We start from the raw sequence: 56,177 nt of genomic DNA, 5'->3' as shown, positions 1-56,177 counted from the left end.
TCCCTGTCCGCCGACCACACCGTGGTGGGGTTTTTCGGTGCCACCGGAAGCGGCAAATCCACCCTCTTCAATGCGGTCAACGGAGCTGAAATCGCGACGGCGGCCGCCCGCCGGCCCACCACGTCCGAACCATTGGCGAGTGTCTGGGGAGCGGACGGCAGCGAAGCGCTGCTGGACTGGCTGGACGTGCGCCAGCGCCATCATGCCGGCGCCGTAGACGGTTTCGCCGACGAATCCAGCGGCCTCATCCTCCTGGACCTGCCCGATTTTGATTCGACGCGGGCCGCCAACCGCGAAACCGTGCAGCGCCTTGTGGGCATGGTGGACGTCTTGGTGTGGGTGCTGGATCCGCAGAAGTATGCTGACGCCGCCGTCCATAACGACTTCCTGGCGCCGCTGGCAACCCACGGCGCCGTGACGCTGGTGGTCCTCAACCAGATCGACCGGCTCCCCGAAGCCGACCTGCATCCTGTCATGGAGTCGCTCAAGGGAATCCTGGCCCGGGACGGACTCGGCAAGGTGCGCGTTTTGGCGGCCTCGGCGCTGACCGGAGCGGGAGTGGACAAGGTCCGGGCAGCCATCCGCCAGGTGGTTGCACAGCGGGAGGCTTCCGCGCTGCGGCTGTCGGCCGATGTATCGCAGGCGGCCGGGCGGCTGCTGGACGCCTCCGGGCGCGGTGAGCCCGCAGGGGTGAAGAACGGAACCGCGGCGCGGCTCGCGGAAGAGCTCTCCCGTGCGGCCAACGTGCCGCTGGTGGTTGATGCCGTGGCGGGGTCCTACAAGCATGAGTCCACCCGGCGCACGGGCTGGCCCGTCACCAGATGGCTGATTCGCTTCCGGCCGGACCCGCTTCGCAGGCTCAATCTGCGCAGCGTTTCGAATGCCGACGTCAACCGGACCTCACTGCCTCCCGCCGGGGCGCCGGAGCGGGCCCGGACGGATGCCGCGGTGCGGGACTTCGCCGATGCAGCCAGCGACGGAGCTCCGGGCCCGTGGCGGGCGTCCATCCGCGGCGCAGCCCGTGAGGGCAGGGAGCAGCTTCCGGACGCCTTGGACCAGGCCATTGCCGGTACCGACCTGAAGGCCGGGCAGAAATCCTGGTGGTGGGCGGTTTTCAACGTGGTCCAGTGGCTCGCGCTGCTCACCGCCGTGGGCGGGCTGGGATGGCTGGGCGTGCTGGCCGTCCTCGGCTACCTGCAGCTTCCGGTTCCGGAGGTGCCTCGCGTGGAAGGCTGGCCGATCCCCACGCTCATGATTGCGGGGGGAGCGGCGCTGGGCATTTTCCTCGCAATCACCGCTAAGTTCATCACGGGGGCGGCAGCCCGCATACGGGCCGCGGGCGCGAGGAGGCGGCTCAAGTCCGCCGTCGCGGCAGTCGCCGGGCAGCTGGTGGTGGAGCCCGTGGAGGTGGAAATCAGCCGCCTGAAATCCTTCAACGCCGCGGTGAAGGCCGCGGCGGCTGCCTAGAAGTGGCTCGTTATTGCCGTAGCCAGACAATGACCGCTTAGAGCACTGCGCCGGCGCGGCAGCGGCCAACAAGCGGCCTCAGGTCGCGCAACTCAGCGGACCGCGTCTCCGTTCGTTGTCACTTCGTCGACAGCACCGCGCAGCCCTGCAGTCTGGAGCTCGGGGAGTGGACTGCGACATATTGCACCGGCTTCGTTGGCAGGCACCCCCAGCATTTGCAGGAGTGCCTCGGTCGCCCTATCCGTCGCCTCGGCGTCGTCGCGGTTGGGTTCGGCATGGATGAGCTGTCCGAGGAAGGTTGCCGCGCCGACGGCGCACACCACGGCGACGTCGACGTCAAAATCCTGGTCCTCGCCATCATGGCGGCGCTTGGACTCGCGGTGCTCGCCATCGAGCTCGCCATCCACTGAACAGGTTTTCCCTGCCGTCCGGACCGCGGGCGCTCCTGTCGTGGGGCACGGCGCCTTCCGGCGCTGCGACTAGCCGTCGGACTCGATGGCCGCTGCGGCGTCCCGGACCTTGACCATGGTCCGGAGGTTGCGCGTCGTGGTCGACGCCTTGTACTTCGGCTTCGACGAGAGTTTGCTGAAGGGGCTGTCCAGGGTCCCGCCCGCCGGGGCAAGCCAGGCCGAAGCCTCCGGACCCAGCCGGGTCTGCTCAACGCCGCCGAGTGACTCCCCGGCGGCGAACAGCTCGTCAATCGCGGCAGTGTCCGAGGCCAGGGTGATGTAAGTGTGCGTGGTCTTGTCGTCCGCCGGGTAGTGGCACGCCTCCACGAGCTCCGACACCCGCGAGGCGGTCAGTACCACCACCCAGGCGTCGTAACCGAAGGCCTCCCGCAGGCTTGCCTCAAATTCCTTCTTGACCGCGGCCGGTGTGAGGTCGCTGGCCAGAACCACGTTGCCGCTGGCCAGGAGCGTCGTCACGTCGGTGAACGGCCGGGACTTCAGGGCCTCCTTGAGGTCCGCCATCTTGATGCTGATGCCGCCCACATTAATGCCGCGGAGGAACACTGCGTAGCTCGTCATCCGCCCAGACTACTGTGCGCGGTATCCCGCCGTGAGCACCGTCACTCGGTGACGGTGTCGGCATGCCGATGGGCAACCTTCCATTCGCCGCCTTCGCGGCGATACACCTGAGTGGCCCGCAGGGTATAACTTCGCGGCTCACCGTTGACGGAGGCGGAGGTGTGCTCAAGGCCAGCGGTATAGGCCATGTCATCCACGACGTCGTACGCCTGCAATTCGAACGCGTACGACGTGCAGTCCGAGAAAGTCTTCTCGAGGCCAACGAAGACTTCGTCCAGTTCATGCTGGCCATAGGCATTGCGCCACGCACCCAGGATGCTTACGGGCTCGTTACGTGACCACAGAGCCCGGCGCGGGGCCGAATCGCCGTTGTGAAGGGCTAGTTCCGCTTGGTAAAGAGCGGACTCGACCCAGGCGAGGAAGTCTTCGCGGTCGGTCATGCCTCAGTATGCTCCCGGCAGGCCTTTCATCCAACCTCTCCGGTTGAGCCGCCAGGCTGATCCCTGAAGCTTCAGTCGTTGTTCTTGCGGAGTGCTTCCGTGAGGACGCGGGCCGCGTTGCACACAACTTCTGCGTGCAACCGGCCGGGCTGCCGGGTGAGGCGCTCAATGGGCCCCGAAATCGACACTGCGGCAATCACCCTGCCGGACGGTCCCCGCACGGGTGCAGAAACTGAGGCGACCCCCGGCTCACGTTCGCCGAGGCTCTGGCCCCAGCCCCGCCGTCGTACTCCGGCCAGCACGGTGGGCGTGAAGCGCGCGGACTGCAGCCCCTCCAGCAGGCGGTCGTGGTCTTCCCACGCGAGCAGGACCTGCGCGGCGGAACCGGCCTTCATGGACAGCTGCGTGCCCACGGGGATGGTGTCGCGGAGTCCGATGGGCCGTTCCGCCGAGGCGACGCAGACCCGCCAGTCGCCTTGGCGGCGGAAGATCTGGGCGCTTTCACCGGTGGCGTCCCGGAGCTGCATGAGCACGGGCCCGGCCGAGGCGATGAGCCTGTCCTCGCCTGCGGCGGACGCGAGTTCGACTAGCCGGCTGCCCAGGACAAACCTGCCCTGGATGTCACGGCTCACGAGGCGGTGGTGAACAAGGGCGAGGGCAAGCCTGTGCACGGTGGGCCGCGCCAGTCCGGTGGCGGCCACGAGCTGCGCCAAGGTGGTGGGCCCGGCCTCGAGTGCGTCCAGCACCTGGGCTGCTTTATCAATGACACCGACGCCACTAGAATTGTCCATGTAATGATATTGCCGTCTCAATATCTGAGATGCAAATCATTTGGCTGGCTTATTACACGGCTGTGCTGTTTCAGTGGAAGTAACAGTCAACAGCAGTGAAGGGAGATGGCCATGGCGAACACATTGGCCGAGAAAGTCTGGGACGCGCACGTGGTGCGCAAAGGCGACGGCGACGGCGCCAACGCCCAGCCGGACCTTCTCTACATCGACCTCCACCTCGTCCACGAGGTAACGTCGCCGCAGGCCTTCGAAGGACTCCGCCTGGCCGGCCGCAAGCTGCGCCGCCCGGACCTGACCATTGCCACCGAGGACCACAACACTCCCACGCTGGACATCGACAAGCCTATCGCCGATCTGACCAGCCGCACGCAGATCCAGACGCTGCGCAACAACTGCCAGGAGTTCGGGGCACGCCTGCACTCGCTGGGCGACGCAGAACAGGGCATCGTGCACGTAGTGGGCCCGCAGCTCGGGCTCACCCAGCCGGGGATGACCGTGGTCTGCGGCGATTCACACACCTCCACGCACGGCGCTTTCGGCGCGCTGGCCATGGGCATCGGCACGTCCGAGGTGGAGCACGTCATGGCCACCCAGACGCTGTCCCTGAAGCCGTTCAAGACCATGGCCATCAACGTCGAAGGCACGCTCCGCCCCGGCGTTACTGCCAAGGACATCATCCTCGCCGTCATCGCCAAGATCGGCACCGGCGGGGGCCAGGGCTATGTCCTGGAGTACCGCGGTTCGGCCATCCGCGCCCTGTCGATGGAAGCCCGGATGACCATCTGCAACATGTCCATCGAGGCAGGTGCCCGCGCGGGCCTCGTGGCGCCGGACGAGACGACCTATGCGTACATGCAGGGCCGTCCGCATGCGCCGGAGGGTGCCGAGTGGGATGCCGCCGTCGAGTACTGGAACACCCTCCGCAGCGACGACGACGCCGTCTTTGATGCCCAGGTGGACCTCGACGCCAACACGCTGGAGCCGTTCGTCACATGGGGCACCAACCCGGGCCAGGGCGTTTCGCTCTCCGACAAGGTGCCCTCGCCCAACGACTTCGGCGACGAGAACGCCAAGGCCGCAGCCGAGCGCGCCCTGCAGTACATGGGCCTCGAAGCCGGAACGCGCATGAAGGACATCCGGGTGGACACCGTCTTCCTGGGCTCCTGCACCAACTCCCGCATCGAGGACCTGCGCGCTGCTGCGGATATCATCCGCGGCCGGCAGAAGGACCCCAAGGTCCGCATGCTGGTGGTGCCGGGATCGGCCCGCGTCCGCCTCGAAGCAGAAGCCGAGGGCCTGGACCGCGTGTTCAAGGACTTCGGCGCCGAATGGCGGTTCGCCGGATGCTCCATGTGCCTGGGCATGAACCCGGACCAGCTGGAGCCGGGGGAGCGCTGCGCCTCCACGTCGAACCGGAACTTCGAAGGGCGCCAGGGCAAGGGCGGGCGCACCCACCTGGTGTCGCCGGTGGTGGCAGCCGCAACGGCCGTGCGCGGAACGCTGAGCTCGCCGGCGGACCTAGAACCGGCCCCGGAATCCGCAGCCCTCCAGACGACCGACGCAGCCTAGGAAGACGCCATGGAAAAGTTCACCACGCACACCGGAATCGGCGTCCCGCTGCGCCAGAGCAACGTCGACACCGACCAGATCATCCCCGCCGTGTACCTCAAGCGGATCACGCGCACCGGCTTCGAGGACGCCCTGTTCTCGGCCTGGCGGAAGGACCCTTCCTTCATCCTGAACCAGGCACCGTTCAACGCCGGTTCCGTCCTGGTGGCCGGGCCGGACTTCGGCACGGGCTCCTCGCGGGAGCACGCCGTCTGGGCGCTCAAGGACTACGGCTTCAAGACCGTGCTCTCGTCCCGTTTCGCGGACATCTTCCGCGGCAATTCGGGCAAGCAGGGGCTCCTGGCGGCCGAGCTGGCCCAGGACGACATCGAGCTCATCTGGAAGGCGCTGGAAAACGCGCCCGGCACCGAGGTGACGGTTGACCTGGTGTCCAAGACCGTGGTCTGCGGCAACGTGGTTGCGCCGTTTGAGATCGACGACTACACCCGCTGGCGCCTGCTCGAGGGCCTCGATGACATCGGCCTGACCCTCCAGCACGAGGAAGACATCACCGCCTATGAAGCCACCCGGCCGTCGTTCAAGCCCAAAACGCTGCCGGCCCGGCTGTCCTGACCGCCGGAATTCCGTCCAGGGGCCCGCCGCAGCTACCCGCGGCGGGCCTTTTTGCTGCACCGGAATCCGCGCCGGCCCCCCGCCAGGCCGCGCCCGGTGCGTCCCGTATTTCGGTTCGGTAACGCAAGCTCATATGCTTAGCTGGAGCCTTTGTAAGGATTTGGGGGCGAGTAGTCGTGAGGAAACCGGTAAATGAGTAGTGTTCTGACAATCCGCGGAGGCGTCCCGCTAACTGGCCGTGTCAGCGTCCGCGGCGCCAAGAACTTGGTGCCCAAGGCCATGGTGGCCGCGCTGCTGGGCAACGAGCCCTCTGTGCTCCGGAACGTTCCGGAAATCAAGGACGTCGAGGTTGTCACCAGCCTCCTTCAGCTCCACGGCGTCACCGTAGTGAAGGATCCCGTGACCGGTGATCTCACCTTGGACCCGAAGGATGCCAAGACGGCGCCGAGCACGGCGATTGATGCCCACGCCGGTGACTCGCGCATCCCGATCCTGCTGTGCGGACCCCTGATCCACGCCATCGGTGAAGCCTTCATTCCGGATCTCGGCGGCTGCAAAATCGGCGACCGTCCCATCGATTACCACCTGAACGTGCTGCGCCAGTTCGGCGCCGTCGTGGAAAAGCGGCCGGGCGGGATCCACATCTCGGCCCCCCGCGGACTGCACGGTGCGAAAATCTCCCTCCCGTACCCGTCTGTGGGTGCCACGGAACAGGTCCTGCTCAGCGCAACACGCGCGGAGGGCATCACGGAGCTCTCGGGAGCGGCCACCGAGCCCGAGATCGTCGACCTCATCGCCGTGCTGCAGAAAATGGGCGCCATCATCAGCGTCCAGACGGACCGCACCATCCGCATCGAGGGCGTCCGCGACCTCGGCGGCTACAACCACCGGGCGCTCTCGGACCGCAACGAGTCGGCGTCGTGGGCATCTGCTGCCCTGGTGACCCGCGGTGACATCTTCGTCGAAGGCGCTTCCCAGCGGGACATGATGACCTTCCTGAACACCTTCCGCAAGGTGGGTGGCGGCATGGACATCGGCGACGACGGCATCCGGTTCTACCACCGTGGCGGCAAGCTTTCCCCGCTGGTGCTGGAAACGGATGTCCACCCCGGATTCATGACCGACTGGCAGCAGCCGCTGGTGGTCGCCCTGACGCAGGCCGAGGGCGTTTCGATCGTTCACGAAACGGTCTACGAGAACCGCTTCGGCTTCACGGACGCCCTCATCCGCATGGGCGCCAGCATCCAGGTCCACCGCGAGTGCCTCGGCAGCGTGCCGTGCCGCTTCGGGCAGCGGAACTTCCTGCACTCGGCGGTCATTTCCGGCCCGACGCAGCTCAAGGGGACAGACATTGATGTTCCGGACCTGCGCGGCGGCTTCAGCCACCTCATTGCCGCCCTGGCGGCCACCGGCACGTCGCGGGTGACGGGGATCGACATCATCAACCGCGGCTATGAGCGGTTCACCGAAAAGCTCGCAGGGCTCGGCGCCGACTTCGACATCTCGTCGGCGAAGTAGCGGTGCCCCTGTGAAGGAATCGGCGAAAAGCCATATCACGTTCCTGATGATTGCCGGGATTGCCCGGCCCCTGCTGACCCTGATGATGAACAAGAAGTGGGAAGGCACCGAAAAGCTTCCCGCCGGCGGGTTCATCGCAGCGCCCAACCACTGCACGGAGATTGATCCCCTGGTGGTGGGACACATGCTGTACAACCAGAAGCGCGCCCCGCACTTCCTGGCGAAGGCCGGCCTGTTCAAGGTGCCCGTGCTGGGCAGCCTGCTCCACGCCGTCAAGCAGATTCCGGTGGAACGCTCGACGGCGGGTGCGAACCGCTCGCTGCAGCTCGCCCAGGAGATCGTGGCCGAGGGCGGCGCCATTGTCATCTACCCGGAGGGCACCCTGACGCGGGATCCGGATCTCTGGCCCATGAAGGGACACACCGGGGCGGCCCGGCTGGCGCTGGAAGGCGGCATCCCTGTGGTGCCCATGGCGCATTGGGGAGCCCACGAGGTCTTCCCGCGGTACGCCAAGAGGTTCCATCTGTTTCCGAGGAAAACCTCCCGAATGCTGATCGGCGATCCCGTGGATCTGTCCCGCTTCGAGGGCCGTCCCCGGGACAAGGCCACCCTCACGGAGGCCACCGAGGTGATCATGGACGCCGTCACCGCCCTGCTGGCCGAACTCCGCGGCGAGCAGCCGCCGGCCCAGCGCTGGGACCCGGCTGCGCATAACCAGAAGAAGCACGGCCGCGACGTTGAGCGGGGCGGAAAATGACGCCAGTGCAGGGCCGGACCGGCTCTGCGGTGTCCGTGGCGGTGCTCGGCGCCGGTTCTTGGGGGACCACGTTCGCCAAGATCCTCGCCGACGCCGCCACGGCCTCGGGCGTCGAACGCCGCATCAGGCTCTGGGGCCGGCGGCCCGAAGTCGTGGAGCACATCAACCTGAACCACCGCAACCCCCAGTACTTGGCCGACGTCAAACTTCCGCCGAGCATCACCGCGTCCACCGACGTGGCCGAGGTGATGGCCGGGGCTGAACTCGTGGTCCTCGCAGTTCCGGCGCAGTCGCTGCGCCTGCAGCTGCGTGAATGGAAGACCCTGCTGGAGCCCGACGCCCTGGTGGTGTCCCTCATGAAGGGCCTCGAACTCAGCACCGACGCCCGCATGAGCGAGGTGATCTCCGAGGAACTGGACATCCCCGCCAGCCGCATCGCCGTGGTGTCCGGGCCCAACCTGGCCATGGAAATCGCCCGCGAAGAGCCAACCGCCTCTGTGGTGGCCTGTCCCGACTCTGCTGTGGCAGGCTGGGTTGCCAGAAGCTGCACAGCGCCGTATTTCCGCCCCTACACCACCACCGACATCGTGGGCGTTGAGATCGGCGGGATCGTCAAGAACGTCATTGCCCTGGCGGTTGGAATCTGCGAGGGAAAGCAGATGGGCGACAACACCAAGGCATCCGTAATCACCAGGGGACTCGCCGAGACTTCGCGCCTGGCCCTCGCCCTCGGCGGCTCGGCCCAGACCATGGCTGGCCTCGCCGGGCTGGGGGACCTCGTGGCAACGTGCTCGTCGCCGCTGTCCCGGAACCACACCGCCGGCCGCCTGCTTGGCCAGGGCCTCACCCTTGACGAGGTGGCCGAAAAAATGACCCAGACGGCCGAGGGCATCAAGTCGGGGCAGGCAGTTCACGAACTTGCCGGTAAGCTCGGCGTCGACATGCCCATCACGGCGGCCGTCGTCGCCGTGCTGGCCGGAAAATTGTCCGTTGACCAACTGGGGCCGCTGCTGCTGGCCCGGGAACTTAAATCCGAAGGCGATTACTGACAGTGTCGGAAGAAAACTTGACCGCAGCGGACGAGTCAACCCAGAGCAAGACGACCCAGGGCAAACCAACCCAAGGCAAGCCCCGAGTCGCCGTCCTCTTCGGCGGGCGCTCGAGCGAGCACGCGGTCAGCTGCGTCACCGCGGCCGGCGTGCTGGGCGCCATTGACCGGGAAAAATACGATGTGATCCCCATCGGAATCGCCAAGTCCGGCCAGTGGGTCCTCGCGGCAGGGGACACCGGGCAGTGGTCGCTGTCCTCATCCTTGTTGCCTGAAGTTGCGCCGTCGCCCCAGACGGTGACCTTGGCGGAAATCGGCGGGGAACACCAGCTGATTGTGGCGTCCCCCAACGAGGTGCCGCAGGAACTGGGCACCGTTGACGTTGTCTTCCCGCTGCTGCACGGCCCGTTCGGCGAGGACGGGACCATCCAGGGCCTCCTGGAACTGTCCGATACCCGCTACGTGGGCGCCGGAGTCCTGGCATCGGCCGTGGGCATGGACAAGCACTTCATGAAGGTGGTCTTCGAGGCCGCTGGACTGCGGGTGGGCCCGTACATTGCGGTTACGGACCGGCAGTGGCGCAACGATCCCGAGTCTGTGCGCAAGCGCGTTGATCTGCTCGGGTTCCCGGTGTTCGTCAAGCCTGCGCGTGCGGGATCGTCCATGGGCATCTCCAAATTGGACTCCCTCGAGGACCTTGACGCCGCGATCGAGGCTGCCAGGGAGCACGATCCGAAGCTGGTCATCGAGGCCGGCATCGTGGGCCGGGAGATCGAGTGCGCGGTGCTGGAAGGCCGCGGCTCGGACGCGCCGCGGACGTCGCTGCCGGGTGAGATCTCCGTTGCCGGCGGCGAGCACGAATTCTACGATTTCAATGCCAAGTACGTGGATGACGCGGCCGCGCTCAGCTGCCCCGCGGACATGCCGGACGAGGCGATTGCCAGGGTCCGCGAGCTCGCCGCGGTGGCGTTCGACGCCGTCGGGGCCGAGGGGCTGAGCCGGGTGGACTTCTTCTACACGGCCGACGGCGCACTCATCATCAACGAAATCAACACGATGCCCGGGTTCACGCCGAAAAGCATGTATCCGCAGATGTGGGCGGCCTCAGGGCTGAGCTACGCGGAACTGATCGACGAACTGATCCACCTGGCCCTGAACCGCAAGACCGGCCTCCGCTAGGAGTTACCGCTGGCCGAGCCCGGTTCACCGGTCGAGGCGGTCGAGCCCTACTTGCTCGACGGCAGGTTCTGGAGATCCTCCTGGCCGACGCAGTTACGGCTTGCCTTGATCTTGGCTGCCGCAGCGGAAAGGTCGGCCAGCACCGTGGCGGAGCTGATCTTGTTCGGATCCATCAGGATCTCGGTGGCGGGCTCCCGGCCGAAGGTGGTCAGCGTCCACACCGGGTTTCCCTCTTTGATGACCCAGTCCACATCGTTGACACTGACGCACCGGTCCGTCGTGGGCCCGGGAACGTTGACGCCGCATCGCAGGATCACGCGCGAAGGATCGCCCCAGGCGGCGGTTGCCTGGCTGTTCGTCTTGCGGAGGCCTGCATCGCCAATGGCGTCGGGCAGCGCCACCATCATGGGGGCGCAGGCGGGATTCGCCGCGTCCGCGGCAGGGGGAACGTCGACGGCGGGGGAGCAGCCGCCCAGCGCCAGTCCCGTGACGGCCACAGCGGCCGCAATCTTAAGCCGTCGGACGGGGTTGGGGGTGCGGAGGCGGTGCATACATTAAGCCTATCGCCCCGTCGGCGGGCGTCCTGACGTGCGGAAAAGCCGGCCGGAATGCCATCAGGGAAACAATGTCGGTCCGTGGCGGTAGCGTAGTGGCGTGCCACAAACACCACTGACCGTCGCCGAACTGTCCGAAGCCGAGCTTCTGGCCCGGATCTTCCCGCGCCTGGAACTGAGCGCCCTGCACAGCGCCGCTGTGCTGCTGGGGCCCGGTGATGACGCCGCCATCGTTGCCGTCCCTGACGGCCGGACAGTCATCAGCATCGACACCCAGGTGCAGGACCAGGATTTCCGGCTGCAGTGGAACAACGGTTACCGCACCACCGGCTATGACGTGGGCTGGAAGGCGGCAGCCCAGAACCTCAGCGACATCAACGCTATGGGCGCGTCCGCAACCTCGATGGTGGTCAGCCTCACCATGCCGGCCGAGACCCCCGTGGAGTGGTTCGAGGACCTCGCGGACGGACTCGCCGCCGCCATGGGCAAGCTCGGGGCGGGGGCGTGCTCCGTGGCGGGCGGCGATCTTGGCCGCGGCCGCGAACTTTCCGTCACCGTTGCCGTCCTCGGGACGCTCAGCGGCGGACAGCCGGTGCTGAGGTCCGGAGCACGGGCCGGAGACGTCTTGGCCATCGCAGGGCGGGCGGGCGCGGCCGCGGCTGGCCTGGCCCTGCTGGAGTCGGAGCATCCGGTGGGTTCCCTGACCCCGGAACTGCGCTCCCTCCTGGACCTTCAGTGCCGTCCCGAGCCGCCGCTGGATGCCGGCCCGCTCGCCCGGACATCCGGCGCCACTGCCATGATGGACATCTCGGACGGGCTGGTGCGGGACGGCACGCGGCTCGCCTTGGCCAGCAATGTCGTGCTGGACCTTGACCCACGGGCGCTGAAGCTGCTGGCCGCACCCCTGCAGCCGGCAGCCGGAATCCTGAACGCGGACCCGCTGGAATGGGTCCTGGGCGGCGGCGAGGACCACGGCCTGCTCGCCACTTTCCCCGCCGGCATACAGCTGCCCCCGGGCTTCGCTGGGATAGGCTCAGTACAGGCCTGCGGTGCAGATGAAACGGCAGGCGTGACAATCGCGGGCCGGCCCGCTGACTCCGTGGGATGGGATCACTTTGCAGATTAAGATTGCCGCGAACGCGCAAGCGATGAAGCGGTGGTTGGGCAAGGCCGAGACCGCCCTGGGCAACCACAGCGACCGCCTTAATGCGATTAACATCTTCCCGGTTGCTGACGGCGACACCGGCACCAACCTCTACCTCACGGTGAGGGCGGCCGCACGTTCGCTCCAGGACGCCGCGCCGACCCCCGCGCAGGTCCAGGCCCCCGCCCGTACGCCGACCCCCGCGCAGGTCCCTGTCCCCGCCCGGACGCCCGGCCCTCGCCAGGCCCCTGACCCCGCACAGAATGATGTCGGTGCCGTCCTGGCCAAGGCCGGAGAGGCGGCCATGGAGCAGGCCAGGGGAAACTCGGGGACGCTGTTCTCCGTGTTCCTGTGTGCGGCCGCCGAACCGTTGGCCGGGCACACCAGGCTTACGGCAAACTCGCTCGCCGCCGCGCTCAACCGGGCACAGATCCGGGCATGGTCGGCGCTCAGCGATCCCGTTCCCGGCACCATGCTCTCGGTCATGGAGGCGGCCGCACGGGCTGCCGCCGCCGTCGACGCCGGCCAGAACGGCAATGACAGCAACTATGCGCTGGGCCTGGCCTTGGACGCCGCGGTCGAAGCAGCGCTTGAGGCGGTGATCCGCACCGAAGGGCAGCTGGATGCGCTGCAGGCGGCACACGTCGTGGACGCCGGCGGCGTGGGCATGCTCCTGATCCTTGACTGCCTGCGGTCGGCGGTGCTGGGGGTGGAGCTCCAGAGCGAACTCTTGGACGGCCTGCACGGCTACGATCTGCAGGATCCGCATATCCACACCGACATGCCGGACGACGACGGCGTGGAGGTCATGTGCACCATCAGCCTGTCGCCGCTGGACGCCGCCATGCTCAGGCAGCGCCTGGATGAACTTGGTGATTCCGTGATCATGAGCCAGGTGGGCCCCTCCCCGGACTCGGACGGCCGGTACCGCTGGCGGGTCCACGTCCACGTCATGGATTCGGGCCCGGCGCTGGAGACCATCAGTTCACTCGGAGAGCCTGCAGAGGTGTCCGTCAGCGAACTGGCGATTCCGCGGGACCCCAATCCGGTGGAAGCCGAGGCCGGGAGCCACGACGGACGATGAACACCGAGCTGGAACTCGGCCTGGAGCGCAGGATCGGCAAGCGTTCCGCGGCCGTCGTCGAAAAACATCTGGGCATCACCACGGTTGGCGGCCTGCTCAACTACTTTCCGCGCCGATACCTCAGCCGGGGCGAGCTCACGCCCATCAGCGAGGTCCCGCTGGACGAGGAAGTGACGCTCATTGCCCGCGTCCTCTCGAACAGCACACGCCAGATGCGCGCCCGGCGGGGCTCCATCACCGACGTCGTGATTTCCGACGACGCCGGGGCGCACTCCGGCGGTCCGAGGCAGCAGGGCTCGGCCCTGCCGGGAACGCTCAAGATCAGCTTCTTCAACGGATTCCGGGCCAAGGCTGAGCTCCAGCCCGGACGCCGGGCCATGTTTTCCGGAAAGGTCACCCGTTTCGCGGGATCGCTCGGCCTGACCAACCCCGATTTCCTGCTGCTGGACGAGGACCCGGACACCCCCGGCATGGATCCGGAAAAGCTCGCGGCCATGCCCATCCCCGTGTATCCGGCAACCGCCAAACTCACCAGCTGGTCCATCCAGAAGGTCATCTCCACCCTGCTGGACACCGTGGACCTGGACGCCCTGCAGGATCCGCTGCCCGCGGCCATTTCAGCCCGCGAGAAGTTCCTGCCGATGCCGCAGGCCTACCGCCTGATCCACGCGCCGCAAACGCCCGAGGACTGGCGCAAGGCCAGGGACCGGTTCCGCTACCAGGAGGCGCTGGTCCTGCAGTCCGCCTTGGCGCGCCGCCGCGCCCAGCTGGCCTCGGAGGAAGCAACGGCCCGGCGTCCGGTGCCCGACGGACTCCTGGCGGCCTTCGACCGCCAGCTGCCGTTCACGCTGACCGCGGGGCAGGCCGCCGTGGGCAAGACGCTTTCCGGCGAACTGTCCCAGGACGGACCCATGAACCGGCTGCTCCAGGGCGAGGTGGGCTCGGGCAAGACCATCGTGGCGCTCCGCGCCATGCTGCAGGTTGTCGACGCCGGGGGACAGGCCGCCCTCCTGGCACCCACGGAAGTTCTGGCCGCGCAGCATTTCGACTCCATCCGGCGGACGCTCGGCACGCTCGCCCGGGACGGACTGCTGGGCGGCGCCGGCGACCACAGCGTCCAGGTCAGCCTGCTCACCGGGTCCATGCCGACGACGGCACGCAAGCAGGCACTGCTGGATGCCGCGTCTGGCACTGCCGGGATAGTCATCGGCACGCACGCCCTGCTGAGCGACAACGTGTCCTTCTATGACCTCGGCCTCATTGTTGTGGACGAACAGCACCGCTTCGGCGTGGAGCAGCGCGATGCCCTGCGATCCAAGGCCAGCAAGCCGCCGCACCTGCTGGTCATGACGGCCACCCCCATCCCCAGGACCGTGGCCATGACCGTTTTCGGCGACCTTGAAACCTCCGTGCTGGACGAACTGCCGGCCGGCCGGGCTCCCATCACCACGCACGTCGTGGGCCTCGCGGAGAATCCTGCCTGGGCCGGGCGGATCTGGTCGCGGTCACGGGAAGAGATCGACGCCGGGCACCAGGTGTACGTCGTGTGCCCGAAGATCGGGACGGACGACGACGGCGACTTCAGTCCCGGTGAGGCGGAACCCGCCCCCGGGGAACTGGAGGGGGACGGCCCGGCGCGCGAACTGGCGTCGGTGACCGCCGTCGTCGAGCACCTTAGTGAGGAACCGTCGCTGACCGGGATTCCGCTGGCCCCGCTCCACGGGCGCCAGGATCCTGCGCTGAAATCCGAGACCATGGCATCGTTCACGGCCAACAAGACCAAGCTGCTTGTTTCCACCACGGTGATCGAGGTGGGCGTGGACGTGCACAACGCCACGCTGATGGTCATCCTGGACGCGGACCGGTTCGGCATTTCGCAGCTCCATCAGCTCCGCGGCCGCGTTGGCCGGGGAGGCCTGCCGGGCACGTGCCTGCTGGTGACGACGCTGGAACCCGGCCATCCGAGCCGCCGCCGGCTGGATGCCGTGGCCGCCACCACCGACGGCTTTGAGCTGTCCCAAGAGGACCTGAAGCTGCGCCGCGAAGGCGACATCCTCGGCGCCTCGCAGAGTGGCGGCCGGTCCACGCTGAAGCTGCTCAGGGTCCTGGAACACGAGGACATCATTGCCCGCGCCCGGCAGGACGCCCAGGAGATTGTGGCCGGCGACCCGTCGCTGCTGGACCACCCGGCTCTGGCCGAGGCCATCGACGACTACCTGAACCCCGAGAAGGAGGCGTTCCTTGAACGCGGCTAGCATCATGGACGTCCCGGCGGACCGCGCCGGACATCGGGTTACGGCATGAGCCGGATTGTGGCCGGTGCAGCCGGGGGAACACCGCTTGTCAGCGTGCCCGGGTCCATGACGCGTCCTACGACCGACCGGGTCAAAGAAGCCCTGTTTTCCCGGCTGGATGCCTTCGACGTCCTGGCCGGCTCGCGCGCGCTGGACCTCTATGCCGGTTCCGGGTCGCTCGGCGTGGAGAGCGCCAGCCGGGGGGCCGCCGCCGTCGACCTCGTGGAATTCGATGCCAAAGCCAGCGCTGTCTGCCAGCGGAACGCGGACCTGATCAACGGCGTCCTGGGGCGGAAAACCGTCACCGTGCATCGTTCCCGGGTTGAGTCCTTCCTGGACCGGACGGCTGAAGAAACCCAGTGGGACGTCGTCTTCCTGGACCCGCCCTACCCCCTGGACCAGCCCGCGCTCGCCGCGGTCCTGGGCAAGCTGGCCCCGCACCTCGCAGCCGGTGCCGTGGTGGTGGTGGAGCGGTCATCAAGGTCACATGAGCCGGAGTGGCCGGAAGGCCTGGAACGGTTTGCGGAGAAGAAGTACGGCGAGACTCGGCTGTGGTTCGCCGAACCGGCCAGCGGGCAGCAGGTCGACGTCGGGCCCGTGCCGGAGGACTGAGCCCGACTTAACGCTCGAGCCCGTCCCAACGCCGGGCCTGACTCAGGCCCGTCCCGAACCTCGTCAGGCGGACAGCTGATCCAGTTCGACCCCCGCCAGCACCTTGGCCGGGTGCGGCCCGCGTGCCGTCAGTGCAGCGGTCCATTCGGCCGGCCAGGGTTTCCGGGTGCCGGTCAGGATGATGTTCCCCGGGAACCCGCCCGTGAACATGCCGGCTTCGGCGAAGGCAGCGACGTCTGTCATGACCCGCCGCAGGGCCGCCACCTGGCTGCGGACCAGCGTCAGGCCCGGCTCGTCACCCACGTTCACGATCAGCACGCCCCGCTCCGTCAGGAGGGCCGAGGCTTCCTCGTAGAACTCCTTGCAGGCGAGGTGCTCGGGAGCCTCGGGGCCGGAGAAGATATCGAGGATGACGACGTCGAACCGGAGGTCCGCGGGCAGCTCGGCCAGCGCGCCGCGGGCGTCGCCGATGATCGTTTGCAGCCGGGTTCCCTCGGGCAGCGGCAGCTGCTCCAGCACAAAGTCCAGCAGTTCACGCTCCAGCTCCACGGCGTACTGCAGCGATCCCGGGCGGGTTGCCTGGATGTACCGGGCCAGGGTCAGGGCGCCCGCGCCAAGGTGCAGGGCGGTGATCGGCTCACCCCAAGGGGCGGCGAGGTCCACCATGTGGCCGATCCGGCGGAGGTACTCGTAGAAGATGTCTTCGGGATCCGCCAGATCAACGTGAGACTGTTCCGCACCGCCGATGCTGAGCACAAAGCCGCCGTCGGTGTAGGTGTCGGGTTCTATGACTGCATGCTGGCCGGTGGTCCGCAGGAACCGTGAGGCCGGCGGGGAGCCCTCAGTCACCGTCAGAGCCTGTCCCGGAGCGTCGCCAGCCGGGAAGCCGCTTCCTCAAGGACCTCGGTCCTCTTGCAGAAGGCAAACCGCAGCAGGCTCCGGGTCCTTTCCGCGCCCTCCGGGTGGCAGAAGACGGGAACGGGGATGGCAGCCACGCCCACCAGGGCCGGCAGGCGCCGGGCGAACTCCACGGAATCCAGGATCCCCAACGGCGAGGTGTCGACGTTGACGAAGTACGTGCCGTTCGGGATGAACACATCCAGCCCGGCTGCCCGGAGGCCGTCGCTGAGGATGTCCCGCTTTTTCTCGAGCGTGGCGGAGATGCCGTCATAAAAGGCATCCGGCAGCGCGAGCCCGGTCGCAATCGCACTCTGGAAGGGAGTGCCGGAACTGTAGGTGAGGAACTGCTTCACAGTCCGGACGGCAGACACCAGGTGCTGCGGCCCGCTCAGCCAGCCCACCTTCCAGCCGGTGAACGAGAACGTCTTGCCGGCCGAGGAGATAGTGATGGTCCGGTCCGCCGCTTCCGGCAGGGTGGCCACCGGGACGTGGCTCACGCCGAAGGTGAGGTGCTCATAGACTTCGTCGGTGATGATGAGCGCGTCATGCTTTCGCGCGAGGTCGACGACGCGCTGGAGGACTTCCCGGGGAAACACGGCACCGGTGGGATTGTGCGGATTGTTCAGCAGCACCACCTTGGTGCGGGCACTGAAGGCCGCCTCGAGGGCTGCGGGATCGGGAAGGAAATCGGGGGCCAGCAGCGGCGCTGTGACGTGGGTGGCCCCGGACAGTCCGATGATGGCGCCGTACGAGTCGTAGAAGGGCTCGAAGGTCAGGACTTCGTCCCCGGGGCCGACGAACGCCATCAGCGAGGCTGCGATCGCTTCGGTGGCGCCGGTGGTGACGATGATTTCCGTGTCGGGATCCGGCTCGAGCCCGTAGAACCGGCTCTGGTGCGCGGAGATGGCCTGGCGCAGTTCCGGGATGCCCTTGCCGGGAGCGTACTGGTTCAGACCCCGGGCGATGGCGGCCTGGGCCGCTGCCTTGATTTCCGCCGGACCGTCTTCGTCCGGGAATCCCTGGCCGAGGTTGATGGCGCCGGTCCGGACGGCCAGGGTGGTCATCTCTTCGAAGATCGTGACGCCCAGGGTTCCGTCGGCCGCCAGGAGGTTGGCACCGATGGCCGCACGCTGCCAGGGCGCCGGAAGTGTCTCTGTCATTGCTATCCTGCCTGTCCGTTCAGTCCCGCTGTCAGGTGCGGCTGATGCATCAAGTCATGGTATCCCGGCCCGCCCATACGGTAGGTTCGGAGCATGAGACGCGCCGTATGCCCAGGCTCCTTCGACCCCATCCACAACGGACACCTCGAGGTCATCGCCAGAGCCGCGAGCCTCTTTGACGAAGTCATCGTTGCGGTGTCAACGAACTACGCCAAGAAGTACCGCTTTCCGCTGGAGGAGCGGATCGAGATGGCCAAGGAGACGCTCGCCTCACTCCGCGGCATCGTGGTGGAGCCGGTCGGCGAAGGGCTCCTGGCCGAGTACTGCCGGCAGCGCGGTGTGTCCGCCATCGTCAAGGGGCTCCGGTCGTCGTCGGACTTTGACTACGAACTGCCCATGGCCACCATGAACCGCCAACTCAGCGGCGTGGAGACGGTCTTCCTGCCGGCGGAGGCGCACTACCTCCATTTGTCCTCCACGTTGATCAAGGAAGTGGCCGGCCTGGGCGGGAGTGTGTCCGAGTACGTGCCGAGGTCGGTGCTGAAACGCCTCATCGCTGGCCCGCCTGCGCCGGGCCAGCCGTCCAGAGGGTAGGCTTGTGCGGTACATTCCGGCCTCTGCCTTCGGGGGACGGCGCCCGGTTTGAGTCCGCCAAGGAGTTCAGGCTAAGATAATACGTCGGTCATATGTTCAACAGGAGTTCTCATTAAACGAGATGCAAGTTCGCCCTTGGTGCTTGATGTCAAGGACCTCGGACGCAGTCCCGGGAGCATGCGTACGCTGACGGAACATGTACCCGCGCCGGAAGATCTTGGCGTGGCGCTCATTGGCGTTCAGAAGGGCTCGGATATCGAGCTCGACCTGAGGCTTGAGGCCGTACACGAAGGAATTCTGGTATCAGGAACCGCAATCGCCGAAGTAACCGGTGAGTGCGGCCGATGCCTGGATCCCCTTGCGTATGACCTTGAGGTCAATGTGCAAGAACTTTTCTTCTACGAAGGCGCCTTGCCTTCCGACGAGGAAGACGATGAAGAGCAACGTCGAGTCGAGCACGATCTGATCGATCTTGAGCCGGTGTTGCGGGACGCAGTTGTTACCATGCTGCCGTTCCAGCCGGTGTGCCGGGAAGACTGCCAGGGTCTGTGTTCCGAATGTGGAGCGCGCCTGGAAGACGAGCCGGGGCACCACCACGAGGTCGTAGATCCTCGCTGGGCTGCCCTAGCTGATCTGGCTAAGCCTGACCGGCAAAATTGATTTGTAAGTGTTTTTCTAGAGAGAAATGAGTTAGCCGTGGCTGTTCCCAAGCGGAAAATGTCTCGCTCGAATACCCGCGCCCGCCGCTCCCAGTGGAAGGCAACTGCCCCCCACTTGGTGAAGACCATTGAGAACGGCCAGGTTACTTACAGCCTGCCGCACCAGGCAAAGGTCGTCACCGACTCGGCTGGCACTGCGCTGTTCCTTGAGTACAAGGGCCGCAAGGTCGCGGACGTCTAATCGGCCTACAAGCTGACTAGGATGTCTTCAACTGAAGAGCTTCTGAAGCGTCTCGGTGTCTCAATTGACGCCGGGACGCTTCGTCTTGCTCTGACACACCGTTCCTATGCCTACGAAAACGGCGGCATACCCACCAACGAACGCCTCGAGTTCCTCGGCGACTCCATTCTGGGGTTTTCGGTCACCGATGCGCTGTACCGTGACAATCCCTCGCTCCCCGAAGGGGACCTGGCCAAGCGCCGGTCCGCTGTCGTGAGCACCCGGGCCCTTGCCGGCATCGGACGCAGCCTCGGCATCGGCGACTACATCTACCTCGGCCAGGGCGAAAAGCTCACCGAGGGCAAAAACAAGGCCTCAATCCTGGCGGACACCATGGAAGCGCTCATCGGTGCAACGTATGTCTCCAACGACATCGAGACCGCCCGTCAGCTCGTCATGCGCCTGATCGGGCCGCTCCTCAAGGACGCAGCAGCCCTCGGCGCCGGCACTGACTGGAAGACCAGCATCCAGGAACTGGCGGCCGGCCGTCAGCTCGGCACCATCTACTACGCGGTGGAGGGCTCCGGCCCGGACCACGCGCGGACCTTTGTCGCCGAGCTGCAGATCGGCGGGAGGCCATACGGCAAAGGCTCTGGCCACTCCAAGAAGGAAGCCGAGCAGGAAGCGGCCGCCGACGCCTGGCGGAAGTTGTCCGGCATGGACACCGCCGCGCAGCCGCCGGAATCCGTCGCCGGGAGCTAGGCAACCGGTGCCTGAACTTCCCGAGGTCGAGGTGGTCCGCCGCGGCCTGGTGAGCTGGGTCCGCGGCCGGACCATCACCGGCGTCGAAATCCTGGATCCCCGGTCCATCCGGCGGCATGCACTGGGACCCGAGGACTTCGCCGGGAACCTTGAAGGCGCAAAGGTCCTTGACGTGGTCCGCCGGGGCAAGTTCCTGTGGATGCCTTTGCAGGAGGACTGCAGGGCGCGCGGGATGCATGCGGAAGCCGGCACCGCGCCCGGTCTTCCCGCCGTGGCGCTGATGGCCCACCTTGGCATGAGCGGCCAGCTGCTGATGCAGGACGCCGACGTTCCGGATGAAAAACACCTGAAAGTACGCCTCCGGCTGAGCCTGTGCGACGGCATGCCCGCGCAATTGAGGTTCGTTGACCAGCGGATTTTCGGAGGCCTGTTCGTCACCTCGCTGATCCCGACCGACGACGGCGGCCCCGGCGGGCTTGCCGAGGACCCGCTGCCGGTCATAGCCGAGGAGGCGTCCCACATTGCGCGCGATCCCCTCGACCCCTACTTTTCCTTCGACGACTTCTACCGCCGGCTCCGGAGCCGGAAGACCGGCCTTAAACGCGCGTTGCTGGACCAGGGCCTCGTCTCCGGAATCGGCAACATCTACGCGGACGAGGCCCTGTGGCGGGCCAAGCTTCACTACGCCCGCCCCACCGACACCCTGCGGCGGGCGGACGCCACGCGCGTTCTCGAAGCTGCCCGCGAGGTGATGACCGACGCCCTTGACGCGGGCGGCACCAGTTTCGACTCGCTATACGTGAACGTCAATGGCGCGTCAGGCTACTTCGACCGGTCCCTCAACGCCTACGGCAGGGAGGGGGAGGAATGCCGGCGCTGCGCCGCCGCCGGGATTGTCAGCCTGATGAAGCGCGAGCAGTTCATGAACCGGTCCTCCTACACCTGCCCCGTGTGCCAGCCGCGTCCCCGGAACGGCCGCTGGTGACGATTGCCACCGGCTCTTCCGGGCCGTAAATCCGGGGATCCGGGCCGTGTGGCAGTAGATTTAGGGCAGGACACGCAGCCGCTGCCGCCACTCAGGAGAACCGAAAAACCTTGCACCTCAAAAGTCTGACCGTCCGTGGCTTCAAGTCGTTTGCCTCCGCAACGACCTTCGACTTTGAGCCCGGAGTCACAGCTGTGGTGGGTCCCAACGGCTCGGGCAAGTCCAACGTGGTGGACGCACTGGCCTGGGTCATGGGGGAGCAAGGGGCCAAAACCCTGCGCGGCGGCAAGATGGAAGACGTCATTTTCGCCGGAACCTCCGGCCGGCCGCCGCTGGGCCGGGCGCACGTCTCGCTCACCATCGACAACACTGACGGCGCACTGCCCATCGACTACAGCGAAGTCACCATCTCCCGCACGCTGTTCCGCACCGGCGGCTCGGAATACGCCATCAACGGGGCCGGCTGCCGCCTGCTGGACATCCAGGAGCTGCTCTCGGACTCGGGCCTGGGACGCGAAATGCATGTCATCGTGGGTCAGGGCCAGCTCGACAAGGTCCTGCACGCCACGCCCGAGGACCGCCGCGGCTTCATCGAGGAAGCCGCGGGCATCCTCAAGCACCGGCGCCGCAAGGAGAAGACGGTCCGCAAGCTGGAGGCCATGCAGGCCAACCTCCAGCGGCTCAGCGACCTCACGGGTGAAATCCGGCGGCAGCTGACGCCGCTCGGCAAACAGGCAGAGGTTGCCCGGCGGGCCCAGACGGTCCAGTTTGAGGTCCGGGATGCCCGGGCCAGGCTGCTGGCCGATGATCTCGTCCAGCTGCAGAACGCCCTCGCCCAGGATGTCGCCGACGAATCCGCGCTCAAGGCCCGGCGTGCCGTGGTTGAGCAGGAACTCGAGGCAGGACGCCAGCGCCAGGCTGTGCTCGAACGGCTTGCGGCGGAGGCGACCCCACGCCTTAACGCCGCCCGGGACACGTGGTATCAGTTGTCGGCGGGACGCGAACGGCTACGGTCGCTCGGATCGCTGGCCCAGGAACGCTGCCGCCTGCTGGGCTCGGCGGACGCGGCGCCGGAACCCGGCCGCGATCCCGAGCAGCTGGAAAAGCAGGCGGCCCGGGTCCGGTCAGAACAGGCGGAGCTCGAACGCGAGATCGTCAGCCGGCGCAGTGCCCTCCAGGCAGCCACCGGCGCGAAAATCGAAGCTGAAAACGCCGCAGCGGCGGAGGAGAAGCGCCTCACGGCGGCGCTTCGGGCGGCGGCAGACCGCAGAGAAGGCCTGGCCCGGCTGGCCGGCCAGGTGGGTGCGGCGAGGTCTCGCGTGGAATCGGCGCAGGCTGAAGTCGGCAGGCTCCGCGAATCGCTCGCGGCAGGTGACGAGCGGCGGCGCCGGGCCCAGACCGAGTTCACGGCGCTGGAATCCCAGGTAGCGGGCGTCGAAGATGGTGAGGAGTCCCTCGACGCGGAATATGAGGAAGCCAGCGCCGCGCTGGACGCCGTCCTTGCCGAGATCGACTCGCTCCGGGGGTCCGAAAGGGAAGCCGTACGTGAACGCGACGCCCTCAAGGCACGGCGCGACGCCCTGCAGCTCGGCCTCAACCGCAAGGACGGGTCCGAGCATGCCCTCGGTGCCGGGCTGCCCGGCATCGTCGGATCACTGGCCTCGGCCCTGACCGTTGAAGCCGGTTATGAGGCAGCCGTTGCCGCCGCCCTCGGCAGCGCCTCGGACGCCGTCGTCGTGCAGGACAGCGCAACGGCTGCGGCTCTGGTGCGGCTGCTGAGGGACGACGACGCCGGCCGGGCCACGCTCCTGCTCGAATCGCCTCCCGCGCCATCGGCTGCTGACCGGACCGCTGACCGCGGTACTTTGCCGGCAGGTGCCCGCTGGGCCGTGGACCTGGTCGACGCTGCCGGTGCCGCTGCGGCGGCGGTACAGAAGCTGCTCGCGGCAACGGCCGTCGTCGGGGACCTGGACGCGGCGGCGAGCCTGATCGCCGGCCGGCCTGACCTCACAGCCGTCACGCAGGCGGGGGACGTGTTCACAGCATTGACCGTCACCGGCGGTTCCGCCAAGGCGCCGTCACTGCTTGAGGTGCAGGCCGCCGTCGACGACGCCGGGTCACGGCTGGAGGCCGTCACGGCCGGACTGGAGCAAAGCCGATTTGCCCTGGCCTCGGCGGAGGCCCGGCGGGCCGAGGCGCAGGACCGCGCGGACGCAGCGCTGGAAAGGCTGCATGAATCCGATGCGCGGCTCGCGGCGGTGGCCGAGCGGCTGGGCCACCTGAATTCCGTCCTGCGCAGCGCCGTGGGAGAGAGCGAACGGCTGGCCGCGTCCCTGGCCCGGGCCGAGGCCAACATCGGATCGGAGCAGGAAGCCCTGTCCGGGATCGCCGCCCGGCTGGCTGCCGCCCAGGAGGCCCCGGCCGAGGAAGAACCGTCCACTGAACACCGCGACGCACTGGCCCTCGCCGCGTCCCTGGCCCGGTCCGCCGAGATGGATGCCCGGCTGTCGCTGCGCAGCGGCGAAGAGCAGTTGGCGGCAATCGGCAACAGGGCGTCGTCCCTCGAGCGGGCGGCCGCTTCGGAACGCCGTGCCCGGCAAGAGGCAGCCGAGCGGGCCCGCCGTCGCAGGATCCAGGCCGGCCGGGCGGCCGCGGTGTCCGCGGCGGTGGAGCAGATCATCCGGTTCAGCGACGTCTCCGTCGAGCTCGCCGGACACGAGCGTGACCTCGCCGAGCAGAACAGGGAGCAGCGGGACAGCGAGCTGGCGGCCGTCCGCACGGCCAACGACGCCCTGGCCCGCGAACTGGCGGAACTGACGGATTCCGTGCACCGCGATGAGCTGGCGCGGGCACAGCAGCGGCTCCGGATCGAGGCGCTGGAGACAAAGTCGGTCGAAGAGCTCGGGCTCACCGCGGATCAGCTCGTGGCGGACTACGGGCCGGACCAGCCGGTACCCGTTCCTCCGGAGGCGTCCGCGGACAAGTGGGCAGCCTTGAGGGCGCCGGTTGACGACGACGGCAAGCCGCTCGCCGAGGGCAAGCCCTTTGTCCGGGCGGAGCAGGAAAAGCGGCTCCGCAAGGCCGAACGCGACCTGTCATCGCTGGGCAAGGTCAACCCGCTGGCGCTGGAGGAGTTCGCGGCGCTGGAGGAGAGGCACCAGTTCCTGAACACCCAGTTGGAGGACCTCAAAGCCAGCCGCAAGGACCTGCTGGACATCATCAAGGAAGTCGACGACCGTGTGCAGAAGGTCTTCGCCGAAGCCTTCGCCGACACCTCGGCACAGTTCGTGCGGGTCTTTGCCAGGCTGTTTCCCGGCGGCGAAGGCAGGCTGGTCCTGACCGAGCCCGGCGACATGCTGACCACGGGCATCGAGGTTGAAGCCAGGCCAGCCGGAAAGAAGATCAAGCGGCTCTCACTGCTCTCCGGAGGCGAACGGTCACTGACGGCGGTGGCTCTGCTCGTGGCGATCTTCAAGGCCCGGCCCTCGCCGTTCTATGTCATGGACGAGGTCGAGGCCGCACTCGATGACACCAACCTCGGCCGGCTCATTACGATCTTTGAAGAACTCCGCGAGTCCAGCCAGCTAATCGTGATCACCCACCAGAAGCGGACCATGGAAGTCGCGGACGCCCTTTACGGTGTGACCATGAGGGGCGACGGCGTCTCCACCGTCATCAGCCAGCGCCTGGGAGCCGAAGTCTAGGCGGCTGGCGTTGTCCGCACCGCCCGCGGCTGTTGTGAGAAGCTAGGGGAGTGAACGACATCCTCCCCATTCTTCTGCCCATTCTTGCTGCCTTGGCGGTCATCGGCGGCCTGGTTCCGGTACTGATGAAGGCCCGGAAGTCCGGCACCAAGTACTCCGGAACCCGGGACGCCAATGATCCGGCTCAGCCGCTCGGCGGCGGAGGGACCCTCCTTGAGGACCGCCCGCTGGCGCCCGCCGAGCGCAAGGCGCCGGACGCCGTCGACCTTGAAGGCTTCGAAGCCGAGGTCCCCGACGACGCCGCCGGCTTGGAAACCATCGCGGTGGAGACCCCGCTGCCCGTGGCGGGACGCCTCACCCGGCTGCGCGAGCGCCTGATCAAGTCCAACAACGTCCTCGGCAAGGGCCTGCTGGCACTGCTGTCCAGCGACAATATTGACGAGAACGTCTGGGACGAGGTGGAGGAGACGCTGCTCCTCGCCGACCTTGGCACCGAACCCACGATGCAGCTGGTTGATGCCCTGCGCGAGCGCGTGAAGGTGCTGGGCACGCGCGATCCCGAGCACGTGAAGGCCCTGCTCCGCGAGGAGCTCATCAAGCTCGTGGACCCGGACATGGACCGGAGCCTGCGGGTCGAACGGCATGCGGACAAGCCGGCCGTGATGATGATCGTGGGCGTCAACGGAGTGGGCAAGACCACCACCGTGGGCAAGCTGGCCCGCGTACTGGTCGCCGAGGACAAGGACGTTCTGCTCGGTGCCGCGGACACCTTCCGGGCCGCGGCCGCGGAACAGCTGGCCACATGGGGCCAGCGCGTGGGCGTCGCCACCGTGAAGTCTGACATCGACGGCGCGGATCCGGCGTCCGTCGCGTATGAGGCGGTCAAAGCGGGCATCGACCAGGAGGTCGACGTCGTCATGATTGACACCGCCGGGCGCCTGCAGAACAAGGTCGGCCTCATGGACGAGCTCAGCAAGGTCAAGCGCGTGATCGAAAAGCTGGCGGAGGTGGACGAGGTCCTCCTCGTCCTCGACGCCACCACGGGCCAGAACGGCCTCAACCAGGCTCGGGTCTTCGCCGAAGTGGTCAACATCACGGGCATCGTCCTGACCAAGTTGGACGGGACCGCCAAGGGCGGCATCGTGGTCGCCATCCAAAAGTCCCTCGGTGTACCGGTGAAGCTCATCGGACTCGGCGAGGGCGCGGACGACCTCGCCCCGTTCGAGGTCGAAGGCTTCGTCGACGCCCTGCTGAACTAGACTCACCGACCCACGTAAGCAGCACGCGCCGTTTCAGCCTGAGAACGGCGCGTGCTGCTGCCTAGCTGAGCCCGTCAGCGTCCGCCGGCTGCCGCTGCACCGTCTCCCGGGCCAGCAGCCAGGCTGCCGCCGCGAGCAGCAGGACGCCGCCGGTCACGGCGAACGCCCAGCCGTAGCCCAGCTGATCCGCCAGCAACCCGGCGAACACCGGGCCGAGGATGGCGCCGATGTCCGCGGTCATCTGGTAAGCCGCCAGCACCCTTCCGCCGGACCGCTCGCGGCCGATCACGTCCGCGACGGCCGCCTGCTGGGCCGGCCCCAGCAGTCCCGCACCGACGCCGGCAAGGGCGGACGCAGCCAGGAACCAGCCCAGCCCGTCCGTCAGGCCGATCCCGCCGGTCGCGGCGCCGGTGAGCACCAGGCCGGCGGTCATCATCGGCTTGCGGCCCAGGCTATCCGCCAGCCTGCCTGAAAAGGTGAGCGCCACGGCGTTCCCCGCGGCGAAGACAGCCAGCGCCCAGCCCGCCGCCTCCGGACCAGAGCCGAGCGCCGTGACGGCGAACAGAGGTACCGTGGCCATGCGCACGCCGAAGGTTGCCCAGCCGTTGGCAAAGCTTGAGAAGAGCGCCGCCCGGTACGCGCTGTCGCCGAGGGCCTCACCGAGTTTCATGGGCGGAGCCGCAGAACCGTCGCGGCGTTCGCTGCCCGGCACATGGCTGAGCTGCGTCTGCACCACGAGCGCGGCCAGGACCAGCGCTCCCGCATAGGCGAGGAAGGGAACGCGCAGCCCGAACCCGGCCAGCAGACCGCCCACGATGGGCCCGCACACATTGCCGATCAGGAACGCGGACGCGTAGGCGCCGGAAACCCGGCCGCGGCTTTCAGGCGGTGCCAGCCGGATGACGAGTGCCATGGAAGCGACCGTAAACATTACCGATCCGGCGCCGCCCAGCCCCCGGAACACCAGAAGCTGCCAGTAGTCCTGGGCAAAGGCGCAGGCCGCCGTGGATGCAGCCACAATCAGCAGTCCCGCCACGTAGACGGGGCGTTCGCCCAGCCTGCCGATGAGCGCCCCGCCGGCAGGGGCGAAGACCAGCCGCATGAAAGCAAAGATGCTGACAATCACGGCGGCCGCCGTCGCGCCGACGTCGAAAGTGGTGGCGAACTGTGGCAGCACCGGTGCCACCAGGCCAAATCCGAGGGCGATCAGGAACGCCGCGACGAGCATCACCTTGATGTCACGGGGGAGCGGGGCGTCGCCGGTCCGCCGGCCGACGCTAAACCGCAGTCTGCCGGCGGCGGGACGGAGGCGTGGCGTCATAAACGGGTGATCCTTGCGAAAAGGCCCGGAAGGGCGGATTGCGAGTGGTGAAACATAACCGTAACAAGCCAGATATGCACCATTTACTTCCGGGAGGTTGTTGTAACAGACCGGCAATCTAAATCCTCCGCCAGCGAAACACAGCGCGGCAAAACTTTACTTAGGACGCAAAAGGCGTTGGGCAGGCGGATCACTCCGCAGCATTCGATCAAGGGAGGACGTGCACCATGGAACTTACCGCAGGTCACGTATGGCTCATGGTTTCGGCGGCACTCGTGCTGTTCATGACACCAGGTCTGGCATTTTTCTACGGCGGCATGACGCGCGCCAAAGCTGCACTGAACATGATGATGATGAGCTTCATCTCCATCGGCATGGTTGGTGTGGTGTGGGTACTCTGGGGCGCTTCGATGAGCTCCGGCGAGGGATTCCTGCAGATTGTCGGGAACCCGTTCGCAACGTTCGGCCTCGAGGGCATCACTACCCCTGACGGCCTCATCAAGGTGGGCTACGCAGCCACCTTCGCAATCATCACCGTGGCACTGATCAGCGGCGCCATCGCAGACCGCGCCAAGTTCGGCGCCTGGAGCGTCTTCGTGCCTGTCTGGGTCACGCTGGTCTACTGCCCCCTCGCCTACATGGTCTGGGGTGGCGGGCTGTTTGGCGCCGAAGGCGCAATCGGCAAGGCGCTCGGCCCGGCGATTGACTTCGCCGGCGGCACCGTGGTCCACATCAACGCCGGCGTCGCGGCACTTGTCCTGGTCCTGATCATCGGCAACCGTAAGGGCTTCGGCAAGGACCCGAACCACCGCCCGCACAACATCCCGTTTGTGATGCTCGGCGCGGCCATCCTTTGGTTCGGCTGGTTCGGCTTCAACGGCGGCGCGGCCACCACGGCAGAGCAGGGCGGTCTGATCTGGGTCAACACCCTCGCGGCTCCGGCAGCAGCAATGCTGGGCTGGCTCATCACCGAGCGCATCCGCGACGGTCACCCGACCTCACTCGGCGCAGCGTCCGGCGTGGTTGCCGGCCTCGTCGCCATCACCCCGGCCTGTGCAAACGTCAGCCCCGTCGGCGCGCTCGGACTCGGCCTCGTGGCCGGTGCCGCCTCCGCCCTGGCAGTCGGGCTCAAGTTCCGCTGGGGCTTCGATGACTCCCTGGATGTTGTCGGCGTCCACCTCGTTTCGGGCATCATCGGCACCGTGGCCCTGGGCTTCATCGCCCTTCCCGCCGACGGCGTTGGCGGCGGCCTCTTCTATGGCGGCGGCCTGACCCAGCTCTGGGCCCAGCTCGCAGCGGCCGGCATCGCCATCGCATACTCTGCGATCCTCACCGCACTGATCGCACTGGCCATCCACAAGACCATGGGCTTCCGGGTCTCCCAGGAGCAGGAAGTTGTGGGCGTGGACCTCAGCCTGCACGCCGAGACCGCCTACGAGTTTGGAGTCGGCGGCCACGGCGGCAGCTTCCAACCGCTGCATGAACTGATCACCGGCAACACCCCGACGAGTGGCACCGACGCGGTTCCTGCGGGCACCGCCAGCGGCAAGGCAGAAGCAGCATCAGGCAAGGAAAGCGTGGGGGCATGAAACTGATTACAGCAATCGTCCGTCCGGAGAAGCTTGAATCCATCCGGGAAGGCCTGGAGGCCTACGGGGTCCAGGGCCTGACGGTCAGTGCCGCCAGCGGCTACGGGCGTCAGCGGGGCTACACCGAGGTCTACCGCGGCGCAGAGTACAACGTGGACCTGCTCCCCAAGATCCGCGTAGAGGTCCTGGCCACGGACGAACAGGCTGACGACATCCTGGATGTCATCATCTCCAGCTCCAACACGGGCCGGGCCGGCGACGGCAAGGTCTGGACGGTGGACGTATTTGAAGCGGTGCGGGTCCGGACCGGCGAACGGGGCGTAGCGGCCATCTAGCCGCAGCGTCTGAATACGCACAGTCTGCAGCACAGTCCCAGCCCAACGGGATGCAAACAGGGCCGGTCACCATTACGGTGGCCGGCCCTGTTGCGTGTCCGGGACCTGCGTGTCCGGGACCTGCGTGTCCGGGACCTGCGCGTCCGGACCTGGCGGCCCTGGCTGAACTATCCGGTGACCGAACCGGAACCTGGCCAGCCCACCGGGCCCGATGTGCCGGCGTCGTACTCTTCCAGCGGGACTTCGCCCCTGGACCAGGCCAGGAGTACGGGATCGACGATCCGCCAGCATTCTTCGGCGGTGTCACCCCGGACCGAAAGGAGCGGGTCGCCGTGCAGGACGCCCTCAAGGACTTCGCCGTACGGCAGCAGGTCCGACGCATTCAGCTCTGCAACGAGGGCGGCGCGGTCCAGGCTGAAGATGTCTCCCGGCCCGTTGACGTCGACGTCGAGCCGGAGGGTGTCCGGCCCAAAGCCGATCCGGAGCTGGTTGGGAGAGTCCTGGCCCGTAAATCCTCCGGGCAGGTGCGGAACCGGGCGGAACGTGACCACCGCTTCCTTGCGCTTGGCGCCGAGTGCCTTGCCGGACCGCAGGACGAAGGGCACTCCCTTCCACCGCCAGTTGTCGATGTCGACCTGGACCTCGGCGAGCGTCTCCGTGTTGAGTGCCGGATCGACGCCCTCCTCTTTGACGTAATCGGGAACGGCCCTGCCGCCGATGTTGCCGGCCCCGTAGCGCGCGCGCCGCGTGCTGGTCCCGTAGGGCGGCTTGATGCTGCTGGCACGGAGGACAGTGGCCACGGCGTCGCGCAGATCGCGCTCGCCGATCGTGGCCGGCGGCTCGATCGTCATCAGGGCCATGATCTGCAGCAGATGGCTTTGGATCATGTCCCGCAGGGCGCCGGCGTTGTCGTAATAGCGTGCCCGCCCTTCCAGGGCGAGATCCTCGTCAAAAATGATCTCCACCTTGGCGATGTGCACCCGGTTCCAGACCGGTTCGAGGAAATTGTTGGCAAACCGGAGCCCCAGGATGTTCAGGACCGTGGCTTTGCCGAGGAAATGGTCCACGCGGTGGATGTGGTCCTCGGGCACCAGGGTCAGCAGGGTCCGGTTCAGCTCGCGCGCTGACTCCTCGCCGGAGCCGAAGGGCTTTTCCATGACGAACCGCGTTCCGGCAGGGACCTGGTCCGGGGCAAGTACCTGGCAGGCCTTCTCGCTGACCTGGGGCGGCAGGGCGAAGTAGACGGCCACGGGCCCTTCCAACGACGCCAGCAGCGTGGCAAGTTCGCCCTCCGCCGTGACGTCGGCCTGGGCGTAGCGGGTAGATTCACGGACGCGTTCCAGTTCGGCTTTGCCGCCGGCATCGGCCCCGGCGTGGGCGTCGGCGAAGGCCTTGTCAATCCGCTCCAGCCACTGTTCCTGCGTCCACGGGTCAGATCCGGCGCCCACGAGTTTGAGCCCGCCCGCACGGCCTTTGGCCCCAAGACGGGCAAGGCCGGGCAACAGCAGCCGGCCGGTAAGGTCGCCGGTGGCGCCGAGGATGAGCAGGGTTTTTACAGTTGTTTGGCTCGTCACCTTGCCAGCATGCCATCTTGAAGGCGTGTCTTGGTACCCTAGATAGTCGAGTCCCGTCGTCGACGCAGTTGGAAACAACGGCTGAGACGCTGGTGTGCCGCAGGGCCGCCATCCGTACATCCACTGAAAGAAGTGCACGGCGCGTGTTCAATTCACTCTCTGACCGGTTGACAGCAACCTTCAAGAATCTCCGTGGCAAGGGCCGCCTCACCGAGGCCGACGTCGATGCCACAGTCCGCGAGATCCGCCGAGCCCTGCTGGACGCCGATGTTGCCGTGCCCGTGGTGCGGGAGTTCACCGGCCAGGTCCGTGAGCGCGCGCTCGGCGCCGAGGTCTCCGGGGCACTGAACCCGAGCCAGCAGATCGTGAAGATCGTCAACGAGGAGCTCGTTGAAATCCTCGGCGGAGAAACGCGCCGCATCCGGCTGGCCAAGACCGGACCCACTATCATCATGCTTGCCGGCCTCCAAGGCGCCGGCAAGACCACCCTCGCCGGCAAGCTCTCCAAGTGGCTCAAGGGGCAGGGTCACAGCCCCATCCTGGTGGCCGCCGACCTCCAGCGGCCCAACGCCGTGACGCAGTTGCAGGTCGTCGGCCAGCGCGCCGGCGTCCCGGTCTTCGCCCCGCACCCGGGCGCCACCTCCGAGCTGGAGCACCCGGCAGGCGACCCCGTCGCCGTCGCCCGGGCCGGCGTGGAGGAGGCCCGCCAGAAGCTGCACGACGTCGTCATCGTTGACACCGCCGGGCGCCTCGGCGTGGACGCCGACATGATGGAACAGGCACGCCAGATCCGGCGGGCCATCGTCCCCAACGAAGTCCTCTTCGTGATCGATGCCATGATCGGCCAGGACGCCGTCAACACGGCGATGGCCTTCGACGAAGGCGTCAACTTCACCGGCATCGTCCTGTCAAAGCTCGACGGCGACGCCCGCGGCGGTGCCGCGCTTTCGGTCGCGTCGGTCACCGGCAAGCCCGTGATGTTCGCGTCCACCGGCGAAGGCCTGGACGACTTCGAGCTGTTCCACCCGGACCGTATGGCGTCCCGCATCCTTGACATGGGTGACGTCCTCACCCTGATCGAGCAGGCGGAGAAGTCCTGGGACAAGGACGAAGCTGCCCGGATGGCGAAGAAGTTCGCCGACCAGGAAGACTTCACGCTGGATGACTTCCTCGCCCAGATGCAGCAGATCCGCAACATGGGCTCCATGAAGAAAATGCTCATGATGATGCCCGGCGCGCAGAACATCCGCCAGCAGCTGGAGCAGTTCGATGAGCGCGAGATCGACCGTGTCGAGGCGATTGTCCGCTCCATGACTCCGCACGAGCGTCTGGCACCGAAGATCATCAACGGCTCGCGGCGCGCCCGTATCGCCAAGGGCTCGGGCGTCCATGTCTCCGAGGTCAACGGGCTGCTCGAGCGCTTCGCGCAGGCCCAGAAGATGATGAAGAAGATGGCCCAGGGCGGCGGCATGCCCGGCATGCCGGGCATGGGACCGGGCGGCGGTGCGCGCAAGGGTGCCAAGAACGCGCCGAAGAAGAAGGCCCGGTCCGGCAACCCCGCCAAGGCGGCCCAGGAGCTCCGTGACGCGGAGGCCCGGCGTGCCAGCGCCGCCAAGGCGCTCCCCACCGGGGCTGCCTTCGGCCAGCAGGGCGGCGACTTCGACCCGTCACAGCTGAACCTCCCCAAGGGTTTTGACAAGTTCCTGGGCGGCAAATAGGCGCACGGTCATGTCGGCCGGCGCTGATGTCAGACCGCTGCCATATGGTTGGGTCATGTTTAAGCAGCGGGTAGTGTTCGTCCACGGTGCCGGGAACTTCGGCTCCGCCGCTTGGCCGCGCCAGCACGGGATGGCCCTGCAGTACGACGCCCTGTTCCTGCGCCGGCACGGCTTCGACGCCGAGGCCGAGCCCCTGGAAACTGATTTCGCCGCTGACGCCCGGATTGTGCTGCGCTCACTCGCGGATGACGGCCGCGGCGCTGCCGGCGGACATGTCGTGGCACATTCCCAGGGTGCCATTGCCGCGATGATGGCCGCCGTTGAACGCCCCGACCTCGTGTTCTCGCTGACGCTGGTGGAGCCGGCCTGCCTGTCGCTGACCGCCGAACTGCCGGCCACGGCTGCCCACCGGGCACTGATGGAGCCCCTGTTCGATGTCCGGCACCAGCTCGGCGACGACGACTATGAGCGGGAGTTCGTCCGGCGGGCGTTTGCCGCGGACGCCCCAGACCCCAGTACTCCCGAGGCACGGCGGGCGGCCAGGCGGCTGCGTTTGCAGGCGCCGCCCTGGCAGGCTCCGCTGCAGATCGTGCCCGGCGTCCCCACCCTCGTCCTCACCGGCGGGTGGGAGCCCCTGTACGAGGAAATCGCCGGCTACCTGCGGGAGACCGGCGCCCAGCACCGCACTGCTGCGGGCGGGCACCGGCCCCAGGATACTCCCGAGGGAGACCGTTTCATCCGGTCGTTTATCGCCGAGGTCAGCCGGCGGCAGCAGCCGCGGGCCTCCTGACCCCGGCGTGCCCCGGACCCCGGGGTGCCCCGGACCCCGGCGGGCCCCTGCGCCTCCGGACCCCGGGTGCCACGACCCCGTCCGGCCGGCCCCCAATGCGAGCCGGACGGGACGCCCAAAGAGCCGTCAGTTGCGGGCTGACTCGGGAACCCGCAGCTCCGGCAGGTAGACCTTGCCGCCGGCGGCAAGGAACTCCTGGCTCTTCTCGCGCATCCCTTCAGCCATCTCGGCCAGGGCCGCCTGCGCTTCCGCCGAGCCGTATTCGTTGCGGATGTCCTGGCTGATCCGCATGGAGCAGAACTTCGGACCGCACATGGAGCAGAAGTGCGCGGTCTTGGCCGGCTCCGCGGGCAGCGTCTCGTCGTGGAAGGCCTCGGCCGTCACCGGGTCAAGGGATAGCGCGAACTGGTCGCGCCAGCGGAACTCGAAGCGCGCCTTGGACAGCGCGTCGTCCCTCGCGTTGGCGCCGGGGTGACCCTTGGCGAGATCCGCGGCGTGGGCCGCGATCTTGTAGGTGATCACGCCGGTCTTCACATCGTCCTTGTTGGGCAGGCCCAGGTGTTCCTTCGGAGTCACGTAGCAGAGCATGGCCGTGCCGTATCGGGCGATCTCCGTGGCGCCGATGGCGGACGTGATGTGGTCGTAGCCCGGTGCCACGTCCGTGACCAGCGGTCCGAGCGTGTAGAACGGGGCTCCTTTGCACAGTTCCTGCTGGCGCTCCACGTTTTCCCGGACCAGATGGAAGGGGATGTGACCCGGGCCTTCCACCATGACCTGGACGTCGAATTCCCAGGCCCGCTGGGTCAGTTCGGCCAGCGTGTCGAGTTCGGCGAACTGGGCGGCGTCGTTGGCATCTGCCGTGGCGCCCGGCCGCAGGCCGTCTCCCAGCGAAAACGCGACGTCGTACTTCGCGAAGATCTCGCACAGCTCGTCAAAGTGCGTGTAGAGGAAGTTTTCCTTGTGATGCGCGAGGCACCAGCCGGCCATGATGGACCCGCCGCGGGACACGATGCCGGTCACGCGGTTGGCGGTCAGCGGCACGTAGCGCAGCAGCACGCCGGCGTGGATGGTCATGTAGTCCACGCCCTGCTCGCACTGCTCAATGACGGTGTCCCGGAAGATCTCCCACGTCAGGGCGTTGGCTTCGCCGTTGACCTTTTCCAGCGCCTGGTAGATGGGAACGGTTCCGATCGGCACGGGGGAGTTGCGGATCAGCCATTCCCGCGTGGTGTGGATGTCATCGCCGGTGGAGAGGTCCATGACGGTGTCAGCACCCCACTGCGTGGCCCACTGCAGCTTGTCCACCTCCTCGGCAATGGAACTGGTGACCGCCGAGTTCCCGATGTTGGCGTTGATCTTCACCAGGAAGGCCTTGCCGATGATCATCGGCTCCGACTCCGGGTGGTTGATGTTGTTCGGGATGATGGCCCGCCCGGCCGCCACCTCGCTGCGCACCAGTTCAACGTCGCAGTTCTCGCGCAGGGCAACGAAGCGCATCTCCGGAGTCACCACGCCCTGCCGGGCATAGTGCATCTGCGTCACCGTCTTACCGCCGACGGCGCGGCGGGGCACCGGCTGCGCTCCCTTCCACTCCGCGGAAGCTGCGCCGCGGCGAACGGCTGAGCGGCCGTCGTCGAGCAGGTTCCGTTCCCGGCCGCTGTACGGCTCGGTGTCGCCGCGGGCCTCGATCCACTCCGCGCGGAACGGCGCCAGGCCCACCACCGGGTCGCTGCCCGGACCGGCCGTGCGGTAAACGCGCAGCGGCTCGTTTTGCTCCCCGTTGGGTGATGGCTCCAGCGCGATCTCCGTCACCGGAACCCGGAGGCCGTCCCCTTCCAGATAGGCCAAAGAATGCGACTTCAGCGACTGGGTGGTGTCCTGTGCCGCCTCGTTTTGGGCAGGGCTCAGTTGGGTTTTGTGGGTGTTCATTTACTGCTCACTTCCTTCGCCGGCATTACCCGGACAGGTTCAACGGTCGCAGGCTGCGCTAGCCCGATCTCAGCCCCTGCAGGGGCACCCGTGTGGTCGTAGACGAAGCTACCACAGGGCAGCGGGCCTGTGCCCGTCATGTCCGGTGTGACTGCGGGTGACAGCGGGCCGGGGATGGCGCCCATGCCCCGGCCAAGGGCGGATTAGGCTGGAGGCATGGCGCGCATCATCGAATTCAGCGGAACCGTGCTCACAGCCCCGGACCAGGAGCGGCACGGGCTCTGGGCCGTGGACGGCCGGCTGACCTTCGAGCGGCCGCCCGAAGGCCCGGACGTGGTGCTGGGCGGCTGGGTGCTGCCGGGATTCGTGGACGCACACTGCCACATCGGGCTGGGTCCCGCCGGTGCCGTGGACGACGACGTTGCCCACGCCCAGGCGATGACGGACCGGAATGCCGGCACGCTGCTGGTCCGGGACGCGGGGGCTGCCAGCGACACCCGGTGGCTGCAGCAGGCGCCGGATGCTCCGAGGATCATCCGGGCCGGGCGGCACATCGCCCGGACGCGGCGCTACCTGCGCAACTTCGCCGTGGAGGTCGAGCCGGAGGATCTCGTGGAGGCGGCACGGAAGCAGGCACGGGCCGGGGACGGCTGGGTCAAGCTGGTGGGGGACTGGATCGACCGCGACGCCGGCGACCTCGCGCCGTCGTTTCCCGCCGCAGCGGTACGGGACGCGGTCAGCGCCGCCCACGATGAAGGCGCCCGGGTCACCGCACACTGCTTCGGGGAAGACACCCTGGACGACATGCTTGACGCCGGAATCGACTGCATCGAACACGGCACGGGGCTCTTGCCTCGGCACATCCCCCGGTTCGTGGAGCAGCAGGTGCCGATCGTTCCCACGCTCATCAACATCGCAACGTTCCCGGACATCGCGGCCCGGGCGGAAGCCAAGTTTCCGCGGTATGCGGCCCACATGCGCGGGCTGTGGGAGCGCCGGGAAGAACGCGTCCTGGAAGCCTACGAGGCCGGGGTCCAGGTCTTCGCCGGGACCGATGCCGGCAGTGTGATCGGGCACGGCCGGATAGCCGACGAGATCCTTACCCTGCACGCGGCCGGCCTTCCGGCGGCTGCCGCGCTCGATGCCGCGTGCTGGGGTGCCCGCCGGTGGCTGGGGGCTGACGGCCTGGCCGAAGGGGCCAGTGCGGACGTGGTCCTGTGCTCGGAGGACCCCCGCTCGGAACCGGAAACCATCCGCGACCTGAAAGGCGTGGTGCTGCGCGGGAACCTTGTCCGTTAGGAATAAATTGAAGCTTCAAGTAATTTAGAGATGTAGGGACCATCGAAATCCGGTGGCCGCGGAGTCAGGGAGTACTCAATGACAACAGCATCCAGCAGCCAGGATCTTCTTCCTGCCGATCTCACCATGGGCACCGTCATGCTCAAGGTGGGGGACATGAACCTGATGACCGACTACTACCAGCGGGCCCTCGGCCTCGACGTCGTGGCAGAGCAGGACGGCGGACTCTACCTTGGGCGGCTTCAGACGCCGCTGGTTCACCTTGCCCCCGCGCCGGGACTGAACGTTCCCGGCCGGGGCGAAGCGGGCCTCTTCCACACCGCGCTCCTCTTCGACAACCAGGCGGCGCTCGCAGCCACCGTGGCCAGCGCTGCACAGTACGAGCCGCAGTCCTTCACGGGCAGCGCCGACCACCTCGTCAGCGAGGCCTTCTACTTCAGCGACCCCGAGGGCAACGGCATTGAGCTCTACTGGGACCGCCCCCGCGAAACCTGGGACTGGGACGGCAAGAACGTCGTCATGGACAGCCTCGCACTGCCGCCGCAGCGGTATCTGCAGGACCACCTGACCCAGGAGTCGGTGGACGGCCAGCGCGGCACCGGGGCCGGCGTTGGGCACGTGCACCTGCAGGTTGGCGACGTCCAGTCGGCCCACGACTTCTACGTCGGCACGCTCGGGTTCGAAAAGACGGCAGGCTGGCACGGCCAGGCGCTCTTCGTTTCGGCCGGCCGCTACCACCACCACATGGCCATGAATGTCTGGAACAGCCGCGGCGCCGGCCCGCGTCGCGACACCCTGGGCCTGGGCGAGGTGCTGATTGAAGTCCCGTCCGGTGACGACGTCGGAGCCCTCGCGGACCGGCTGAAGGTTGCCGGGGTCGCCTCCCACCACACGGGGGCTGAGCTTGGCTTCGAGGACCCCTGGCGCAACCGGATCCGCGTGGCCGTGCGCTAAGGCCTTCCGGCCGGGCATGTGCGCCGTGGGTTAGGCTGAATCCGAACAGCCCGGGCGGCCGCCGCCGCTGCCCGGGGGCACACGCCGTCGACGGAACGAGGACGAACTCCATGGGCTTCACCGAAATATTTGTCGCCACCCACAAGGATGCCCTCAAGCGCGCCGAAGAGCTGGATGGCGGGGGCGCCGCTGCCGGAGCAGCTGTCCGCATTCCCGGCATCAGCGACTTTGAAATCGAACAGCTCGGGGACCTCGCCGGCGCTGCCGTGCACGCGGCCGGCGCCGACTATGAACTTGCCATGGTGGACGTCGCCAGCGACTCCCTCCTCGGTGTGCCGGCCGCCATGGTCCGGGCGCTCGCTGAGCTGCTCAGTTACGAGTCCGAAGGCGAGGGCAACGTCCTCGATGACGTTGCCGAGCGGTGGGCGGCCGAGGAGGACATGCCCTTCGGCGCCGAGGACGCCCGGAAGTATGTCCAGCAGTTGGCGGAGCTCGCCGGCAGCGTCGACGAGAACAGCAGGACCGGCCTCTACGTGTGGTCTTCCTGACAGCGGCCTTGCGTCAAACAGGGTCGCCGCGCATGTCAAGTCGAAATAACGCGGCCGATCTGGCACAATAAACAGGTACTCGATCTGCGTGGCCCCTCTCTCCGCGTCTGGATCCTGTCCTTATGAACCCCCTAGTACGGCCCGCCCCACGGGTGCAGAACGTCGGGTTCGACCCCGTTTCAGAAACAGGAGTGACCACAAAAGTGGCCGTAAAGATTCGCCTTAAGCGCTTCGGTAAGATGCGCGCACCGTACTACCGCATCGTCGTCATGGACGCACGCTCCAAGCGTGACGGCCGTGCCATCGAAGAGATCGGCAAGTACCACCCCACCGAAGAGCCCTCGTACATCGAGGTCGACTCGGACCGTGCCCAGTACTGGCTCGGCGTCGGCGCACAGCCGTCCGAGCAGGTTGCCGCGATCCTCAAGGTCACGGGTGACTGGCAGAAGTTCAAGGGTCTCCCGGGCCAGGAAGGCACCTTGAAGACCAAGGTCGCCAAGGAAGCCTTCGTTGCCCCGGAAAAGGGTTCCGTGATCATCCCGGAAGCCATCACCAAGAAGGCCAAGGCAGAAGCTCCCGCCGAGGCTGAAGCAGAGACCACCGAGGCTGAGTAAATTGCTGGCAGAAGCGCTCGAACACCTTGTCCGCGGAATCGTTGACTCCCCTGAGGATGTCAAGGTAAGCGCCAAGAACAACCGCCGCGGGGATACCCTCGAGGTGCGCGTTCACCAGGATGACCTGGGACGGGTAATCGGACGCCAGGGCCGCACCGCCCGCGCACTGCGCACGGTTGTAGCGGCGCTGGCAGATGGCGAGCAGGTCAGGGTCGACGTCGTCGACACCGACCGCCGCCGGTAACGCGCCTGCAACACTTGTCTTGAGTCCGGCCCCTTCACCAGCTAACGGTGGAGGGGCCGGACTGCTTTCACGGCGAACACCACCCCCAATTTTTCACAACGCACTCCGGAACAGAGGAACACATGCAGCTTCAGGTGGCACGAATCGGTAAGCCCCATGGAATCCGTGGCGAGGTGACCGTGCAGGTGCTCACCGATGCCCCCGGCGACCGGTTCGTCCCCGGCACCGAATTCGTGGTCGAGCCCGCCTCGGCCGGACCGCTCACGGTTCACAGTGCCCGCTGGAACAAGGACATCCTCCTGATTGCCTTCGAGGAAATTGAAACCCGGAACGAGGCCGAAACCCTCCGCGGCGCCAAGCTGTTCGTCGAGTCCGAAGAGCTTGAAGACAACGACGACGAAGGCTGGTACGAGCACGAACTCGTAGGCCTGGAAGCGCGGGTCGGCTCGCAGGTGGTGGGCAAGGTGTCCGGCCTGAACACCATGCCGGTGCAGGACCTGCTCGTGGTGAAGACGCCCGACGGCAAGGAGATCCTGATCCCGTTCGTTGAGCAGATCGTCCCCGAAGTCAACGTCGCGGAAGGCTATGTCCTGGTGACGCCGCCCCCAGGCCTCTTCGAGATCAACCTCGAGGATGCCGGCGCCGCCGAAGCCGGGGAGCCGGAAGCCGGGGACTCCGACGCCGGGGACTCCGAGCCGGGGGCCAAAGCCTAGATGAGAATCGACGTCGTCAGTATTTTTCCCGAGTACCTGGCACCGCTGGAACTCTCGCTGATCGGCAAGGCCAGGCAGGACGGCCTGCTGGACCTCAACGTCCACGACCTCCGCTCCTTCACTACCGACCGCCACCGCACCGTGGACGATACTCCCTACGGCGGCGGTGCCGGCATGGTCATGAAAGCCGAGCCGTGGGCCCAGGCCCTGGCGTCGGTGGCCGCGGCCCAGCCGGCGGACGCCGGCAGGAAGCCGGTGCTCATCGTGCCGTCCCCGGCAGGGGAGCGCTTCAACCAGGCGCTGGCGTACGAACTTGCCGAAGAGGACCAGTTGGTTTTCGCCTGCGGCCGCTATGAAGGCATCGATGAACGCGTCATTGAATGGGCGGAAGAGCACTTCACCGTTCGCCCGGTCAGCCTCGGGGACTACGTCCTCAACGGCGGCGAGGTCGCCGTCCTGGCCATGGTGGAGGCCATCGGCAGGCTGTTGCCGGGCGTCGTGGGCAACCCCGAGTCCCTCGTGGAGGAGTCCCATTCGGACGGCCTGCTCGAGTACCCCGTCTACACCAAGCCCTCCGTCTGGCGCGAGCGGGAGGTGCCGGAAGTCCTGCTCAGCGGGAACCACGGCAAGATCGCCCAGTGGCGCCGGCACGAGCAGTACCGCCGGACGGCGGAACGCCGGCCTGACCTGCTGGAGACGTTCGACGCCGGACGTCTTCCCCGCGCTGACCGCTCCGCGCTCGCGGACCTGGGGTACGACGTCGTCGACGGCCGCCTCAAGCGCCGCCCGGAGCCCGGAAGCGCCGCCTCCGCCTGACTGTCCGCCGCGATTGGCTGTAGACCGCCGAGTGTGGCAAAATTAGTCCTTGTGTCTGCTGGGTCCGCACCTGCCACAGGGGGAGCGCAACCAACAGCAAGGCAACCCGGTACCGCCAATCAGTGGCGGGACCGGACCACAACACTTTCGGCGGGAATTCCCGGGCCATAAATCCGGGCTTGGCCGCCGTGACCCAAAGTGAATGACCTGTGGCGTTCACCAGGAGTGGATCAATGCATATCCTCGATTCCGTAGATGCAGCCTCGCTGCGCACCGATGTTCCCCAGTTCCGCGCGGGTGACACCATCAAGGTTCACGTGAACATCATCGAAGGCAAGAACTCCCGTGTCCAGGTATTCCAGGGCTTCGTCCTGGGCCGCCAGGGTGACGGCATCCGCGAAACCTTCACCGTCCGCAAGGTTTCCTTCGGCGTCGGTGTGGAGCGTACCTTCCCGGTGCACTCCCCGATCATCGACAAGATCGAACTCGTCACCAAGGGTGACGTGCGCCGCGCCAAGCTTTACTACATGCGTGCACTGCGCGGTAAGGCTGCGAAGATCAAGGAAAAGCGCGACTTCAGCACCGCCAAGTAAGTCCTTCCGGACTTTCAGGGCGGGTCCCGAACCCGTATCCGGCCAGCGCCGGAGCCATCCGCAACAGCGTTACAGGATACGGACCATGGACCAGACGAAACGCCAGCCAGGGAAACCGGGCTGGCGTTTTGCGTTGGTGGCACTGGCGCTGGCGGTGATCGTCAGCGGGCTGATCCGCTCGCTGTGGCTGGACGTGTACTACATACCATCGGCCTCCATGGAACCGCTGTTCGACACCGGCGACCGGATCCTGGTCTCCCGCACCGGCTTCCAGTCGGAGCCGATCCGGCGCGGCGACGTAGTGGTATTCGATGGCCGGGGCTCTTTTGCACCGCTCAACAGCGGTTCCGGCCCGCTGGAGGACGCACTGGCGGACACCGGGCACTGGCTGGGACTCACCGGCAGTGATACTACATACGTAAAGCGGGTAATCGGCCTGCCCGGCGACCACGTGGTCTGTTGCGACGCCGAAGCGCGGCTCACAGTGAACGGCCAGCCGCTCGTGGAGCCCTACCTCTATGACGGGGACCCGGCGAGCAGCCAGAAATTCAACGTGACGGTTCCGGCGGGGCGGCTCTGGCTGTTGGGCGACCACCGCTCCGTGTCGGCCGACTCGCGCAGCCTGCTGGGTGCGCCCGGCGGCGGTATGGTTCGGGAGGACAAGGTGATCGGCCGGCCGGTACAGATCATCTGGCCGCTTGATAGATTTGCCCCAGTGGCGCGGCCGCCGTTGGCGGCCGCAACTACAACGAAGGACGGACAGTAGATGCCGGAAAGAGATCCCGGGACTTCCGAGCCGCAGCAGACTGCTGCCCGGCAGGGAAGGCACGTTTCGGGAGAGCCCGATTCGGCCGTGGCCGTCCCTGGAGACCCTGCACCCGGGCATCCTGGTTCCGGAGTGCCTGTATCGGCCGCGCCGGTATCTGACGTGCCCGCCTCCCCAGGGCCCGTATCTGCAGAGCCCGGCTCCGGGTCTGCCTCCGGGAAGGACGCCCCGGCAGAGCCCGCCTCGCGACGGGCCGCAGACGCAGGCCGAAAGAGGCCGGCTCCTGCCCGCAACCCCTTCCTGCTGTGGCTGAAGGAAATCGCCACGGTGGTGGTGATCGCCGTCGTGCTGTCCTTCCTCATCAAGACGTTCCTGTTCCGCGCCTTCTACATTCCGTCCGAGTCCATGGTGAGCACCCTGGACATCAACGACCGCATCTTCGTCAACCTGCTCGTTCCGGAGCCGTTTGCCCTGGAACGTGGGGACGTGGTGGTGTTCAAGGACACCAAGGGCTGGCTGCCGCCCACTCCGCAGAAGGCCGACGGGCCGTTCACCTTCGTCGAGGACGGGCTGACGTTCGTGGGCCTGCTGCCGGACAACTCCGAACAGCACCTCGTCAAGCGCGTCATCGGGCTACCCGGAGACCAGGTCATCTGCTGCGACGCCGACGGCAAGCTCACGGTCAATGAGGCCCCGCTGGACGAGAAGTACGTCAACCCGGCAGAAGTGCCGCTGGTGCGCAGCTTCGACGTCGAGGTGCCGGCCGGCAAGGTCTGGGTCATGGGGGACAACCGCAACCATTCCGCGGACTCCCGCGCACACACGGACTCCAACGGCGGGTTCGTAGACATCGCCGACATCGAGGGCAAGGCCGCCGTCATCGCCTGGCCGCTGAACCGCTGGGCGGCCCTGGACAACTACCCCGACGTGTTCAAGAACGTCCCGTCGGCAGGCTAGCCATGTCCGTTGCACCCACCCTTGACTACGAGAAGCGCTTTCTTCCGCGGGGAGCGCGGTTCCTGGCGGGCGTCGACGAGGTGGGCCGCGGGGCCCTCGCCGGACCAGTAAGTGTGGGAATCGCCGTGGTGGACCTACGGCAGATGAAGCTCCTGGCGGACGTCCGTGACAGCAAGCTGCTGAAAGCAGCCGACCGTGAACGGCTGGATCCGCTGGTCCGGGCCTGGAGCGTGGCCTGTGCGGTGGGGCACGCCAGCGCCCGGGAAATCGATGAACTGGGCATCATGGGTGCCCTCCGAACGGCCGGGAACCGGGCATGGTTCGAGATCCTGGGGACGGGCATCACACCGGATGTGGTCCTGCTGGACGGCAGCCACAACTGGCTGTCGCCGGACATCCAACCGTCTTTGTTTGACGAGGTCCTCGTGGATCCGGGCTGCGATGCGCCGGTGCACACCCTGGTCAAGGCCGACATGCAGTGCCTGAGCGTGGCTGCAGCGAGCGTCCTGGCCAAGGTGGAGCGGGACCGCACCATGCAGGAGCTGCACCTTGAGTACCCGGCTTTCGGCTGGGACGTCAACAAGGGCTACGGGACGGCAGCGCACCGGGAGGCCATCCGGGCCTCCGGCCCCAGCCCGTATCACCGGGTCAGCTGGAACCTGCTGTCTGAGTAGGCTTTCCCGGCGGGTGGCTGGCACGTGGCAGCTTCTGGATGCTGCCTGGACCGGTTGAGGTTCGGCTGGACGGGTGCCGGTGCGCGCGGGCCCGCTACATGGTGCAAGATGGAACCATGAGTGCCGAAGACCTTGAGAACTACGAAACCGACATGGAGCTACAGCTCTACCGTGAATACCGCGACGTCGTCGGGCTGTTCAGCTACGTGGTCGAAACCGAGCGGCGCTTCTACCTTGCCAACCACGTGGACCTGCAGGCGCGCAGCGCCGACGGCGAGGTCTACTTCGACCTCACGCTCCAGGATGCCTGGGTCTGGGACGTCTACCGTTCGGCACGGTTCGTCAAGAGCGTCCGCGTCATCACGTTCAAGGACGTCAACGTCGAGGAACTCCCGCGCAGCGAGGAGCTGGCATTGCCCAAGGACGTTGACTTGGGGAACTAGGAGCTGCACGCGAAGACATCGAGGTTTTCGGCCATCCGGTCCGGGCGCACGGACTTGGGAATGACCACCACCACGCGCTGGATGAGCCAGCGCAGCACCACCTGCGCGACGGACTTGCCATGGTGGTTGGCGATGGACGCAAGGGTCGGGTCGGAGAAGAGGTTGTTCCTTCCTTCGGCAAACGGACCCCACGACTCGTGCTGGACGCCGTGCTCCGGCATGTAGTCGTGCTCCGCCTGCCGCTGGTAGAAGGGGTGTGTTTCGATTTGGTTCACGGCCGGGGTGATGTCGTTGTGGGTGATCAGGTCGATGAGCCGGTCTGAGTGAAAGTTCGACACGCCGATCGCTCGGATGTGGCCCTCGGCATGGAGGTCCTGCATGGCGCGCCACTGGCTGTAGTAGTCGCCGTAGGGCTGGTGCATGAGGTACAGGTCAATGGTGTCTAGGCCGAGGCGGCGCAGCAAGTTCTCAAACGCCCGCCAAGTGTTGCCCTCGCCCGGGTCCTGGACCCGCAGCTTCGTGGTGATAAACAGTTCGTCGCGGGCGATGCCGCTGTTCCTGATGGCGCGGCCGACTGCTTCCTCGTTCTGGTGTTCCTGCCACGGGGCCGGCTCCGGCTGTCCTCCGGCTAACAGGCGTCGGGGAGCTGTTGCCACTCTTCCTCCACACGCCTGTCCTGCCCCTGGTTTTCCCACATAGCTCGATCGGTCTCTGTCCCGCGTGGCGGCGCCCCCGCAGTCTTGTTGCGGAGGTAGAAATGAAAGCCAAAGACCTGCTGGGCCGGCGCGGCGAAGAGCTCGCGGCCGAGTATCTTGAATCGCTGGGCATGCTGATCGTGGAGCGCAACTGGCGCTGTCCCGACGGCGAAATCGACATCGTTGCCTTGGACGGCGATGCGCTCGTCATCGCGGAAGTGAAGACCCGGCGGTCGCTCGCCTATGGCCACCCGTTCGAGGCCGTGGGTTCGGACAAGCTTGCCCGCCTGCATCGCCTGGGCTCAGCCTGGTGCCGCGATCATGAGCTTCGGATGCCGCTGCGCCGTGTGGACGTCATTGCTGTCCTGGATGACGGCGTGTGCGAGCCGACCCTTGAACACCTCAAGGGGGTGGGGTAGTGGCGCTGGGACGAACGTATTCGGTGGCCCTGGTGGGACTGAACGGCTATATCGTGGAGGTCGAGGCCGATATAGGCCAGACTCTGCCCGCATTCGTCATCCTGGGCCTGCCCGATGCGTCCCTCAATGAAGCCAAGGAACGGATCCGGTCGGCTGCGCAGAACTCCGGCATTCCGCTGAGCCGGCGGAAGATCACGGCCAACCTCATCCCCGCGTCCTTGCCCAAGCGCGGCTCCGGATTTGACCTGGCGATTGCCATGGCCACACTGCGAGCGGCGGATGACATCAGGCCCACGGGGCGCACGGTCTTCATTGCCGAACTCGGCTTGGACGGACAGCTGCGGCCGGTCCGCGGCGTCCTCCCCGCCGTGATGTCGGCCGTCCAGGCCGGGTACACGGACGTCATCGTCGCCCAGGCCAACGCCGCTGAGGCAGCGCTCGTCCCCGGCGCTCGCGTCCAGGGCTACAAGACCCTGGCACGGCTCGCCTTCGACTTCGGGGCAGACCCCTTGGAACTTGCCCTCGATTTCGAGCCGGAGGATGAACCCGCCGGCGACGACACCGAAAGCGTTGGCGTGACCGTCCCGGACATGTGCGACGTCTCGGGCCAGGGGGATGCCCGACGTGCCCTGGAGGTGGCGGCCGCGGGCGCCCACCACCTGCTGCTCACCGGTCCGCCCGGGGCCGGCAAGACCATGCTGGCGGAACGGCTCCCCGGGCTCCTCCCCGATCTTGGCGACACCGAGGCAATGGAGGTGACGGCCATTCACTCGCTGTGCCAGCTCCCGTCGTCGTCGCTGCAACTGGTCAGGCGGCCGCCCTTTGAAAACCCCCACCACACGGCCACATCCGCGGCAATCATCGGCGGTGGCTCCGGACTGCCGCGGCCCGGTGCGGCGTCCCGCGCGCACCGGGGGATTCTCTTCCTTGACGAGGCGCCGGAATACGAGCGCCGGGTCCTGGACGCTCTCCGGCAGCCGCTCGAGAGCGGTGAGCTTGTGATCCACCGTTCAGCAGGCACCGCCGCGTACCCGGCACGCTTCCAACTGGTGCTCGCGGCCAACCCCTGCCCCTGCGGCAAAGCCTCGGGCAAGGGCGTCGAATGCACCTGCACACCCACCATGCGGCGCCGGTACCTGGCGCGCATGTCTGGACCTTTGCTCGACCGGGTGGACATCCAGCTGCAGGTGGACCGCGTTTCCCTGGCGGACTTCGGCCAGTCAGGCGGCGAAGAGGACACCGCGACGGTCGGAGGCCGGGTTCTTGCCGCCCGGTCACGCCAGCTGCAGAGGCTTCGTCCCCTCGGAATGGAAACCAACTCGCAGGTGCCCGGGCGCGTGCTTCGGGGCGACTTAAGGCTCGCACCGGCCACCACCCGCATCCTGGACCATTCCCTGGAGAGGGGCGTGCTCACAGCCCGCGGCTACGACCGGGTACTCCGGCTCGCCTGGACGCTGGCTGATCTCGGAAGCAGGGAGCAGCCGGACGCGAACGACATCGGACAAGCACTTAGCCTACGCCAGGTTGCTTCGGCAGCCGCCTGAAAGGAAAGTTCATGGAAAACGAGCGACTGGCGCGCGCCGCCCTGTCCAGGCTGATGGAACCGCAGGATGCGGCAGGACTTGCGCTGGTGCAGGTTGCCGGCGCGTTGGATGCGCTCGGGATTGCCACCGGGGAGCTGAGCTACGGCCCGGCCCTGGAACAGGAAATCACGGGTGTTCTGGCAGAACATGGCTCCGTAACGTCGTGGGCGGGCATGGCAGCGGCCCTGAAACGCTGGGCGCCCAGGATTCCGGACCTTGCACCGGAACGCGACCTGGCCACAATGGAACGGCTGGGCGGCCGGATGATCATACCGGGAGATGATCTGTGGCCCGGGCAACTGGGGGATCTGGGCATCCACGAGCCCATCTGCCTCTGGTGGAGGGGAGTCGAGCAGGAGCTGCCGCCGGCAGCGAAGTCGGTGGCGCTGGTCGGTTCACGGGACAGCACCAGTTATGGTGCATCGGTCACCGGAGACCTTGCCTATTCGCTCGCGCAACGGGGGTTCACCGTGGTGTCCGGGGGCGCTTACGGCATCGACGCGCATGCACACCGCGCGGCCCTGGCGGGCGGCTCGGGTCCGATGCCAACCATTGCGGTGATGGCCGGTGGCGTGGACCGCTTCTATCCCTCCGGAAACGAGGATCTACTGCGCGCGGTGGCCAACCAGGGTGCCGTCATCGCTGAAGTACCGCCAGGCTCTGCACCCACGCGGTACAGGTTCCTGCAACGCAACCGGATCATCGCCGCGCTGGCCTCGGTGACCGTCGTTGTTGAGGCCCGATGGAGGTCCGGCGCGCTGAACACGGCTCACCATGCAGAAACGCTCGGCAGAGCTGTGGGAGCTGTCCCGGGATCGGTCCACAGCGCCAACTCCGCCGGCTGCCACCGGCTGCTGCGCGAGGGCGGGGCCATCTGCGTTACGGACGCAGCGGAAATCGCGGAGCTGGCCTCACCGAGCGGGGAATCCCTGCCCGACGCGCGGGCGGGCAGGTCCGCGGATCACGACGGCCTGACGCTCGAGGACCTCATTCTGCTCGACGCCCTTCCGCTGCGGTCAACCAGCTCAGTCGAGAAACTGAGCAGCGTTGCCGGGCTCGGCGTCGAGTCGGTGCGGGCGGGCCTGGGCAGGCTGAATCTGCTGGGCCTCGCGGAGTCAGGGGCTGGTGGCTGGAAGAGGACCAAGACCGCCGGCTGATGGCGGGTGGTGGCCGCCGCGGCGCGCCGGGTGCGCTCCTTGATTGCCCGCCGAATGCTGGGAAAGTGGGAGCGTGGAGAAAGAAGAACTGCCGCCGGCGCTCGCCCGGGCCATCACCGGATTTGGCCGGTACCTGACCGGCGAGAGGGCGCGGTCAGAACACACGGTGCGCGCCTACCTTTCGGACGTCGGAAGCCTGCTGGCCCACGCGGCCACGGAAGGCGTCACGGATCTCGACGGGGTCGAACTCGGTACGCTGCGGCGCTGGCTTGGCGCCCAAAGCGAGTCCGGCGTGTCCCGTTCCACGCTGGCGCGCCGTTCAGCCACCGCCCGGAGTTTCACCGCCTGGGCCCTGCGCGAGGAGCTCATCGACACCGATCCGGCGCTGCGCCTGAAGGCACCGAAGAAGGAGAGCTCCCTGCCCGGCGTTCTTCAGCATCAGCAATTGGTCCGGCTGCTGCACGGGCTGAAGGAAGCGGCGCGGGACGGATCCCCGATGCCACTGCGTGACTTGGCCATCGTTGAACTGCTGTACGCCACGGGCATCCGTGTCGGCGAACTCGCGGGTCTCGATGTTGACGACCTTGATCCCGACAGACGGACCCTGCGTGTGGTTGGTAAAGGCAACAAGGAGCGGACCGTTCCCTACGGACTGCCGGCGGCGCTCGCCGTCGACGACTGGCTGCGCCGTGGCCGCGGAAAGCTCGTCGCTGCGGGCAGCGGCCCCGCGCTGTTCCTTGGTGTCCGGGGCGGCCGGGTGGACCAGCGCCAGGTGCGGAGCGTCGTGAAGGGCCTGTTCGAGGCTTTGGGGGATACCGCAGCCACCGGTCCGCACGCGCTGCGGCATTCGGCTGCCACCCACCTGCTCGACGGCGGTGCCGACCTGAGGGCGGTTCAGGAAATCCTGGGCCACAGCAGCATTGCCACCACGCAGATCTATACCCACGTATCAGTGGACCGGCTGCGGAACAGCTACCAGCAGGCCCACCCCCGCGCGTAGGCTGCGTGTGACAGCTTCCGATGAACCACCGTTCCACGGCGCGCCGAATTGCACTGGCGTAATTAGGCGGGGTACGGCACAATAAGACCCAGGTCCGGCAACTTTCAAGTTGTGCTTTAAGCCAGCGGCTTAGGTGCTATTTGCGAGTCCGGCATTATTTTCATAGATTGGCAGGAATTACCGGCACCACGCGGCACCCTGAGCAGCAAACATCCATCCATGAAGGTCGTTGGGGAAGACGTACCTACAGCTATGGAGGATGGAATGTCTGTTGCAATGACCCGCGGTGTGCTGTTTATTCACTCGGCCCCTACCGCACTGTGCCCTCACGTTGAGTGGGCCATTGGATCTGTCGTGGACAAGCGCACAGATCTTGAATGGACCGCTCAGCCCGCCGCACCCGGCATGTTCCGCTCGGAGCTGTCCTGGACCGGCGCGCAGGGGACAGGTGCGCAATTGGCGTCTGCCCTGCGGGGGTGGGCGCACCTGCGCTTCGAGGTCACCGAGGAACCCAGCCAGGGTGTGGACGGCGGCCGCTGGTCGCACACTCCCGAGCTGGGGATCTTCCATGCCGTGACGGACGTCCACGGCAACATCATGGTTTCGGAAGACCGCATCCGCTACGCCTATGAGTCCGGCGCGGGCGATCCCTCGGCCGTCTACCACGAGCTCTCGCTGGCCCTCGGCGAAGCCTGGGACGAGGAGCTCGAACCCTTCCGGCACGCTGCCGAAGGCGCTCCCGTGCGCTGGCTGCACCAGGTGGGCTGACGCTGCACCAGGTGGGCTGACGCCGCGGCCGGACATCCCCCATAGCAATGAAGAAGCCCCCGCCAACCGGCGGGGGCTTCTTCAGTGGTCCGTCGTGATCACACGCTGCGGACGGCGATGACGGCGTTGTGGCCGCCGAAGCCGAACGAGTTGCTCAGTGCCACGATGTCTCCGGCGGGAAGATCCCGGGAGGAGGTGACGACGTCGAGCGGGATCTCCGGATCCTGGTTCTCGAGGTTGATGGTGAGCGGGGCCTTGCGATCGTAAACAGCCAGCACCGTGAGAACAGCCTCAACGGCGCCGGACGCGCCCAGCAGGTGGCCCATCTGCGACTTGGTGGCGGATACCGCCACGTTTTCCAACTGGGATCCCAGGGCAGCGCGCAGCGCGGTGTACTCGGGCTTGTCGCCCACCGGCGTGGAGGTGGCGTGGGCGTTGACGTGCACCACGTCCCCGGCCTGGATCCGGCCGTCGAACATGGCTGCCTTCAGGGCGCGGGTGGCACCGAGGCCTTCGGGGTCCGGGGCAGTGATGTGGTAGGAGTCGGACGTCACGGAGGTGCCGGCCAGTTCGCCGTAGATCCGCGCTCCGCGAGCCAGGGCGTGCTCTTCGGCCTCGAGCACCAGGGCGCCCGCACCCTCGCCCATGACGAAGCCGTCGCGGCCCATGTCGTAGGGGCGTGAGGCGTGCTCGGGATCATCGTTGCGGCGGGAGAGCGCCTGCATCGAGGAGAATGCGGCCAGGGGCATCGGGTGGATGGCGGCTTCGGCGCCGCCGCACATGACCACGTCGGCCTTGCCGGAACGGATCAGGTCCAGGCCGAGGTGCAGGGCTTCCGTGCCGGAGGCGCAGGCGGAGACGGGCGTGTGCGCCCCGGCCCGGGCACCCAGGTCAAGGCTCACCGCGGCGGCGACGCCGTTGGGCATGAGCATCGGGACGGTCATGGGCAGGACCCGGCGCGGTCCCTTCTCCTTCAGCGTGTCCCACGCGTCCAAGAGAGTCCACACGCCGCCGATGCCGGTGGCGAAGGCAACGGCCAGCCGGTCGTGGTCAACCTCGGTGATGCCGGAATCGGCCCAGGCTTCGCGGGCGGCAATAACGCCGAACTGCGTGGACGGGTCCATGCGCTTGGCCTCGACGCGGCTCAGGACCTCAAGGGCGGGGGTGGAGCAGCGGGCGGCGAAGTGGACCGGTAGTTCGTACTTGGCTACCCAGTCATCTTCGAGCGTGTGTGCGCCGGAGACCCCCTTCAGCGCGTTCTTCCACATAGTGGGTACATCGCCGCCGATGGGCGTGGTGGCACCCAGACCGGTAATGACTACTTTGCGTGTCATGGGATCACTCTCTGTCGGTGCGCGTGCCGTGTCCTGTGCTGCTGGGCCGGAGGCCTGAGTCGGGGGCGTGCGGAGGGGTCTGCGAGAAAATTATGTGGTGCTTCGGCCGGCCGGTCCGGAATGTGTTGTCCGGGCCGGCCGGCCGGGTTCAGCCGATGCGCGGCTGGAGCCTTATCAGGCTGCCTGTGCGCCTGCGATGAAGCTGACGGCGTCGCCGACGGTCTTGAGGTTCTTGACCTCTTCGTCCGGGATGCGCACGCCGAACTTTTCTTCAGCGTTGACAACGATCGTCATCATGGAGATGGAGTCGATGTCCAGGTCCTCGGTGAAGGACTTGTCCATCTCAACTGCCTCCGGGGCCAGGCCGGTCTCTTCGTTGACGATTTCAGCCAGTCCGGCCAGGATCTCTTCGTTGCTAGCCATTGATGGCTCCTTTTCTTGTTATTGCCGGCAGGGAATGCCGGAAATGATGCAAACCGCGGTTGCGGCTTGGTTTGGGTATTCCTACGGAAGGACAACTACCTGGGCGCCGAAGACCAGCCCGGCGCCGAAGCCGATCTGCAGGGCCAGTCCGCCGCTCAGCTCCGGGTTTTCCTGGAGCAGCCGGTGCGTGGCCAGGGGGATGGACGCGGCCGAGGTGTTGCCGGCGTCGGCGATGTCCCGGGCCACGGTGACGGTTTCCGGGAGCTGGAGCTTCTTGACCATTTCGTCGATGATCCGCATGTTGGCCTGGTGCGGAATGAAGGCCACCAGGTCTTCTGCCCGGATGCCGGCGGCGTCCATGGCCTGCTGGGCCACCTTCGCCATTTCCCACACGGCCCAGCGGAAGACGGTCTGGCCGTCCTGGCGCAGAGTCGGCCAGATGGCGGCATCCGTGACGGCCGCTTCGCCGGCACTGAGAGTGCGGGGGTCCTGTCCGGCGCCGCCCTGGTGGGCTGCGGAGTATTCCCGCACGTCCAGCAGCGAGTGCGTCATGCCGATGGCGTCCCACTTGCTGCCGTCCGAACCCCAGACGGACGGACCGATGCCCGGCGTGTCGGACGGGCCGATCACCACCGCGCCGGCGCCGTCGCCCAGCAGGAAGGAGATGGTGCGCTCGGTGTTGTCGATGACGTCGGAGAGCTTTTCGGCGCCAACCACGAGCACATACTGCGCGGTGCCGGAACGGACCAGCGCATCGCCCTGGGCAATGCCGTAGCAGTAGCCGGCGCAGGCGGCGGAGATGTCGAAGGCGGGAGCCGGCGTCGCGCCGAGGCGGTCCGTGAGGCTTGCGGCCGCTGACGGCGTGACGAACGGGTGCGTCACGGTGGAGACAATTACCGCACCGAGCTGGGAGGCCTCAATGCCGGCCCTCTCCAGCGCCTCGCGGGCGGCACCTTCGGCCATGTCAATGACGCTGACGTCGGCGGGCGCCCGGTGGCGGGTGATGATGCCGGTCCGCTGGCGGATCCATTCATCGGAGGAATCGATCCACTGGCACACGTCGTCATTGGTCACAATGACATCGGGGCGGTAGGCGCCGATGCCCAGGATGCGGGTGTGCTCGTTGGCCAGTGACTGCTTCAGCGCGGGAACGCTCATGCCTGTCCTTCCAGTTCTGCGAATAGTGCAAGGGCTGCGGACAGGTCTTCGGGGGTTTTCACGGCCACGGTCTTCACGCCCGGCATGCCGCGCTTCGCGAGTCCGGCGAGGGTGCCTGCGGGCGCCAGTTCGATGAGGCCCGTGACGCGGCGCTGCACGAGCGATTCCATGCACTGGTCCCAGCGGACGGGGCGGGACACCTGCGCGATCATGCGGTCCACGGCGGCTGCGCCGTCCGTGACTTCCTGGCCGTCGGCGTTGGACAGGAGCGGTACTGCGGGGGCCTGCGGCTGCAGCTCGGGCTTCAGGGCTTCCAGTGCGCTCACGGCCGGCGCCATGTGCGAGGTGTGGAAGGCTCCTGCCACCTTGAGCGGGATGACGCGTGCCTTGGCCGGGGGATTCTCCGCCAGGGCCTTGAGCTGCTCGAAGGTGCCGGCGGCAACCACCTGGCCGGCACCGTTAACGTTGGCCGGCGCGGCGCCTGCAGCTTCAATGGCCGCGAGGACCTCGGCGGGATCCCCGCCTACCACGGCGCTCATGCCGGTCGGCGTGACAGCGGCGGCTTCGGCCATGCTGTTGGCGCGGACCCGCACGAAGGTCATGGCTTCTTTTTCGGTCAGCACGCCGGCCAGGGCCGACGCCGTGATCTCTCCGACCGAGTGTCCGGCCAGGATGACCGGCAGCGAGCTGAGCTCGACGTCGAACAGTGACTTCGCGGCCACGAGCCCGGCGGCCACGATCAGGGGCTGCGCAACGGCGGTGTCCTTGATGGTGTCCTCATCCGAGGTGGTCCCGTGCGCCGTGAGGTCGATGCCTGCGATTTCGCTGAGGGAGGCCAGATGGCCTGCTACGGAAGGCAGTTCCAGCCAAGGGGCCAAGAATCCGGGGGTCTGTGAGCCCTGTCCAGGGCAGACGATTGCAAGCACGTATCCAGCTTTCCAAATTACCGCGTGATTCATGGTGTTTCCGTACACCAAGCTCACTGGGTCAGTTTGTAGGAAGTCTACAACGGTTCAGTTCGAGTTCCGCGCCGAATGGCGCTCCACGGCGGGCTTGGGCGGCGTTGAGAGCCGCCCCACGACGAGCGCGGCCTGAAGCACAAAGGCTTCCCGGGGGAGCAGCGGATCCCAGCCTGTGACGTCACAAACGCGCTTGAGGCGGTAGCGGACCGTGTTGGCATGAACGAAGAGTTCCCGCGCGGTGGCCTCGAGCGAGTGGCCCAGCTCGAGGTACGTGCCGAGTGTCTCCACCAGGCCGTTGGAGGCGGCCAGCAGCGGCCGGTAGATGTTCTTCACGAGCGACCGGCGCGCGGCGTCATCGCCGGAAATGACCCGCTCGGGAAGAAGATCATCCGCGGCCACCGGGCGGGGCGCCGAGGGCCAGGCCCGCGCGGCGGTGAGCCCGGCGAACGCCGATTGCGCCGAGCTGCTGGCCTCGAGCAGCGAGCTCGCCTCGGCGCCGTAGACCACGGGACCCGGCGCGAACATCTCGCTCAGCTTCAGGTACGCCGTTTCTCGGTCGTGGACGCCGCCGAGAATGAGGATCAGGCGGTCGCCCTGGATGCCCACGAGCGCGTCTTCCGCAAAGCGGCCCGCGGTCCGCCGGAGCTCGCTCACATAGCTGGCGCTGGGTTCCGACGGCGAGTTCCCCACCATGACGGTGAAGCGCTCCTGGGCCTTCCAGCCGAGGGCGGCGATCCTGGACCGCAGCGCATCGGTGTTTTCGCCCCGCAGGATGGCGTCTACGATCAGGGCTTCGAGCCGGGTGTCCCAGGACCCGCGGGACTCGGCGGCCCTTGCATACACATCGGCGGCGGCGAAGGCGACTTCGCGTGAGTACCGCAGCACGGCCTCCCGCAGCGACGGCTGATCCGCCTCGGGGGCAATGACGGGGACCTGGTCCTCGACCACTTCCACCACAATCCGGATCAGCTGGAGCGCTTTCTGCAGGCTGATAGAGCGGGTGAGCTCCGTGGGTGCCGTGCCGAAGACGTCGGAGAGGATCCAGGACGGGGAACTGGGCCGCTCGTACCAGGTGACGAACGCCGCGATGCCGTTTTGCGCCACGAGACCCAGTGCGGAGCGTTCGTCGGAGCTGAGCCGGCTGTACCAGGGCAGTGACTTTTCCAGTTGGCGCATGGTGGTGGTGGACAACTGGCCAACACTGGCCCGGAGCTTTTTGAGGGTCTCTGTCTTTTCCGGCGTCATGGCGCGCGACGGCGGTTTGCGCTTGGCAGGGGCGGGGGTGGGCTCGGGCATGCATCGAGCATACGGGGCCCGCCCGGCAAGCTCCATTTTGTGTAAAGGCTACAACTGCGGTTGCGCTGCATCACAGCACAGTACGAGCGCCGCGTCAGCAGCGCCGTAAGGGGTCAAAACGCCGACGACGGCCCCCACCTTTGGTGAGGACCGTCGTCGTCTGTTGTGCAGAGCGGGAACTTCGCTGGTTGAGCTTGGTTTCGACACGCTCAACCGGCAATAGTCAGGATTCGCCGCCCGCGTTGCCGGTGGTGCCGGCGTTGACGTCGTGCAGGCGGTACTTCTCAATTGCCTGCGCCGGTGCCTGGGCGTCAACCTCGCCGCGGCGGGCCAGCATCTCCAGCGAACGGACCACCACAGAGTGGGTGTCGTTCTTGAAGAAGCGGCGAGCGGCGGCGCGGGTGTCCGAGAAGCCGAAGCCGTCGGCGCCGAGCGAGGCGAACTCGTTCGGCAGGAACTGGCGGATCTGGTCCGGGACTGCCTTCATGTAGTCGGAGACTGCCACGATCGGTCCGGTCGCCCCGGCGAGCTGCTGGGCGACGAACGGCACGCGTGCTTGCTGTCCGGGGTTGAGGAATGCCTCTTCCTCGGCGGCAAGGCCGTCGCGGCGCAGTTCGTTCCAGGAGGTCACGGACCAGACGTCGGCCGAAACACCCCAGTCCTCGGCCAGGACCTTCTGCGCTTCCAGCGCCCACGGCACTGACACGCCGGAAGCCAGGATCTGCGTGCGCGGCCCGTCGATCTTGGCGGGCTTCAGCAGGTAGATGCCCTTCAGAACTCCCTCAACGTCCAGCTCATCCGGTTCGGCCGGCTGGGTGATGGGCTCGTTGTAGACCGTGATGTAGTACATCAGGTTCCGCTCCGTCGAATCCGGACCGTACATGCGCTCCAGTCCGTCGCGCACGATGTGGCCCATCTCGTACCCGTAGGCGGGGTCGTAGGTGACCACTGCTGGGTTCGTGGAAGCGAGCAGCGGCGAGTGGCCGTCGGCGTGCTGGAGTCCTTCGCCGGTCAGGGTGGTCCGCCCGGCGGTGGCGCCGATGATGAACCCGCGGGTCATCTGGTCGGCGGCGGCCCAGAAGGCATCGCCGGTGCGCTGGAAGCCGAACATGGAGTAGAACACGTAGACCGGGACCAGCGGCACGCCGTGGGTGGCGTAGGCGGT

At 67.1% G+C, this 56,177-nt stretch carries 55 protein-coding genes, 1 pseudogene and 1 riboswitch (1 of these 57 running past the window's edge); of the genes and pseudogenes, 40 read left to right on the top strand and 16 right to left on the bottom strand.

The window, feature by feature from the left end:
- A protein-coding gene (locus CXQ90_RS00280; protein WP_104136098.1) for a GTPase crosses the window boundary here: on the top strand, positions 1-1,467 show its 3' portion. 150 nt of this gene lie to the left of the window's left edge; the window shows 1,467 of its 1,617 coding nt (coding positions 151-1,617); its start codon lies off the left edge, out of view; the stop codon is at positions 1,465-1,467.
- A 275-nt stretch (positions 1,468-1,742) separates the two neighbouring features.
- A complete protein-coding gene (locus CXQ90_RS22755; protein WP_258064239.1) occupies positions 1,743-1,877 on the top strand; it encodes a hypothetical protein in 135 nt (44 codons plus the stop codon).
- 69 nt (positions 1,878-1,946) lie between these two features.
- On the opposite strand, the gene CXQ90_RS00270 is transcribed toward CXQ90_RS22755, so the two are convergent.
- The 3 genes from CXQ90_RS00270 to CXQ90_RS00260 form a co-directional block, all read right to left on the bottom strand.
- Positions 1,947-2,495: a DUF1697 domain-containing protein gene (locus CXQ90_RS00270; RefSeq protein WP_104136096.1), complete on the bottom strand. Its 549-nt coding sequence runs from the start codon at positions 2,493-2,495 to the stop codon at positions 1,947-1,949.
- A gap of 41 nt (positions 2,496-2,536) precedes the next feature.
- Positions 2,537-2,935: a nuclear transport factor 2 family protein gene (locus tag CXQ90_RS00265; RefSeq protein ID WP_104136094.1), complete on the bottom strand. Its 399-nt coding sequence runs from the start codon at positions 2,933-2,935 to the stop codon at positions 2,537-2,539.
- A gap of 71 nt (positions 2,936-3,006) precedes the next feature.
- Complete coding sequence (locus tag CXQ90_RS00260; RefSeq protein ID WP_043420062.1) at positions 3,007-3,726, bottom strand: IclR family transcriptional regulator; 720 nt, start codon at positions 3,724-3,726, stop codon at positions 3,007-3,009.
- Between the two features lie 111 nt (positions 3,727-3,837).
- On the opposite strand from CXQ90_RS00260, the gene leuC reads away from it, so the two are divergent.
- From leuC to CXQ90_RS00230, 6 genes are all read left to right on the top strand, one after another.
- Positions 3,838-5,295: a 3-isopropylmalate dehydratase large subunit gene (leuC, locus tag CXQ90_RS00255; RefSeq protein ID WP_104136831.1), complete on the top strand. Its 1,458-nt coding sequence runs from the start codon at positions 3,838-3,840 to the stop codon at positions 5,293-5,295.
- A 9-nt stretch (positions 5,296-5,304) separates the two neighbouring features.
- On the top strand, positions 5,305-5,907 hold the full coding sequence (gene leuD / locus CXQ90_RS00250; protein ID WP_104136092.1) for a 3-isopropylmalate dehydratase small subunit: 603 nt from the start codon (positions 5,305-5,307) through the stop codon (positions 5,905-5,907).
- Positions 5,908-6,099: 192 nt separating this feature from the next.
- Positions 6,100-7,425, top strand: a complete 1,326-nt coding sequence (gene murA / locus CXQ90_RS00245; RefSeq protein WP_104136091.1) for a UDP-N-acetylglucosamine 1-carboxyvinyltransferase — start codon at positions 6,100-6,102, stop codon at positions 7,423-7,425.
- Between the two features lie 10 nt (positions 7,426-7,435).
- A complete protein-coding gene (locus tag CXQ90_RS00240) occupies positions 7,436-8,182 on the top strand; it encodes a 1-acyl-sn-glycerol-3-phosphate acyltransferase (RefSeq protein WP_104136089.1) in 747 nt (248 codons plus the stop codon).
- Positions 8,179-9,231, top strand: a complete 1,053-nt coding sequence (locus tag CXQ90_RS00235; protein ID WP_104136088.1) for an NAD(P)H-dependent glycerol-3-phosphate dehydrogenase — start codon at positions 8,179-8,181, stop codon at positions 9,229-9,231. The genes CXQ90_RS00240 and CXQ90_RS00235 overlap by 4 nt, the downstream gene beginning before the upstream one ends.
- A gap of 17 nt (positions 9,232-9,248) precedes the next feature.
- A complete protein-coding gene (locus tag CXQ90_RS00230) occupies positions 9,249-10,409 on the top strand; it encodes a D-alanine--D-alanine ligase family protein (RefSeq protein WP_104136829.1) in 1,161 nt (386 codons plus the stop codon).
- A gap of 47 nt (positions 10,410-10,456) precedes the next feature.
- Here the strand turns inward: CXQ90_RS00230 and CXQ90_RS00225 are convergent, their stop codons facing one another.
- Positions 10,457-10,960: a DUF3515 family protein gene (locus tag CXQ90_RS00225; RefSeq protein ID WP_104136086.1), complete on the bottom strand. Its 504-nt coding sequence runs from the start codon at positions 10,958-10,960 to the stop codon at positions 10,457-10,459.
- Positions 10,961-11,063: 103 nt separating this feature from the next.
- Here CXQ90_RS00225 and CXQ90_RS00220 point away from each other — a divergent pair, with 103 nt between their 5' ends.
- The 4 genes from CXQ90_RS00220 to rsmD are packed head-to-tail and all read left to right on the top strand — an operon-like array spanning position 11,064 to position 16,097.
- Positions 11,064-12,089: a thiamine-phosphate kinase gene (locus CXQ90_RS00220; RefSeq protein ID WP_104136085.1), complete on the top strand. Its 1,026-nt coding sequence runs from the start codon at positions 11,064-11,066 to the stop codon at positions 12,087-12,089.
- Between the two features lie 22 nt (positions 12,090-12,111).
- Entirely contained in the window at positions 12,112-13,191 is a 1,080-nt protein-coding gene (locus tag CXQ90_RS00215; RefSeq protein ID WP_104136083.1) for a DAK2 domain-containing protein, read from the top strand.
- Complete coding sequence (locus tag CXQ90_RS00210; RefSeq protein ID WP_104136081.1) at positions 13,188-15,446, top strand: ATP-dependent DNA helicase RecG; 2,259 nt, start codon at positions 13,188-13,190, stop codon at positions 15,444-15,446. The genes CXQ90_RS00215 and CXQ90_RS00210 overlap by 4 nt, the downstream gene beginning before the upstream one ends.
- Before the next feature lie 45 nt (positions 15,447-15,491).
- Positions 15,492-16,097: a 16S rRNA (guanine(966)-N(2))-methyltransferase RsmD gene (rsmD, locus tag CXQ90_RS00205; protein WP_104136080.1), complete on the top strand. Its 606-nt coding sequence runs from the start codon at positions 15,492-15,494 to the stop codon at positions 16,095-16,097.
- A gap of 63 nt (positions 16,098-16,160) precedes the next feature.
- On the opposite strand, the gene CXQ90_RS00200 is transcribed toward rsmD, so the two are convergent.
- Both CXQ90_RS00200 and CXQ90_RS00195 read right to left on the bottom strand, forming a co-directional pair.
- On the bottom strand, positions 16,161-16,946 hold the full coding sequence (locus CXQ90_RS00200; protein WP_181038379.1) for a spermidine synthase: 786 nt from the start codon (positions 16,944-16,946) through the stop codon (positions 16,161-16,163).
- Positions 16,947-16,948: 2 nt separating this feature from the next.
- The gene (locus tag CXQ90_RS00195; RefSeq protein ID WP_104136078.1) at positions 16,949-18,157 is read right to left on the bottom strand and encodes an aminotransferase class I/II-fold pyridoxal phosphate-dependent enzyme; all 1,209 of its coding nucleotides are present in this window, start codon (positions 18,155-18,157) and stop codon (positions 16,949-16,951) included.
- Between the two features lie 93 nt (positions 18,158-18,250).
- On the opposite strand from CXQ90_RS00195, the gene coaD reads away from it, so the two are divergent.
- The 7 genes from coaD to ftsY all read left to right on the top strand — a co-directional run bounded on the left by coaD (position 18,251) and on the right by ftsY (position 26,340).
- The gene (coaD, locus tag CXQ90_RS00190) at positions 18,251-18,751 is read left to right on the top strand and encodes a pantetheine-phosphate adenylyltransferase (RefSeq protein ID WP_104136077.1); all 501 of its coding nucleotides are present in this window, start codon (positions 18,251-18,253) and stop codon (positions 18,749-18,751) included.
- Positions 18,752-18,886: 135 nt separating this feature from the next.
- Positions 18,887-19,411, top strand: coding sequence for a DUF177 domain-containing protein (locus CXQ90_RS00185; RefSeq protein ID WP_104136076.1), 525 nt, complete (start codon positions 18,887-18,889; stop codon positions 19,409-19,411).
- Between the two features lie 36 nt (positions 19,412-19,447).
- Positions 19,448-19,651, top strand: coding sequence for a 50S ribosomal protein L32 (gene rpmF / locus CXQ90_RS00180; protein ID WP_003806041.1), 204 nt, complete (start codon positions 19,448-19,450; stop codon positions 19,649-19,651).
- Between the two features lie 21 nt (positions 19,652-19,672).
- Entirely contained in the window at positions 19,673-20,392 is a 720-nt protein-coding gene (rnc, locus tag CXQ90_RS00175) for a ribonuclease III (RefSeq protein WP_104136074.1), read from the top strand.
- Between the two features lie 7 nt (positions 20,393-20,399).
- The gene (gene mutM, locus CXQ90_RS00170; RefSeq protein ID WP_104136073.1) at positions 20,400-21,377 is read left to right on the top strand and encodes a bifunctional DNA-formamidopyrimidine glycosylase/DNA-(apurinic or apyrimidinic site) lyase; all 978 of its coding nucleotides are present in this window, start codon (positions 20,400-20,402) and stop codon (positions 21,375-21,377) included.
- Between the two features lie 110 nt (positions 21,378-21,487).
- Positions 21,488-25,081, top strand: a complete 3,594-nt coding sequence (smc, locus tag CXQ90_RS00165) for a chromosome segregation protein SMC (protein ID WP_181038378.1) — start codon at positions 21,488-21,490, stop codon at positions 25,079-25,081.
- 50 nt (positions 25,082-25,131) lie between these two features.
- Complete coding sequence (ftsY, locus tag CXQ90_RS00160) at positions 25,132-26,340, top strand: signal recognition particle-docking protein FtsY (protein WP_104136072.1); 1,209 nt, start codon at positions 25,132-25,134, stop codon at positions 26,338-26,340.
- Between the two features lie 61 nt (positions 26,341-26,401).
- Here ftsY and CXQ90_RS00155 read toward each other — a convergent pair whose 3' ends face one another.
- Positions 26,402-27,568: an MFS transporter gene (locus tag CXQ90_RS00155; RefSeq protein ID WP_258064334.1), complete on the bottom strand. Its 1,167-nt coding sequence runs from the start codon at positions 27,566-27,568 to the stop codon at positions 26,402-26,404.
- Positions 27,569-27,888: 320 nt separating this feature from the next.
- On the opposite strand from CXQ90_RS00155, the gene CXQ90_RS00150 reads away from it, so the two are divergent.
- Together CXQ90_RS00150 and CXQ90_RS00145 are read left to right on the top strand one after the other, a co-directional pair.
- Positions 27,889-29,250, top strand: a complete 1,362-nt coding sequence (locus CXQ90_RS00150) for an ammonium transporter (protein WP_104136069.1) — start codon at positions 27,889-27,891, stop codon at positions 29,248-29,250.
- Entirely contained in the window at positions 29,247-29,585 is a 339-nt protein-coding gene (locus tag CXQ90_RS00145) for a P-II family nitrogen regulator (RefSeq protein ID WP_104136068.1), read from the top strand. Before CXQ90_RS00150 ends, CXQ90_RS00145 begins: the two co-directional genes overlap by 4 nt.
- A 167-nt stretch (positions 29,586-29,752) precedes the next feature.
- Here CXQ90_RS00145 and CXQ90_RS00140 read toward each other — a convergent pair whose 3' ends face one another.
- Positions 29,753-31,159 (bottom strand): glucose-6-phosphate dehydrogenase, encoded by a 1,407-nt coding sequence (locus CXQ90_RS00140; protein ID WP_258064238.1) that lies wholly within the window; start codon positions 31,157-31,159, stop codon positions 29,753-29,755.
- A gap of 143 nt (positions 31,160-31,302) precedes the next feature.
- On the opposite strand from CXQ90_RS00140, the gene ffh reads away from it, so the two are divergent.
- The gene (ffh, locus tag CXQ90_RS00135) at positions 31,303-32,877 is read left to right on the top strand and encodes a signal recognition particle protein (protein ID WP_104136066.1); all 1,575 of its coding nucleotides are present in this window, start codon (positions 31,303-31,305) and stop codon (positions 32,875-32,877) included.
- A 55-nt stretch (positions 32,878-32,932) separates the two neighbouring features.
- Positions 32,933-33,667: an alpha/beta hydrolase gene (locus CXQ90_RS00130; RefSeq protein ID WP_104136065.1), complete on the top strand. Its 735-nt coding sequence runs from the start codon at positions 32,933-32,935 to the stop codon at positions 33,665-33,667.
- 126 nt (positions 33,668-33,793) lie between these two features.
- On the opposite strand, the gene thiC is transcribed toward CXQ90_RS00130, so the two are convergent.
- Positions 33,794-35,596: a phosphomethylpyrimidine synthase ThiC gene (thiC, locus tag CXQ90_RS00125; RefSeq protein ID WP_104136063.1), complete on the bottom strand. Its 1,803-nt coding sequence runs from the start codon at positions 35,594-35,596 to the stop codon at positions 33,794-33,796.
- Positions 35,591-35,698, bottom strand: a riboswitch (TPP riboswitch). It overlaps the preceding gene by 6 nt.
- A gap of 114 nt (positions 35,699-35,812) precedes the next feature.
- Here thiC and CXQ90_RS00120 point away from each other — a divergent pair.
- From CXQ90_RS00120 to CXQ90_RS00065, 12 genes are all read left to right on the top strand, one after another.
- Positions 35,813-36,895, top strand: a complete 1,083-nt coding sequence (locus tag CXQ90_RS00120) for an amidohydrolase family protein (protein WP_104136062.1) — start codon at positions 35,813-35,815, stop codon at positions 36,893-36,895.
- Positions 36,896-36,973: 78 nt separating this feature from the next.
- Positions 36,974-37,849 (top strand): VOC family protein, encoded by an 876-nt coding sequence (locus CXQ90_RS00115; RefSeq protein ID WP_104136060.1) that lies wholly within the window; start codon positions 36,974-36,976, stop codon positions 37,847-37,849.
- Between the two features lie 110 nt (positions 37,850-37,959).
- Positions 37,960-38,397 carry a hypothetical protein gene (locus CXQ90_RS00110; RefSeq protein WP_104136059.1) on the top strand — a complete coding sequence of 146 codons (438 nt, stop codon included), beginning with the start codon at positions 37,960-37,962 and terminating at the stop codon, positions 38,395-38,397.
- A 203-nt stretch (positions 38,398-38,600) separates the two neighbouring features.
- Positions 38,601-39,011 carry a 30S ribosomal protein S16 gene (gene rpsP, locus CXQ90_RS00105; protein WP_056632653.1) on the top strand — a complete coding sequence of 137 codons (411 nt, stop codon included), beginning with the start codon at positions 38,601-38,603 and terminating at the stop codon, positions 39,009-39,011.
- Between the two features lies 1 nt (position 39,012).
- On the top strand, positions 39,013-39,255 hold the full coding sequence (locus CXQ90_RS00100; protein WP_056632598.1) for an RNA-binding protein: 243 nt from the start codon (positions 39,013-39,015) through the stop codon (positions 39,253-39,255).
- Between the two features lie 122 nt (positions 39,256-39,377).
- Complete coding sequence (rimM, locus tag CXQ90_RS00095) at positions 39,378-39,968, top strand: ribosome maturation factor RimM (RefSeq protein WP_104136057.1); 591 nt, start codon at positions 39,378-39,380, stop codon at positions 39,966-39,968.
- Positions 39,969-40,784 carry a tRNA (guanosine(37)-N1)-methyltransferase TrmD gene (trmD, locus tag CXQ90_RS00090; protein WP_104136055.1) on the top strand — a complete coding sequence of 272 codons (816 nt, stop codon included), beginning with the start codon at positions 39,969-39,971 and terminating at the stop codon, positions 40,782-40,784.
- A gap of 233 nt (positions 40,785-41,017) precedes the next feature.
- Complete coding sequence (gene rplS / locus CXQ90_RS00085; protein WP_104136054.1) at positions 41,018-41,377, top strand: 50S ribosomal protein L19; 360 nt, start codon at positions 41,018-41,020, stop codon at positions 41,375-41,377.
- A gap of 85 nt (positions 41,378-41,462) precedes the next feature.
- Complete coding sequence (gene lepB, locus CXQ90_RS00080; protein ID WP_104136052.1) at positions 41,463-42,143, top strand: signal peptidase I; 681 nt, start codon at positions 41,463-41,465, stop codon at positions 42,141-42,143.
- Positions 42,144-43,100, top strand: coding sequence for a signal peptidase I (gene lepB, locus CXQ90_RS00075; RefSeq protein ID WP_258064237.1), 957 nt, complete (start codon positions 42,144-42,146; stop codon positions 43,098-43,100).
- A gap of 2 nt (positions 43,101-43,102) precedes the next feature.
- A complete protein-coding gene (locus CXQ90_RS00070) occupies positions 43,103-43,774 on the top strand; it encodes a ribonuclease HII (RefSeq protein WP_104136049.1) in 672 nt (223 codons plus the stop codon).
- Positions 43,775-43,890: 116 nt separating this feature from the next.
- Positions 43,891-44,217, top strand: a complete 327-nt coding sequence (locus tag CXQ90_RS00065; protein WP_056632617.1) for a DUF2469 domain-containing protein — start codon at positions 43,891-43,893, stop codon at positions 44,215-44,217.
- Here CXQ90_RS00065 and CXQ90_RS00060 read toward each other — a convergent pair.
- On the bottom strand, positions 44,214-44,873 hold the full coding sequence (locus tag CXQ90_RS00060; protein WP_258064236.1) for an aldo/keto reductase: 660 nt from the start codon (positions 44,871-44,873) through the stop codon (positions 44,214-44,216). The genes CXQ90_RS00065 and CXQ90_RS00060 overlap by 4 nt on opposite strands.
- 101 nt (positions 44,874-44,974) lie before the next feature.
- Between CXQ90_RS00060 and CXQ90_RS00055 the strand changes: the two genes are divergently transcribed.
- The 5 genes from CXQ90_RS00055 (at position 44,975) to CXQ90_RS00035 (ending at position 49,839) form a co-directional block, all read left to right on the top strand.
- Positions 44,975-45,331 (top strand): YraN family protein, encoded by a 357-nt coding sequence (locus tag CXQ90_RS00055; protein ID WP_104136046.1) that lies wholly within the window; start codon positions 44,975-44,977, stop codon positions 45,329-45,331.
- On the top strand, positions 45,331-46,875 hold the full coding sequence (locus tag CXQ90_RS00050; RefSeq protein WP_104136044.1) for a YifB family Mg chelatase-like AAA ATPase: 1,545 nt from the start codon (positions 45,331-45,333) through the stop codon (positions 46,873-46,875). Before CXQ90_RS00055 ends, CXQ90_RS00050 begins: the two co-directional genes overlap by 1 nt.
- Before the next feature lie 11 nt (positions 46,876-46,886).
- The gene (dprA, locus tag CXQ90_RS00045) at positions 46,887-48,071 is read left to right on the top strand and encodes a DNA-processing protein DprA (protein WP_104136043.1); all 1,185 of its coding nucleotides are present in this window, start codon (positions 46,887-46,889) and stop codon (positions 48,069-48,071) included.
- A gap of 73 nt (positions 48,072-48,144) precedes the next feature.
- Complete coding sequence (locus CXQ90_RS00040; protein WP_104136042.1) at positions 48,145-49,071, top strand: tyrosine recombinase XerC; 927 nt, start codon at positions 48,145-48,147, stop codon at positions 49,069-49,071.
- Positions 49,072-49,335: 264 nt separating this feature from the next.
- The gene (locus CXQ90_RS00035; RefSeq protein WP_078026576.1) at positions 49,336-49,839 is read left to right on the top strand and encodes a DUF3145 domain-containing protein; all 504 of its coding nucleotides are present in this window, start codon (positions 49,336-49,338) and stop codon (positions 49,837-49,839) included.
- 98 nt (positions 49,840-49,937) lie between these two features.
- On the opposite strand, the gene CXQ90_RS00030 is transcribed toward CXQ90_RS00035, so the two are convergent.
- From CXQ90_RS00030 to CXQ90_RS00005, 6 genes and pseudogenes are all read right to left on the bottom strand, one after another.
- Entirely contained in the window at positions 49,938-51,173 is a 1,236-nt protein-coding gene (locus tag CXQ90_RS00030; RefSeq protein WP_104136040.1) for a beta-ketoacyl synthase, read from the bottom strand.
- Positions 51,174-51,347: 174 nt separating this feature from the next.
- A complete protein-coding gene (locus CXQ90_RS00025) occupies positions 51,348-51,596 on the bottom strand; it encodes an acyl carrier protein (RefSeq protein ID WP_104136039.1) in 249 nt (82 codons plus the stop codon).
- Positions 51,597-51,677: 81 nt separating this feature from the next.
- Positions 51,678-52,754, bottom strand: a complete 1,077-nt coding sequence (locus CXQ90_RS00020; RefSeq protein WP_104136037.1) for a beta-ketoacyl-ACP synthase III — start codon at positions 52,752-52,754, stop codon at positions 51,678-51,680.
- Positions 52,751-53,680, bottom strand: coding sequence for an ACP S-malonyltransferase (locus CXQ90_RS00015; protein WP_181038377.1), 930 nt, complete (start codon positions 53,678-53,680; stop codon positions 52,751-52,753). Before CXQ90_RS00015 ends, CXQ90_RS00020 begins: the two co-directional genes overlap by 4 nt.
- Positions 53,681-53,767: 87 nt before the next feature.
- Positions 53,768-55,012 (bottom strand): CdaR family transcriptional regulator, encoded by a 1,245-nt coding sequence (locus tag CXQ90_RS00010; protein ID WP_104136033.1) that lies wholly within the window; start codon positions 55,010-55,012, stop codon positions 53,768-53,770.
- A gap of 223 nt (positions 55,013-55,235) precedes the next feature.
- Positions 55,236-56,177, bottom strand: a pseudogene (locus tag CXQ90_RS00005) (pyruvate dehydrogenase (acetyl-transferring), homodimeric type); the annotation flags it as partial.

Source organism: Arthrobacter sp. ZGTC131, from assembly GCF_002929275.1.
GTDB lineage: Bacteria > Actinomycetota > Actinomycetes > Actinomycetales > Micrococcaceae > Arthrobacter.
This window is presented reverse-complemented; position numbering and strand designations above follow the sequence as displayed.

What these genes read in the sequence shown, in the direction of transcription:
- CXQ90_RS00110 (WP_104136059.1), top strand. Translation starts at nt 37,960, where the DNA reads ATGGGCTTCACCGAAATATTTGTCGCCACCCACAAGGATGCCCTCAAG.
- CXQ90_RS00120 (WP_104136062.1), top strand. Translation starts at nt 35,813, where the DNA reads ATGGCGCGCATCATCGAATTCAGCGGAACCGTGCTCACAGCCCCGGAC.
- CXQ90_RS00225 (WP_104136086.1), bottom strand. Translation starts at nt 10,960, where the DNA reads ATGCACCGCCTCCGCACCCCCAACCCCGTCCGACGGCTTAAGATTGCG.
- leuC (WP_104136831.1), top strand. Translation starts at nt 3,838, where the DNA reads ATGGCGAACACATTGGCCGAGAAAGTCTGGGACGCGCACGTGGTGCGC.
- CXQ90_RS00150 (WP_104136069.1), top strand. Translation starts at nt 27,889, where the DNA reads ATGGAACTTACCGCAGGTCACGTATGGCTCATGGTTTCGGCGGCACTC.
- CXQ90_RS00130 (WP_104136065.1), top strand. Translation starts at nt 32,933, where the DNA reads ATGTTTAAGCAGCGGGTAGTGTTCGTCCACGGTGCCGGGAACTTCGGC.
- lepB (WP_104136052.1), top strand. Translation starts at nt 41,463, where the DNA reads ATGGACCAGACGAAACGCCAGCCAGGGAAACCGGGCTGGCGTTTTGCG.
- CXQ90_RS00270 (WP_104136096.1), bottom strand. Translation starts at nt 2,495, where the DNA reads ATGACGAGCTACGCAGTGTTCCTCCGCGGCATTAATGTGGGCGGCATC.
- CXQ90_RS00035 (WP_078026576.1), top strand. Translation starts at nt 49,336, where the DNA reads ATGTCTGTTGCAATGACCCGCGGTGTGCTGTTTATTCACTCGGCCCCT.
- thiC (WP_104136063.1), bottom strand. Translation starts at nt 35,596, where the DNA reads ATGAACACCCACAAAACCCAACTGAGCCCTGCCCAAAACGAGGCGGCA.
- rplS (WP_104136054.1), top strand. Translation starts at nt 41,018, where the DNA reads ATGCATATCCTCGATTCCGTAGATGCAGCCTCGCTGCGCACCGATGTT.
- coaD (WP_104136077.1), top strand. Translation starts at nt 18,251, where the DNA reads ATGAGACGCGCCGTATGCCCAGGCTCCTTCGACCCCATCCACAACGGA.
- dprA (WP_104136043.1), top strand. Translation starts at nt 46,887, where the DNA reads ATGGAAAACGAGCGACTGGCGCGCGCCGCCCTGTCCAGGCTGATGGAA.
- rnc (WP_104136074.1), top strand. Translation starts at nt 19,673, where the DNA reads ATGTCTTCAACTGAAGAGCTTCTGAAGCGTCTCGGTGTCTCAATTGAC.
- CXQ90_RS00025 (WP_104136039.1), bottom strand. Translation starts at nt 51,596, where the DNA reads ATGGCTAGCAACGAAGAGATCCTGGCCGGACTGGCTGAAATCGTCAAC.
- CXQ90_RS00030 (WP_104136040.1), bottom strand. Translation starts at nt 51,173, where the DNA reads ATGACACGCAAAGTAGTCATTACCGGTCTGGGTGCCACCACGCCCATC.
- trmD (WP_104136055.1), top strand. Translation starts at nt 39,969, where the DNA reads ATGAGAATCGACGTCGTCAGTATTTTTCCCGAGTACCTGGCACCGCTG.
- CXQ90_RS00020 (WP_104136037.1), bottom strand. Translation starts at nt 52,754, where the DNA reads ATGAGCGTTCCCGCGCTGAAGCAGTCACTGGCCAACGAGCACACCCGC.
- CXQ90_RS00070 (WP_104136049.1), top strand. Translation starts at nt 43,103, where the DNA reads ATGTCCGTTGCACCCACCCTTGACTACGAGAAGCGCTTTCTTCCGCGG.
- CXQ90_RS00195 (WP_104136078.1), bottom strand. Translation starts at nt 18,157, where the DNA reads ATGACAGAGACACTTCCGGCGCCCTGGCAGCGTGCGGCCATCGGTGCC.
- CXQ90_RS00265 (WP_104136094.1), bottom strand. Translation starts at nt 2,935, where the DNA reads ATGACCGACCGCGAAGACTTCCTCGCCTGGGTCGAGTCCGCTCTTTAC.
- CXQ90_RS00155 (WP_258064334.1), bottom strand. Translation starts at nt 27,568, where the DNA reads ATGCTCGTCGCGGCGTTCCTGATCGCCCTCGGATTTGGCCTGGTGGCA.
- CXQ90_RS00210 (WP_104136081.1), top strand. Translation starts at nt 13,188, where the DNA reads ATGAACACCGAGCTGGAACTCGGCCTGGAGCGCAGGATCGGCAAGCGT.
- lepB (WP_258064237.1), top strand. Translation starts at nt 42,144, where the DNA reads ATGCCGGAAAGAGATCCCGGGACTTCCGAGCCGCAGCAGACTGCTGCC.
- CXQ90_RS22755 (WP_258064239.1), top strand. Translation starts at nt 1,743, where the DNA reads ATGGATGAGCTGTCCGAGGAAGGTTGCCGCGCCGACGGCGCACACCAC.
- CXQ90_RS00215 (WP_104136083.1), top strand. Translation starts at nt 12,112, where the DNA reads ATGAAGCGGTGGTTGGGCAAGGCCGAGACCGCCCTGGGCAACCACAGC.
- murA (WP_104136091.1), top strand. Translation starts at nt 6,100, where the DNA reads ATGAGTAGTGTTCTGACAATCCGCGGAGGCGTCCCGCTAACTGGCCGT.
- CXQ90_RS00260 (WP_043420062.1), bottom strand. Translation starts at nt 3,726, where the DNA reads ATGGACAATTCTAGTGGCGTCGGTGTCATTGATAAAGCAGCCCAGGTG.
- rsmD (WP_104136080.1), top strand. Translation starts at nt 15,492, where the DNA reads ATGAGCCGGATTGTGGCCGGTGCAGCCGGGGGAACACCGCTTGTCAGC.
- leuD (WP_104136092.1), top strand. Translation starts at nt 5,305, where the DNA reads ATGGAAAAGTTCACCACGCACACCGGAATCGGCGTCCCGCTGCGCCAG.
- CXQ90_RS00115 (WP_104136060.1), top strand. Translation starts at nt 36,974, where the DNA reads ATGACAACAGCATCCAGCAGCCAGGATCTTCTTCCTGCCGATCTCACC.
- rimM (WP_104136057.1), top strand. Translation starts at nt 39,378, where the DNA reads ATGCAGCTTCAGGTGGCACGAATCGGTAAGCCCCATGGAATCCGTGGC.
- CXQ90_RS00235 (WP_104136088.1), top strand. Translation starts at nt 8,179, where the DNA reads ATGACGCCAGTGCAGGGCCGGACCGGCTCTGCGGTGTCCGTGGCGGTG.
- CXQ90_RS00010 (WP_104136033.1), bottom strand. Translation starts at nt 55,012, where the DNA reads ATGCCCGAGCCCACCCCCGCCCCTGCCAAGCGCAAACCGCCGTCGCGC.
- CXQ90_RS00065 (WP_056632617.1), top strand. Translation starts at nt 43,891, where the DNA reads ATGAGTGCCGAAGACCTTGAGAACTACGAAACCGACATGGAGCTACAG.
- CXQ90_RS00055 (WP_104136046.1), top strand. Translation starts at nt 44,975, where the DNA reads ATGAAAGCCAAAGACCTGCTGGGCCGGCGCGGCGAAGAGCTCGCGGCC.
- CXQ90_RS00145 (WP_104136068.1), top strand. Translation starts at nt 29,247, where the DNA reads ATGAAACTGATTACAGCAATCGTCCGTCCGGAGAAGCTTGAATCCATC.